This is a genomic window from Micromonospora sp. NPDC004336, assembly GCF_053602615.1.
Genome location: NZ_JBSGDY010000012.1, coordinates 1 through 57,671 on the forward strand (window position 1 = coordinate 1; position 57,671 = coordinate 57,671).

Here is a 57,671-nt window from a genome sequence, read left to right on the forward strand (position 1 = left end):
ACCATGCGGGAGACGGGCGCGGACATGAAGGTGAAGTACAAGGAGACGGCGCGCGGCGGCCTGGCCGTCAACGTGATCGAGTGCTGAGAGTGCGCTGGATCACGGACTGCTAACCTGTCGTCCGTCCGGTGAGGCGGGAGGCGGCGGTGACCTCTGGCGTCGCGGCGTTGTGGTCGCACCGCAACTCCCTGCGCATCCTCGTCAAGCGCGACCTCGCCGTGAAGTACCAGCAGTCGGTGCTCGGCTACCTCTGGTCACTCATCGAGCCCCTCGGCATGGGGGCGATCTACTGGTTCGTCTTCGGCGTCCTCTACTCCCGCGACACCACCCGCCACCTGGGCGACGCGGCGGACTCGTACCCGCTGTTCCTGATCACCGGGATCTTCGCCTGGATGTGGACCAGTTCGGCGCTGAGCGAGGCCACCAACGCGCTGACCGGCCAGTCCCGGCTGATCACGACGATGAACGTGCCCCGCCAGGTCTTCCCGATCGGCCGGGTCACCGGCCGCTTCGCCGAGTACGCCGCCGGCCTGCCGATCCTGGTCGCCGTCGCCGTCGGCTACGCCGCGAACGGCCGGATCCAGCCGGGCTGGTCGCTGCTCGCCCTGCCGCTCGCGGTGGCGGTGCAGGCCGTCCTGCTGGTCGGGCTCGCGCTGCTGCTCTCGGCGGTCAACGTGCTGATGCGCGACGTCGAACGCTTCATGCGGCTGATCATCCGGGTGCTCTTCTACGCGACGCCGATCATCTACCCGCTGAGCCTCGTGCGCGACGCCGACCTGCCGGGCTGGCTGAAGGCCGCGTACGAGCTGAACCCGCTGGTCGGCATCTTCCAGCTCCACCACGCGGTCTGGTACCCGGACGAGTTCCCCGACGCCCGGCTGCTCGCCACGTCGGCCGGCGTCAGCCTGCTGGTGCTGGCCGCCGGCTGGTGGTCGTTCCGCCGGCTCGAACCCGCCGTGCTCAAGGAACTGTGACGATGGCCGACCCGATCATCGAGGCGGAGGGGCTCGGCATCCGGTTCGTCCGCAACCGGCGGCGGCAGCTACGGCTGCGTGAGCTGTTCATCCACCGGGGGCGGCGGGGCGCGGCGGACGGCCGGTTCTGGCCGCTGCGGGACGTCTCGTTCTCGGTCGAGGCCGGCGAGACGGTCGGCGTGATCGGCCGCAACGGCACCGGCAAGAGCACGCTGCTGCGGCTGATCGCCGGCGTGCTGATCCCCGACGAGGGCCGGATCCGGGTGCGCGGCGACGTCGCGCCGCTGCTGGAGCTCTCGGCCGGGTTCTCCAACGACCTGACCGGGCGGGAGAACCTCTACCTGGTCGGCGGGCTGCACGGGCTGTCGGCGGGCTACCTGCGCCGGCACTTCGACGACATCGTCTCGTTCGCCGGGGAGCAGGTGGAGCGGGCCATCGACACCTCGGTGCGGCACTACTCGTCCGGCATGAAGGTGCGGCTCGGCTTCGCGATCATCTCGCACCTGCCGCACCCGATCCTGCTCATGGACGAGGTGACCGCGGTCGGGGACGCGGAGTTCCGCAAGAAGTGTTATGCGACGATCGACCGTCTGCTCGGGGAGGGGCGCACTCTGGTGCTGGTGTCACACAACGAAAAGGACCTGACCCGGTTCTGCCGTCGGGGGCTCTACCTCGACGGGGGCCGGCTGAGCGTCGACGGCACGATCGCCGAGGCGCTCGACGCGTACCACACCGCGGTCCCGCGGTGACGCTCGCGATCGTGCTCGCCGCCGACGCCCCGGCCGCGAGCCTGCCCACCCGCGCGGGCGAACCCCTCGCCGACCGGCTGGCCGCCCAGTTGCGCCGGGCCGGGGCGGACGACGTGCGCCGCGCCGCCGATCTGGACGAGCTGGCCGCCCTGGTCGACGCGGCCACCGGGCCGGTGCTGGTCACGGGCGCCGACCTGGTCGCGCACACGGCCGTCCTGCGGCACCTGGCGACCAGCCCGGTCGGGCCGACCGTGGCGCTGGTGCTGACCGACCCGCCCGGCGACGGCCGCGCGGCCGTGCGCGAGGAGCGCGGCCAGGTGGTCGAGGCCGGGTCGCCGGAGGCGCTGGACGGCGACGCCACCGGCGTCTTCGGCGGCGCGCTGCGGGTCGGCGTCGACGACCTGCCGTCGCTCGCCGCCGCCGCGCGGGCCGCCGCCGGGGTGCTGCCCGCCGGCGGCCCGTCGGCCGTCGCGCCGCCGGTGACCGGGCCCGCCGTGGACCGGCTCTTCGCCGGCCTCGCCGGGCTCGGCGTGCTGACCTTCGCCCATCGGGTACGCCTGCTCGTCGCGCGCCGGGTGACCGACCCGGCGGGGCTGGCCGCCGCGGAGGCGGCCGTGGCCGCCGTCGACGAGGACCGGGCCGAGCTGAAGCTCTCGGTGAAGGAGCGCGACGACTTCTTCACCACGTTCTTCGTCAGCACCTGGTCGCCGTACGTGACGAAGGCGTCGGCGAAGCTCGGGCTCGGCCCGACCGCCGTCACGATGATCTCGGTGGCCTTCGCGGTGGCCGCCGCGGTGCTCTTCGGCGTCGGCGGGCGGCCGGCGCTGATCGCCGGGGCGGTGCTGCTCTACCTCGGCTTCGTGCTCGACTGCGTGGACGGGCAGCTGGCCCGCTACACCCGGCACTTCAGCGCCTGGGGCGGCTGGCTGGACACGATGGCCGACCGCGCGAAGGAGTACGTGGTCTACGCCGGCCTCGGCTACGGGGCGACCCACGCCGGGTTCCGGTACGGCTGGGCGCTGGCGATCGCCGCGATCACGCTCCAGACCGTCCGGCACATGACCGACACCTGGTACGGCGTGCTGCACGACGAGGCCGCCCGCCGGCCGAAGGCGGTCGGCGCCTCCGGCGGCGGCATCGGCGACAAGCTCAACGCCGCCTCCAACCGGGTGCAGGCCGACACGGGCTCGGTGTCGTACTGGCTCAAGCGGACGGTGGTCTTCCCGATCGGGGAGCGGTGGGCGCTGATCGCGATCACCGTGGCGCTGTTCGGCCCGCTGGTCAGCCTCTACGCGGTGCTGGCGTGGGGGGTGCTGGCCTTCGCGTACACCGGGGCGCTGCGCACGCTGCGCGCCCGCTGGATGTGGGTGCCGGTGCTGGACACGGTCGACGCCACCCTGCACCGCGACGACGGGCCGCTGGCCCGGCTCCTGCCGGTGGTCCGCCCGGTGGGCCCGCTGACGCTGGCGGTGCTCGCGGCGCTGGGGCCGGCGGCGCTGCTGGTGGCGGCGCTCGTCGCGACGGACGGCGCCGGGGCGGACGGGCTGCGCTGGGCGGTGCCGGTCGCGCTGCTGGTGCTCCTGGCCGGCGGCCTCGGGGCGGGCGCGGCGCACAACGGGCCGCTGGACTGGCTGGTGCCGGCCGCGCTGCGGGCGGGCGAGTACCTGTTCGCCATCGCGGTCGGGGTGGTCGGCGACGGGCCGCCGTGGCTGGTCTTCGGCTACGTCTTCGTGCTCACGCTGCACCACTACGACCTGACCGCGCGGCTGGAGAAGCGGCAGTCGGCCCCGCCGCTGCACGGCGCCACGCTCGGCTGGGAGGGGCGTTCGGTGCTGCTGGCCCTCGCGGCGATAGTCGGAATTGCGGGGATCGGGATGGCTACACTCGGAACGTACCTTCTCGTGGTTTTTGTGGGGAGTGTCGCCCTCGCCTGGGTGGTCCTGCCCGCCCGCGCCGCGCGGGCGTCGGTGGGCCTGGCCGGCGCGGGAGGTCGCTCGCCGGGCTGACGGAGGGGGCCGGCCGATGACACTGATCAGCTTCGTCGTGCCGGCCTACCGGGTGCAGGGCTACCTGCGCGAATGCCTGGACTCCATCCTCGGTCAGCCGGTCGCCGACATCGAGGTGATCGGCGTCGACGACTGCTCGCCCGACGACAGCGGCGAGATCCTCGCCGAGTACGCGGCCCGCGACCGGCGGATGCACGCCGTCCGGCTGACGGAGAACGTGGGGCTCGGTCCGGCCCGCAACATCGGGCTGGACCGGGCCGTCGGCGACTACGTCTGGTTCGTCGACGGCGACGACTGGCTCGCCCCGGGGTGCCTGGCGGAGGTGGCCGAGCGCCTCCGGGCCACCCGGCCCGACGTGCTCCTGGTCGACCACGTGCGGACGCACTGGAACAACGCGACCACCGGCAGCGCGATGGCGGAGGTGTTCCCCGAGCCGCCCGGCGACACCTTCCGACTGCGGGAGCGGCCCGAGACCCTGCGGCTGCTGCACACCGCCTGGAACCGGCTGGTGCGCCGGCAGTTCCTGATCGACGAGGGGCTGCGCTTCGCCCCCGGCTGGTACGAGGACGTCTCGTTCAGCTACCCCGTGCTGATGGCCGCCGAGCGGATCGGCGTGCTGGACCGGGTCTGCGTCAACTACCGCCAGCGGCGGGCCGGCGCGATCACCAGGACCCGGGGCGACCGGCACTTCGAGGTGTTCGACCAGTGGCACCGGGTGTTCCGGCTGATGGACTCCTGGGGGCCGCGGGTCGACGACCTGCGCCCCGCGGTGTTCGAGCGGATGATCTGGCACTACCTCACCGTGCTCGGCAACGGGCAGCGGATCGCCCCCGAGCTGCGCCCGGCCTTCTTCGCGCAGATCACCACCGACCACGCCCGCTGGCTGCCGCCCGGCGGCTATCCGGCGCCGGAGGGCGCCGAGGGGCTCAAGCACCGCCTGGTGGCCGCCGGCCGGTGGCGGACGTTCAGCGCGCTTCGCGGCGCCTACCGGGCGCGCGACGCCGCCCGGCGTACGGCACGGAGCACCAGGCGGCGGGTCGTGCCCCGGGCGCGGCGGGCCGCCCGGCTGGCCCGGGACGCGGTGCTGCGCGAGTACTACCGCGCCGAACTGCGCCGGCCGGTCGACCCCACGCTGGCCGTCTACGCGGCGTACTGGTACCGCGGCTACTCGGACAACCCGGCCGCCGTCTACGAGGCGGCGCGGCGGCTGGCGCCCGGGGTCCGGGGGCTGTGGATCGTCCGGCGGGACCGGGTGCACACGCTGCCGGACGGCGTGGAGTACGTGGTGGCCGGCACGCCCGCGTACTACCGGGCGCTGGCCCGGGCCCGCTGGCTGGTCAACAACGTCAACTTCCCGGACTTCGTCCGCAAGCGGCCGGGCACGGTGCACGTGCAGACCCACCACGGCACCCCGGTCAAGGTGATGGGGCTCGACCAGCAGCGGTACCCGATCGGCGCGGTGGGGATGGACTTCGCCGGGCTGCTGCGCCGGGTGGACCGGTGGGACTACAGCATCAGCGCGAACAGCTTCTCCACCCAGATGTGGGAGCGGGCGTACCCGGCCGCGTACACCACCCTTGAGGTGGGCTACCCGCGCAACGACCGGCTGGTCACCGCCACCGACGAGGAGGTGCTCCGGCTGCGCGCGGAGTTCGGCGTCGGCCCCGGCGAACGGGTCGTCCTGTACGCCCCGACGCACCGCGAACACCTGCCCGGCTACCGGCCGCCGTTCGACCCGGAGCGCCTGCTCGACGTGCTCGGCCCGGCCGGCCGGCTGCTGATGCGCAGCCACTACTTCCACGACCGCGACCGCCGCGCCCGACGCCCGGCCGACCGGGACCGGGTGCGCGACGTCAGCGCCCACCCGCGCGTCGAGGACCTCTACCTCGTGGCGGACGTGCTGATCACCGACTACTCGTCGGCGATGTTCGACTACGCCGTGCTGGACCGGCCGATCGTCGTCTACGCCCCCGACTGGGAGGCGTACCGGCTGGCCCGGGGCGTCTACTTCGACCTGCTCGCGGAGCCGCCCGGCGCGGTCGCCACCGGCTTCGCCGACCTGCTCGACCTGTTCCGGTCGGGGGCGGTCGACGCGGAGGCGGCCACGAAGGCCCGGCAGCGGTTCCGGGCCCGGTTCTGCGCGCTCGACGACGGCCACGCCGCCGAGCGGGTGGTCCGCCGGGTCTTCCTCGGCGAACGGCCGGAGCCGGCCCCGGGCCGCTGCTGACCGGCCGGGCGTCCCGTCCGGTGGACGTCACCGGACCGTCACGAGCCGAACATGGCACGTTTACCCGATGTGCGAGGCCAATGATCCTCGTCACAGTCATTCGGGGTCCGGTCCACGAGCTGGGGGGAGGGCACGGTGACCACCGTCGCGCTCAAGGATGTCACCAAGGTCTTCCGGGACGGCACCCTCGCCGTCGACAGCGTCAACCTCGACGTCAACGACGGCGAGTTCATGGTGCTGCTCGGCCCGTCGGGCTGCGGGAAGTCCACCGTCCTCCGGATGGTCGCCGGGCTGGAGGACCCGACGTCGGGAGCGGTGCTGCTCGACGGCGAACTGGCCAACGACCTGCCGCCGCGCGACCGGAAGATCGCGATGGTCTTCCAGGACTTCGCGCTCTACCCGCACATGACGGTCAACGACAACATCGCCTTTCCGCTCCGGCTGGCCGGGGTGGAGCCCGAGCCGCGCGGCGAACGGGTCACCGACGTGGCCAGCGCGCTCGGCATCGGCGACGTGCTCGGCCGCAAGCCCAGCCAGCTCTCCGGCGGGCAGCGCCAGCGGGTCGCGATGGGCCGGGCCATCGTCCGCCGTCCCGGGCTGTTCCTGATGGACGAGCCGCTGTCCAACCTCGACAGCGGGCTCCGCGCCGAGCTGCGCGCCGAGATCTCCGGCCTGACCCGCGAGCTGGGCGTCACCACCATCTACGTCACCCACGACCAGGCCGAGGCACTGACCATGGCCGACCGGGTCGCCATCATGCGCAAGGGCGTCCTCCAGGACGTCGGCACCCCCACCCAGGTGTACGGCCGCCCGGCCACCCTCTACGTGGCCGCGTTCCTCGGCAGCCCGCGGATGAACCTGCTGGAGGCGTCGGTCTACGTCCACCTCGACCGCTACGTCACCCTCACCCTCGGCGAGCAGGCGCTCTACCTGCCCTGGGACGACATCCGCAGCCGGGCGGTCGCGCACTACCACGGCGAGCGGATCGTGGTCGGGATGCGGGCCGAGGCGCTCACCCCGGTCGCCCCGGACACCCAGGGCGACGTGCTGCACGGCCGGATCCGCTACCTGGAGCACCACGGCCACGAGTCGCTCGCGTTCCTCGACATCGGGGCCACCGCGATCGTCGTGGACGAGATGGGCGCCCGGGTCGACGCCCCCGTCGACCAGGGTGGCCTGCGCCGGTTCGGCCAGGTGATGCAGCGGCTGACCGGGCGCGCGGCGGCGGAGGAGGAGCCCGTCCCGGCCACCGGGACCCGGACCAGCGTGCTCAGCGACCCGGGCCGGCACCACCGCCGCCCCGCCGAACTGGCGGTCCGGCTCGCGCCGTACCCCTCGGTCGCCGCCGGCCACCCCCTCGCCGTCTCCGTGCGGATGGACGCGCTGCACTTCTTCGACGAGCGGGGCGACCGCATCGACGTCGGCTGGCGCTGACGGGCCCCGGGACGCCGCCCTCCGGCGGCCACCGGGTTGTGGCCGAAGTTACCGGCTAGTAACGTCAGGGCATGACAATCGACTCGCGCCAGGTGGCGGCCGGCATGCTGGAGGCGGTGCCGTTCGCCCGCACGCTCGGCCTCGAATTCGTCGAGGTGGCTCCCGAGGCGCAGGGCGGAGTGCGGGCCGTCGTCCGCCTGCCCGACTCGCCCGCCACCCACAACCACGTCGGCGGGCCGCACGCGGGGGCCATGTTCACCCTCGGCGAGACCGCCTCCGGCGCGGTCGTGCTGGCCGCGTTCGGGCAGCTGCTCGACCGGGCCACGCCGCTGGCGGTGCGGGCCGAGATCGCGTACCGCAAGCTCGCCCTCGGGCCCGTGCTGGCGACCGCGCGGCTCGTCTCGTCCCCCGCCGAGGTGGTCGCCGAGCTGGCGGCCGGCCGGCGACCGGAGTTCCCCGTCCGGGTGGAGATCGCCACCGAGCAGGGGAAGTTGACCGGGGAGATGACGGTGCTCTGGACGCTGCGCCCGCACTGAGCCGGTCCGGGCAAGCGGGCGGAAAACGGTTTGCCGGCCCGGCGGTGTGGATAGATTCGTACCGTGCTGGGCCTGCCTGCTCACGTGACCGCCTGTCTCTTCGATCTGGACGGTGTGCTGACGCAGACCGCCCGGGTGCACAACGCCGCGTGGACCGAGACGTTCGACGGCTATCTGCGCCAGCGTGCCGCCGTCACCGGCGAACCGTTCCGCCCCTTCGACCCCGGGCCGGACTACAACCGGTACGTCGACGGCCGGCCGCGCGCCGACGGGGTGCGGACCTTCCTCGCCTCCCGGGGGATCGTGCTGCCCGAGGGGACGCCCGACGATCCGCCCGACGCCGACACGGTCAACGGGGTCGGCAACCGCAAGAACGTCCTGCTGCTGGAGCGGCTGCGCACCCACGGCGTGGACGTCTATCCCGGCTCGGTCACCTACCTGAAGGCCGCCGTCGCCGCCGGCCTGCGCCGTGCGGTCGTCACCGCCAGCGCCAACGGCCGCGAGGTGGTCGCCGCCGCCGGCCTGGAACCGCTGCTCGAGGGGCGGATCGACGGGCTGGTCGCCCGCGCCGAGGGGCTGCGCGGCAAGCCGCACCCGGACACCTTCCTGGCCGGGGCCCGGCTGCTCGGGGTCGACCCCGCCAACGCCGCCGTCTTCGAGGACGCGCTGGCCGGCGTGGCAGCCGGCCGGGCCGGCGGGTTCGGCTACGTGGTCGGGGTCGACCGGGTCGGCCAGGCCGCGGAGCTGCGCGCCCACGGCGCCGACGTCGTGGTCACCGACCTCGCCGACCTGCTCGACACCGGACGGCCCGCGTGATCAGGGAACGCGCCTATCCCGTCGAGCCGTGGCACGTCCGGGAGACCCGGCTGGACATGGACGTCCTGGCCCAGTCGGAGTCGGTCTTCGCCCTCTCCAACGGGCACGTCGGGCTGCGCGGCAACCTCGACGAGGGCGAGCCGCACGGCCTGCCCGGCACCTACCTCAACTCCTTCTACGAGCTGCGCCCGCTGCCCTACGCGGAGGCCGGCTTCGGGTTCCCCGAGTCCGGCCAGACGATCGTCAACGTCACCAACGGCAAGCTGATCCGGCTGCTGGTCGACGACGAGCCGCTCGACGTCCGGTACGGCGAACTCCTCGCCCACGAGCGGGTCCTCGACCTGCGCGCCGGCACCCTGCATCGGGAGCTGCACTGGCGCTCCCCGGCGGGCCGGGAGGTCAAGGTCCGCACCACCCGGCTGGTCTCCTTCACCCAGCGCGCCGTCGCGGCGATCAACTACGAGGTGGAGGCGGTCGACGGCCCGCTGCGGCTGATCATCCAGTCGGAGCTGGTGGCGAACGAGGCGCTGCCCCCGCAGAGCCGGGATCCCCGGGTCGCGGCCGTGCTGGAGTCGCCGTTGCAGGCGGAGGAGGAGCTGACCACCCCCGACGGCGGGCTGCTGATCCACCGGACCAAGGTCTCCGGCCTGCGGGTGGCCGCCGCGATGGAACACGAGGTGTACGCCCCGGCGCGCAAGACCATCCAGTCCGAGGGGTACGAGGACTGGGTGCGCACCACGATCGGGTGCGTGCTCAAGCCGGGCGAGACGCTGCGGGTGGTCAAGTACCTGGCGTACGGCTGGTCGAGCCGCCGCTCGCTGCCGGCGATGCGTGACCAGGTCGAGGCCGCCCTGACGGGGGCGCGCCTGGACGGCTGGGACGGGCTGCGTCGGGAGCAGCGCGAATACCTCGACGAGTTCTGGGACACCGCCGACGTCGTGGTGGAGGGCGACCCGGAGATCCAGCAGGCCGTCCGGTTCGGCATGTTCCACGTCCTCCAGGCCGGCGCCCGGGCCGAGCAGCGGCCGATCGCCGCGAAGGGCCTGACGGGGCCCGGGTACGACGGGCACGCCTTCTGGGACACCGAGATGTTCGTCCTGCCCGTGCTCACCTACACCCACCCCGCCGCCGTGCGGGACGCGCTGCACTGGCGGTACCGCACCCTGGCCGCCGCGCAGGAGCGGGCCCGGACGCTCAACCTGGAGGGCGCCGCGTTCCCCTGGCGCACCATCGAGGGCCCGGAGTCGTCGGGCTACTGGCCGGCCGGCACCGCCGCCTTCCACATCGGCGCGGGCATCGCCGACGCGCTGCGACGCTACGTGCAGGTCACCCAGGACACCGACCTGGAACGCGAGATCGGGCTGGAACTGCTCGTGGAGACGGCCCGCCTGTGGCGGTCGCTGGGCCACCACGACCGGCACGGCCAGTTCCACATCGACGGGGTCACCGGCCCCGACGAGTACACGGCGGTGAAGAACGACAACATCTACACCAACCTGATGGCGCAACGGAACCTGATCACCGCCGCCGAGGCGGTGATGCGCCACCGGGACGAGGCGTTCCACCTCGGCGTCACCGACGAGGAGGCCGCCGCCTGGCGGGACGCGGCGGCGGCCATGCACATCCCGTACGACGAGGAGATCGACGTCCACGAGCAGGTGGAGGGCTTCACCCGGCTCCAGGAGTGGGACTTCGCGCACACCCCGCCGGAGAAGTACCCGCTGCTGCTGCACTACCCGTACTTCGACCTCTACCGCAAGCAGGTGGTCAAGCAGGCGGACCTGGTCCTCGCCATGCACTGGCGGGGCGACGCGTTCACCCCCGAGCAGAAGCTGCGCAACTTCCTCTACTACGAGCGCCGCACGGTGCGGGACTCGTCGCTGTCGGCGTGCACCCAGTCGGTGCTGGCGGCCGAGGTGGGCCACCCGGAGCTGGCGCACATCTACCTGCGCGAGGCCGCGCTGATGGACCTGCACGACCTCAACGAGAACACCCGCGACGGCGTGCACATGGCGTCGCTCGCCGGGGCCTGGATCGCCCTGGTCGCCGGGTTCGGCGGACTGCGCGACCACGACGGGACGCTGTCGTTCGCGCCCCGCCTGTCCAGCCGGCTCGGGCGGCTGGAGTTCTCGCTCCAGTGGCGCGGGATGCGGCTGCGGGTGGACGTCCGGCCGCACGAGACCACGTACGCGCTGCGCCACGGCGACCCGGAGGACGTGCTGGAGCTGCGCCACCACGGCGAGAAGGTCCGGGTCACCTGCGCGGAGCCCGTCACCGTGCCGATCCCGCCGGCGGAGGTCTCCGGGCCTGCCCCGGAGCAGGCGCCGGGCCGGGCCCCGCTGCTCCGGCTGCCCGAGAACGAGCCGTGACGCACCGCCGGCCCGCTCCTCGGCGGGCCGGCGGCGGCGGTCAGGGTCGGTGCCGCGGGGCGGCCGGCGGCGCGGGTCGGTCCGACGCGCCTGCGGGCCGGGCGGCCGGCGGTGCCGGTCAGAGCGGTCGGCCCTGCGACGGCCGGCCGGACGCGTCGCGGGGCGCCATCGCCCGCGGGTCGTCGGCCGTGCGCGCCTGGGCCGCCTCGTCCGCCCAGTCCCGGCCGCGTTCGGTGTCCTGTTCGCGCCGTTCGCGCTCGGCGGTCTGCTGGCGGGACTCTCGCTGCTGCGCCATGGCGATCCTCGCGATCCGTCGGGGGCGCGGTTGCGCCGGTACGGTCTGCGGTCCCCCGCCGCCTACCCGACGCCCCCGGCCACAAACGCCGGGCGGACGGTCCCGCTTGCCGGCCGGGCGGGCGGGTATGCGAGCGCTCGGGGACGGACGTACGGGACGGAGGCGGAGATGGACGTGCGCAGCAGCGAGGTGACGATCCCGGCGGGGGACGCCGAACTCCCGGCCGACCTGCTGGTGCCGGCCGAGCCGGCGGGTGTGGTGCTCTTCGCGCACGGCAGCGGCAGCTCCCGGCACAGCCCGCGCAACACGGCCGTGGCGCACGTGCTCAACCGCAGCGCCCTGGGCACCGTGCTGGTCGACCTGCTGACCCCGGCGGAGGACCGGGTGGACGCCCGCACCGCCGAGCTGCGCTTCGACATCGGGCTGCTCGCCGGCCGGCTCGCGGCGGTCGTGGACTGGCTGGCGGCCGAGCGGCCCTTCGGGGCGGTGCCGATCGGGCTTTTCGGGGCCAGCACCGGGGCCGCCGCGGCCCTGGTGGCGGCGGCGGCCCGGCCCGACCTCGTCGGCGCGGTGGTCTCCCGGGGCGGTCGCCCCGACCTGGCCGGCCCCGCCCTCGGCCAGGTACGCGCGCCCACGCTGCTGCTGGTCGGCGGCCTCGACGAGCAGGTGATCACCCTCAACGAGCAGGCGCAGGACGCGCTGCCGGAGACGGCCGAGCTGACGGTGATCCCGGGGGCGACCCACCTCTTCGAGGAGCCCGGCACCCTGGAGCAGGTCGCCCACAGCGCCGCCGACTGGTTCGCCACCCACCTGGCCCGCTGACAGCACCCCCGAGGCCGGGGTCGTGCGGGCCGGCCGCCGACCTGACGATCACCGGGGATCCTGGCCGGGGGAGGCGGAGGGGGCCGGGTCGGTGACGGGGCGGCGGTGTTGCTGGACGGTGTCGATGACGCGCCAGACGACGGCGGTGATCGGCACCGCGACGAAGGCGCCGGCGATCCCGGCGATCAGCGTGCCGGCGGTGACCGCCACCAGGATCACCGCCGGGTGCAGGCGCACCTGACGCTTCATGATCAGCGGCTCCAGCAGGTTGCCCTCGATCTGCTGCACGGCGATCACGGCGGCGAGGACCAGCAGCGCGGTGACCGGCCCCTTCGCCGCGAGCGCCACCAGCACCGCGACCGCCCCGGCCACGGTCGCCCCGATGATCGGGATGAAGCCGCCGAAGAAGGTGATCAGCGCCAGCGGGAAGGCCAGCGGCACCCGCAGCAGCACCAGGGCCAGGCCGATGCCGATCGCGTCGATCGCGGCGATCACCATCGTGCCCCGGCTGTACGCGCCCAGCGTCCGCCAGCCGACCCGGCCCGCCTCCGCGGTCACCGACCGGTTCGGCCCGGTCGCCCGGGACAGCGTCCAGTGCCACATCGACCGGCCGTCCTTGAGCAGGAAGAACAGCAGCACGAGCGCGAGCAGCGCCGAGCCGACCACCTCGGCGGCCGTCCGGGCCCCCGAGACGGGATCCACCGAGCCCTGCCCGAAGCCCTGCCGGGCCTGGTCGAGCAGCTGGTCGAGCTGCTGGTCGCTGACCGGCAGCGTGGAGGTGACGAACTCGCGGGTCCGCCGCAGGCCCTGGGTCAGCTCCTGGCTCAGCTCGCCGAACTGGTTCGCGGTCAGGTTCCAGACCAGCGCCCCGACCCCGAACAGCACGCCGAGCAGCAGCAGCACGGTGAGCAGGGCGGCCAGCGAGGCGGGCAGGCGCAGCCGGCGCAGCGCGAGCTGCACCGGATCGAGCAGCGCGGCGAGGAAGACCGTGGCGGCCAGCGCGATGGCCAGCGGCGCGAGCAGCACCGCGATCTTCCCCAGCAGGTAGAGCCCGGCGACGACCACCACCAGGCAGGCGCTCCACACCACGGCCGAGCGGACCAGCCAGGGCAGGGCCGCCCATGCCTGCCGGGGCCCCGCCCCCCGGTCCGTCGTCCCTTCGGGCGTCCGCCCGGCACCGTCTGCGACCACGTCGGCCCTCCTCGATCTCCGGCGAGTCGGTACCCGGCTGGCGTCCCTGCGACACCCGCGTCCCTTCACGCTAGATGTCCCGGGGCGTGGTCCGGTGTCGGCTGGGCGATCCCGCCGCCCCTGCCGGGGCCCGTCCGGTCCGCGTTTGCGCCCGGACCGCCAGGGAAGGCTGAGACCGAACCCCGATTCGAGGAGGACCCGATGAGCGACTTCATGGACAAGGCCAAGGACTTCGCCGACAAGCACGACAAGCAGGTCGACCAGGGTCTGGAGAAGGGCGGCGACATGGCCGACCGGCGCACCGGCGGCAAGTACGACGAGCAGATCGACAAGGGCGTCGACCAGGCCCAGGCCCGCACGGGCGAGGGCGACCAGGTCCGCTGACCTCGTCGTACCCCTCCCGGGTCGCCGCACCGCCGGCGGCCCGGGAGCGTCGTCTCCGGACCGTTCGGCCGGCGGGTCGGGGAGGTCGTCTCCGAGCGCCCGCTCGTGGCCCCCGGGACCGGCTCCAGGTCGGCCGCCGGGCGGGCCGGAGCGGCGGTCGCCGGCCGATCGACACTCGCCGCTAGCCAAGGATCGACCAGTCTCGCTACTATCCGCAGTCGGAACATGACTCTTCGTGGAGTCAGCCCCCGACCGGACCGGCGTCCCCCTCGGACGTCGCGACGAGAGGAAGTCGACCGGTGACAGAGGCCCCCGAGACGACCCGACCGCAGCGCTATCCGTTCAGCGAGCCCGACCGGCTCAACCTCGACCCTCGCTACGCCCGGCTGCGCCGGGACGAACCGCTCACCCGGATCCGGATGCCCTTCGGGGAGCCGGCCTGGCTCGCCACCCGGCACGCCGACGTCCGGACCGTGCTCGGCGACCCCCGGTTCAGCCGCGCCGCCTCGGTGGGCCGCGACGAGCCCCGCAACTCGGCGCGACAGCAGGACACCGGCATCCTGTCCATGGACCCGCCGGAGCACACCCGGCTGCGCCGGCTGGTGGCGAAGGCGTTCACCGCCCGGCGGGTGGAGGCGCTGCGTCCCCGCACCCGGAAGGCGGCCGACGAGCTGGTCGACGCGATGCTCGCCGCCGGCCCGCCCGCCGACCTGGTGGAGCACCTGGCCACCCCGCTGCCGATCCGGGTCATCTGCGACCTGCTCGGGGTGCCCGTGACCGACCAGGACCGCTTCCACACCTGGTCCGAGGCGATCGTGTCGACCACCTCGCTCAGCCCGGAGGTGGCCCAGCAGTACATCGACAACCTGTTCGCGTACATGGGCGAGCTGATCGCGCGGCGGCGCCGCGAGCCCACCGACGACCTGCTCGGCGCGATGGTCCGGGCCCGCGACGCGGACGACCGGCTCGCGGAGGACGAGGTCGTGCGGCTGGCCGCGGGGCTGCTCGCCGCCGGCCACGAGACCACCGTCACCCAGATTCCCAACTTCGTGTACGTGCTGCTCACCCACCCCGACGAGTGGGACCGGCTGCGGGCGGAGCCGGCGCTGGTGCCGGGCGCCGTCGAGGAGCTGATGCGCTTCGTCCCGCTCGGCGCGTCCTCGGCCTTCGCCCGCTACGCGCTGGAGGACGTCGAGCTCGGCGGCGTGCTGGTGCGGGCCGGCGAGCCGGTGGTGGTGTCGATCCCGTCGGCGAACCGCGACGGGACCGTCTTCGCCGAGCCGGACCGGCTCGACCTGACCCGGCAGGCCAACCCGCACCTCGGCTTCGGGCACGGGGTGCACCACTGCATCGGCGCGCAGCTCGCCCGGATGGAACTCCAGGTCGTCCTGGAGACCCTGATCGACCGCACCCCCGGCCTGCGCCTGGCCGTTCCCGAGGCCGAGCTGACCTGGAAGAGCGGCCTGCTGGTGCGCGGCCTGGTCGCCATGCCGGTGAGCTGGTGACCCGGTGAGCGGGCCGACGGAGCAGTGGCGGGTACGGGTGGACCGGGACCGGTGCATCGGGTCGGGGATCTGCGCGGGCACCGCGCCGGGGCACTTCGCGCTGGTGGACGGTCTGTCCCGCCCGCTGGCCGAGCGGGTGGCGCCCGACGAGGCGCTGGTGGACGCCGCGGACTCGTGCCCCGTGGAGGCGGTCGTCGTGTCCGAGGTGGACGGCCTGCGCCGGATCGCCCCGCAGCCGTGAACCGACCGGGCGTGCCGGCCGTCGCGCCGGCACGCCCGGCCGGTCACTGGCCGGGGTAGCGAACCCCGTTGATGTTGACCCGCAGGGCGTAGAGCGAACTGGACGCGCAGACGAACAGGTGGTTGCGTTTCGGCCCGCCGAACGTGAAGTTGGCGACCACCTCGGGCAGGCGCAGTTTGCCCAGCAGCGTGCCGTCCGGGTCGAAGCAGTGCAGCCCGTCGTGTGCGGCGGCCCAGATCCGGCCGGCCGAGTCGAGGCGTACGCCGTCGAAGCTGCCCGTGTCGCACTCGGCGAACACCTCGCCGCCGCGCAGGGTGGCGTCCGCCCCGACGCGGAAGCGCCGCAGGTGCCGGTGTCGGGTGTCGGCCACGTAGAGCGTCGACTCGTCGGCGTCGAACGCGAGCCCGTTCGGCTGGCCGAAGTCGTCGGCGACCAGGCGTACCTCGCCGTCGTGCGGGTCGACCCGGTAGACGTGGTTGCCGCCGATCTCGCTCTCGGCGCGATGTCCCTCGTAGTCGCTGTCGATGCCGAAGCTCGGGTCCGTGAACCAGATCGAGCCGTCGGAGTGCTCGACCACGTCGTTGGGGCTGTTCAGGCGCTGCCCCCGGTAGCGCTCCGCGAGCACGGTGTCGGTGCCGTCGGCCTCCGTGCGGGTGACCCGCCGGTTGCCCTGCTCGCAGCTCACCAGCCGCCCGCGCCGGTCGACGGTGTGCCCGTTGGCGTAGCCGGCCGGCTGCCGGAACACGCCGACCGCCCCGGTGGTCTCGTCCCAGCGCAGCAGCCGGTCGTTGGGGATGTCGCTGAACACCAGGTAGCGCCCGGCGGGGAAGTATGCCGGACCCTCCAGCCAGCGGCCCCCGGTGTAGAGCCGCTCGACCCACTCGTCACCGTTGACCCGGCGGAACCGTTCGTCATGGGCTTCGAAGTGAGCCTTGACCCGATCGATCATGAGACACCCTCCCGACTGTCGTTCAGCGGTACGCTAACACCACCGAATGCGAGTCAGTCGGAAATGTGATCTACAGAATGAGGTTCGGGGGTTGAATGTGGACGACATCGACCGGAGGCTGCTGGCGGAGCTGCAACGGGACGCCGCCCAGCCGTACGCGGCCCTCGCTGCCGCCGTCGGGTTGTCGACCGGCGCCGCGCACGAGCGGGTACGGAAGCTGCGCGAGCAGGGGGTGATCCGACGGACCACGGTGGACGTCGATCCCGCCGCCGTGGGCCGCGGTGTGCTCGCCTTCGTGATGATCGAGGCGAACGCCTGGATGGGGGACCGCCCCACCCACGAGGCGCTCGCCGCGCTGCCGGAGGTCGAGGAGGCGCACGTGGTGGCTGGGCCGGCCTCGCTGCTGGTGAAGGTCAGGGCGGGCTCGCCCGAGCAGCTCCAGGCCAGCCTGCGGCGGCTGTTCCAGGTCGAGGGCGTCACCGGCACCCGGACCATCGTGGTGCTGGAGACGTTCTTCGACCGCCCGCCGGACCCGCTCGGCGGGTGAGACGGCGGTGGCCACGCCCCGGGCGGGGCGTGGCCACCTAACGGCCCGACGCGGTCAGCGCTGCTTCTCGCGCAGCTCCGCGGTCGACGTGGGGCGGCCGGTGAGCGCGTCCCGCATCCGGTCCACCAGGCCCGCGCCGGGGTTGAGCAGCTTGTTCACCGGCGGCCGGTCCGGCGCGGCCGGGTGCGGCCGGGTCGGGGTCGACTTCTTCGCCGCCTCCACCTTCCCGGCCAGCTCGACCATCTCCTCGCGGGCCACGGCCGCCCGCAGCCGGGGGAAGAGGTCCGACTCCTCGTCCTGCACGTGGTGCCGGATCGTCCTGGTCAGGTGTGCCAGCACCTCGTCGAAACGCGGCTCGGACGGGTCGAGCGACTCCAGCTCCTTCAGCGTCCGCTCCGCGTCGGCGTGCTCGGAGATCTCGTGGTCGGCGATCTGGTCGCCGTCCGGCAGCGCCTTGCGGGCGGCCGGATAGACGTACATCTCCTCGGCGACGGCGTGGCGGATCAGCTCCGCGATCATCACGTCGGCCAGCTGCCGGCGGTGCTCGGGGGTGCCCTGCCGGCTCTCCAGCTCCACGAAGAGCGCCTCGACCTCGCGGTGGTCCGCGGTCAGGACGTCGACGACGTCCTGACCGGCGGCGTGGTGTGTGTCGGTCATTGTCTGCCCCTTACCGGTTGCGGAACGGTCGGCTCTGGGCTGCTGGTACCCCCGGGTCGCCAACCGAACCCACCGCCGGCGAGGTCGTTCCCGCCGCGCCACCGACCCGCGGCGGCGGCCCTCCACTGTGCCGGCCGGCCTCGTCGTCGGCGTCAGGACAGGACGGCGTCCAGGGTGTGGCGGGCGGTGTCGGCCATGACGGGATTGGTGTCGACGTAGTAGAAGAGGGCGCCGATGGCCTGGACGAGAGCCCAGCCCCGCCCGCGCGCCCAGGTGGCGTCGTCGACCCCCAGCGCCCGGCGGTAGCTCTCCCGCGCGTGGGGCGGCAACAGGTTCCACGCCGGCATGAGGTCGACCGCCGGGTCGCCGACGCAGACCGTTTCGAGGTCGATGACCGCGGCCAGCCGGCCGTCGCGGACCAGCAGGTTGCCGGGCATCAGGTCGGCGTGGATCCAGACGTCCGGCCCGCCGTGCGGGGCCGCGTCCCGGCACTCCTGCCAGACGGGGGCGAGCCGGGACGTGTCGACGAGGTGACCGCTCTTCGCCAGGCAGCGACGGACGTAGTCGTCCCGGGCGGGCAACGGACCGCCCCGGGTGCGCCCGTCCCACGCCCGACCGCCGGTGTCCATTCCGTGCAGCGCGCGGACGAAGTCGGCGAGGTCGTGGGCGAACCCGACCGGGTCGCCGATGCCGTCGGCGCTCGCGGTCTCGCCGGGGATCCAGCGGTACGCCGTCCAGGGCCCCGGGTAGCCCTCGCCCGGCTCGCCGAGGGCCAGCGGCTCGGGAACCTGGAGGGGAACGTGCGCGGCGATGCGGCGCGCGCTCTCCTGCTCGCGCCGCAGGTCGTCGAGGAGTTCCGGGTCGAGGCCGGGGCGCAGCGGGAACCGGAGGACGATGTCCTCGCCGAGGCGGAACAGGGCGCTCACGGTGCCGTGCGAGGCGATCGGACGCACCGGAAGGCCGCGCCACCGGGGAAACTGGTCGGCCACGAGCGCGGTGACGACGTCCACCGGGACGTCGATCTGGTCGGCGTGCATCTTCACCGGCCGATCATGGGCGAGGGCGGCCCGGTCGGGCGACCCCTTTTCGCCCCTCGCGGTGGCGGTCGCGGCGTCCTCGCGGTGGCGGTCGCGGCGCTGCTCGCCGTCGCCGCCGTCCGACGCGGGCGGCCTCGTGCGCGCGCGGGCGGTGGCGAAGCCGATGTCCCACAGCGTCGGCGCTCCGGCCGCGCGGGCGGGACGCGCACGGGCCGGCCCCCCACCCGGGGGACCGGCCCCTGCGGCGTCGGGTCAGGACGAGTAGCCGCGCTCGGCGATCCAGGTGGCGACCTTCTCCAGGGTCATCCAGTACTCGCCCTCCGGGGAGGCCGGGTCGGCGACCCGGATCAGGTCGCCGCCGTCCCGGTAGCCGACCAGGGTCAGGTAGTGCCCGCCCTCGTACGACTGCGGGTGGCCGTCGGTGTCGACCGCGGTGCCCTTGACGTTGGCCACCACCGGCCGGCCCTCGTCCAGGGCGGCGGTCACGTCGGCGCGCAGCCGGTCGACCTCCTCCGGCTTGGCCACCGGGCCCGGGATCTCGGTCGTCCGGTACCGGCCGCCGGTCAGCTCGTTGAGCACCCGGGTGATGTCCAGGGCCGAGTCGGTGCCGGCCTCGGTGGTGCCCAGCATCTTCGCGACTTCGTCCTGGGACAGCGCCTTGCCCTGCGCCGACAGGGCGATCCGGGTCGCTGCCGGGCCGCAGTAGTAGAAGTTGGGCTGCGCCTGGTACTGGATGCCCACCATGCGCTCGGCCCGCCTGTCGGCGCGACGGTCCTTGTCGTGGCGGCCGCCCTTGTCGGCCTGGTCGGCGCGTCCGCCCTTGTCGGTGTGCACCGAGGCGAGCGGGGCGGCCACCGCCGGTGCGGCCTGGGCGGCCGCCGCCGGCCCGGCGATGCACCCGCCGGCCACCAGCAGACCGGCGACGGACAGACCGCTCTTGTGGAGGATCGGGTTCATGGTCGGGCTCCAATCGGGGGTTTGACGCCTCCGGGGGGACCGGAGGCGCAAGCACCGGGAAAGGCGCTCGCCGGGAGGGATTCGGCGGCCCGGAGCGGGCCGGTGTCCGGGGCGTACCAGGGATGCAACGACCCTGCCCCGCCGGTCATTCCGGGCCCCGCACGGCCGGTGGTACCGGCCGCACGAGGGGATGCAACGGCACCAGGGGCAGCGGGATTCCGGCGTACGGATGCGACCCGTCACACCGTGTCGACCGGACCGGTCAGTCGGTTACAGACCGCCCAGCAGGCGCGTCACGGTGATCTCGATGACCACCCGGTCCGGATTGGGACGCGGCGTCCGATACCGGTCGGCGTACCGGCGCTCGGCCTCGGCCACGGCGGCCGGGTCGGCGCGGACGACCGCCCGGCCCTCGATGGTGAGCCAGCGCCGGCCGTCGACCTGGCAGACGGCCACGGGAGCGCCCTCGGGGCCGGCGGCGGCGACGTGCCGCGCCTTGCGGGACGTGCCGCTGGTGATCACCCGGGCCAGGCCCGCCGCCGCGTCGAGGGTGACCCCCACCGGCACCACGTGCGGGGTACCGTCGGCGCGCAGGGTGGTCAGCGTCGCCAGGTGCCGCTCCCGGCAGAACGCGGCGACCCGCTCGTCGTGCGGTGCCAACCGATGGTCGCCGGGCATGTCCGTCCCCTGACTCGCGCTGCGGCACCGATCATGGCACGGCCAACCGGACCAGGGACGCGAAGACCGCTCTCCGCTCGGGGCGCGGCGGGTCGCCGTCCCGCTCGGGGCCGCCTGGCGGGTCTTGCCGTCCGCTCGGGGCGCGGCGGATCTGCCGCCCGCTCAGGGCGGGTCTGCCGTCCGCTCGGGGCGGGTCTGCCGTCCGCTCAGGGCGGGTCTGCCGTTCGCTCGGGGCGCGGCGGCTGCCGCCTGCCTCAGGGCACCCGGCGGCGGGTGCGGTCGGTGTCGGGCCGGCCGTCCTGCCCGCCGGGCAGCGGGGGATTCCCGGCCCGGCGCCGCTGGACCAGCCGACCGAGGTAGATCAGCGCGCCGGTCAGCACGGCCATGTCGTCCAGGTAGATCGGGTCGGGCAGCAGGTCGATCGGAAGCACGGTGTAGAGCAGCGCGCCGTAGAAGGCCACCTTGCCGTTCACGCCGAGGGTGCCGAGCAGCCGCCGCGTCCGGACCACGCGGACGGCCAGCAGCACCGCGCCGACCAGCGTGACGACCGCCACGACGCCGACGACGACCCACGCCTCCCTGGACATACGGCAACGCTAGCCCACCCGGGCGACCCCCGCCCGGAACCGACGGCCGGCCCGCCGCCCCGGTCAGTACGCGACGACGGCCGCCCGCCCCCGGGCCGCCGGCGCCTCGCGGCCGGACACCGCCGGCAGCTCCCGGGTCTGCTCCGGCGCCCCCTCGATCAGCGGCAGCAGCGACTGCGACTCCTCGGGGCGGGCGTTGGCCGCCGTGAACGCCTCGTCCCGCAGGCTGCGGGCGGCCTCGGCGGCGAGCTCGGCGGCCCGCCAGGCGGCCTGCTCCCGGTCCCGGGCGGCCTGCTGCCGCGCGAACAGGTTGTCCCGTACGGCCCGGCGCAGCACCAGCTCCTGCTCGACCGGGTGCAGGCGCGGGTCCCACCCGTTCCGGTGTGCGAAGACGTCGCTGAGCTGGTTTACCGAGAGCTCCTTCCGCCAGTACGCGTCCAGCGCGGCCCGGTGCAGGAAGCGTTCGCGCTCGGCGTACTCGGCCGGGGTCCGGGGGGTGCTCGGCAGGGGCATCGCCTCGGCGGTCGCCAGCCGGCGGACGTCGGCCTCGGCGGCCTCGTACGCCTGCCAGGCCGCCTCGACCGCCTCCTGCGCGGTCAGCCACTCGGCCCGCAGGCGGGCGGCGGTGGTGCCGGCCCGCTCCGCGGCCACCGCGACCTCCTCCGCGTACCGGGAGCGTTCGCGCTGCTCCTCGGCCCGTTCCAGCTCGCTCGGCATCGCCGCGCGGCGGATGCGGGCACCCGCGTCGAAGCGGAGGCGGCCCGGCCGCAGCAACAGGCCGGCGACGGTGACGGCGACGACGCCGAGCAGGCTCAGCCAGATCGCGGCGGCCCGCGGCACATCGAGCAGGACGGAGGAGAGCACGGTCTGCATGGTGAGCACCTCGCGGTCGATCGAGGGAAATCGACGTATGGTCGTGCCCGGCGGGCGGGCGGGTAAACATCGTGGACGCGTGTGGGCGTGTGTCGGCAGGTGGTCGTCTCCGGCGGGGCCCGCGGGAACGGTCGGACGGGCGGCGCCGAGGCGGAGGCGGCCGGGCGGCGTGGCGGTCCACGCGGTGGCGGGCCGGAGCCGTGGCGGCCCGATTGCCGGGAGACGGCCCGGTCGGCCCGGCCTCGCGCCGCGGGAGGAGCTCCCGCCGCAGCGGCCGGTCGCCTCGGGGGACGGTGGCCTACGGGTCAGGCGGTCGGTGGACCGCGCCGGGTGGGAACTCCCCGGCCGGGGTCGCGGGCCGGCACGTCCAGGCGGGTGGCCGACGCGACCGGGGTCTCGGCCCGGCGGACGGCTGGCGAGGCGGCCGCGTCGACCGGCCGCTCGGCGGCCGGCTCCCGGCGCGGCAGCGGCCGGTCGACCGCGGCGACCGGTGTGCTCGCGGCGACCCGGGTGCTCGCGGCGACCGGGCCGAGGGTGGGGGCGGCCGGTGCCGGTGCGGCGGTCACGCCGCCGAGGCCGACGGCGAGCACCAGCGCGGCGACGGCCAGCCGGGTCAGCTCGCGCAGTGAGCGCAGCGTGACCGACCAGAACGGGTCGGTGGACGCTGTGGACGGCACTCGTCCAACCTATCGCCCGCGCGCGGACCGTGCAGCGCGGCGGCGGTGTCGGACCGGGTGACCGCCACCACGCCGTCCGGGGTGGACCGAACGGGTGCGGGATTCGCGGTTCTGCCGGAAGCCACGGAGGAACCGGTGACGTCAGGTTGCGCTGGTGTGGATGTCGTGGGTCGCCGGGGAGGGCGGCGGATCGGTACGGTGGAGCGCATGATCCTGCCCCCCAGCCGTACGAGCGCGGAGGCTCATCTCTACATGGACCTGCGGCCGTGCTTCTGCGGCGAGACGCGGTTCGCCCGGCAGAGCGCGGTCGTGGCGCTCGAGGACGGCGACCTGGCCGCCCGCTACACCGGTGCCTGCCCCGCCTGCGGCCAGCCGCGCGAGTTTACCTTCCGGCTGCCGGCCGAGCCCGCCGTGATCCCTGCCGGTGGCTTCCGCTACGGCGGGGACGAGCCGTCGCAGCTGCTCGATCCCGGCGAGTGGCTCCGGGTGGCCGACACGTACGCCAGGTCGGTGCCGGCGGCCGGGGACGCGGGCGAGCGGGTCCGGGCCACGCTGATCCGGGCCGTCGCGGCGCTGGACGAGGTGCTCAAGTTCATCCCGCCCGGCGAGGACGTGGTGCCCGCCGCAGCCTGCACCAGCGAGTGGGGACGCGACCTGCGCCAGCGGGAGCCGGGCCGATTCCGGCGCGGCCGGCTGGCCGCGGCCCGCGACGCGTACGCCGGGATGCTGCCGCAGGCCGTCTGAGCGAACCGCCAGTCGTCCTCGACCCCCGCACGGCACCGGCGCGACCCGGGCCGGGAGGCCGGCGCATCGCGCCGAGCCCTTCCGGCAGCCACACCGTCCAGCGCGGTCGGTTCTCAGGCCCGCCAGGTCCCGGAAGCGGCGATCCTCACCGGCGGGCCTCGTCCAGACAAGCGGCGTTCGCACCGACCAGCAGGGGCAGCGCGGCCAGGAACTCGCGCAGCACGTGCCGGGGGTCGTGCTCGCGGGCATCCGCCACCTCGGCCCGGGCGCCGGCGTCGGCGAAGACCTGACAGACGTCCCAGAGGCTGGCGCCCACGCTGCTCCACTGCCACACGTCGTGCACCAACGCCGGCAGCCGCAACACCGGCGCGGTGCCGAAGAGGCCTATGCCGTAGCGCAGCGGGTCGTCGGGGGTGTTGCCCAGCGACACCATGAGTGGGAGCACCCGGTGCGCGCGGGCGAAGTCCACCACGTCCGGCGCGTCCGGCGTGATCTCCACCAGCAGGCCGTCCTCCAGGAACTCCGCGACGACGCGGTGCGGGTCGGCCACGCCGAGCTGCCTGGCGGCATCGGTCACGGCGGCCCGGTCCCAGACGGCGTCGGGCCGGTCCACGGGGTGGTGCGCCGCGGCCCAGACCGCGAAGGCCTGCGGGTCCTCCAGGGTCACCGAGAGGCGGCCGATGCTCAGCGAGTGGTACTTCACCGGGGCGCCCACGGCCGGGTGGAACTCCCCGGTATAGCGCCCCACCGGCAGGATCAGCGGATCGGCCATCGCGGGGTTCCTCGTCGTGTCGGTCACGGCAGCGGCTCCAGGTAGACGACGCTGGCCGCGAGCAGGAGGTGGGCGGTACGGAGGAACGCGGTGAGCAGCCGTTCCGGGTCCACCAGGTCCGGTTCGGTGCCGCCGGCCTCTCGTTCCTCGTCGGCGAGCGCCTGGCACATCGTCCAGAGGCTCTCCCCGGACGGGCACCGTTCCCACATGTCGTAGACGGTGCGCGTGACGCTCACCACCGGGTGCTCGAAGAAGCCGATGGACCAGAGCCAGGGTTGCTCGGCGCTGTTGCCCAACCCGAGCATGCGGGCGCCGACCCGGTGCCGGCGGGCGAACTCCACCGCCTCGCCGGGGAGGACCTCCACGGCGAGCCCTTCCGCCAGCAGCCCGTGCAGCAGCGGGGCGCTGTCGACACCGGGCAGCTGCGCGGCGGCCGCGTCGCGTACCGCGGGCAGGGTCCAGGGCTCCTCGGGCGATCGGTCGCCGCCGGTGCCGTGCGCCAGCGCCCACAGGGTGAAGCGCTGGTCGTCCAGCTCCCACACCTCGTCGCCGAGGCGGACCCGGTGGTAGCGCTCGGTCGAACCGGCCACCGGGTGGAAGGTGCCGAAGAACTGCCCGACCGGCAGCAGCAGGGCCTGCGCGGTGTGTGTCGTCGTCATCGCTGCTGATCCTCAGGTCGCGTGGCCGACCACGGCTGGTCGTCATGCTGGGAGTGGCCGGGCTCGCCGGGCCGGATGATCTGCACCGGCGGCAGGTCGGACAGGTCGATCGGAGTCAGCCTGCCGAGGAAGTAGCCGAACGAGCGGGCCACCGGAACCAGGTGCCGCTCGCGCCCGGCGGCGCCCTCAGGACCGATCGCCCCGCTCAGGCCGGCATCCGGCAGGAAGTACACGCCCTCCTCCGCCATGTCGCGCGGCCGCAGCGAGAGCACCAGCAGACCGCCGGAGACGTTCGCGACGACCAGCCAGGTCGGCGACAGCCAGGGATCTCGGTGTACGCGCTGAGCGTGCACCAGGTCGAACGGCGGGTACTGGGGGTGAACGCCGAGCAGGGGGCGTTCCGGCAACACGGTGAAGGGCAGGCCGGGGACGTGGTGCTCGACCTCGGGCTGTGCCCCGTTGTTGTCCCGCAGCCAGTCGCGGTAGCTCGGCGGCAACGAGATGCCGAGTTCGGCCTCCACCGCTTGTAGCTGCGCTTCGTCGAGCTGACCGTAGGGCCGCAGCCGGGCGGACTTCCAGACCTGGCCGGTTGGTGGCGTCACCACCTCGTTCTCGTCGACCCGTCGGACGATCACCCGCCACTCGTCCGCGTTCTTCATGTCGACGTCCGCGAAGCGCCAGGTCTCGTCGCCCACCGGGAAGGTCTCGCCGAGAGCGACCTCGTGGTGGGGGGATTCCTCGCTCCAGTGGGGCATGACGACGATCTCGCACCGGACCGGGGGGCCCTCGTCGATCCACCGGACGCCGAGCCGCGCCGGCCCGATGTCCGACGGCACGTTGTTGCTGATGGACATGACGTCCGTGTAGGAGCGCAACGGCTCTCCTTCCAGCTCTCTTCTCGGCACGGTCACCCGCCCAGCATGTCGTGCAGCGTCGCCTCGTCGGGCAGCTCGAAGCCGAGCACCTCCCGGGCGATCCGCTCGGCCTCAACCCGGCGGACCGGCAGCGAGCCTCCGGGACCGGGCGGTGCCCCGCCCGCCGTCCAGTGGGCCGAGCGTTGTCCCCGCTCGGACGACTCGACCACCCCCAGGCCACTCACCGTACCGTCGGTGGCCAGCAGGGCGTAGTAGACGAGGGTGTAGCGCTCGTCCTCCAGATAGGTGCGGCCCAAGGTGTGCGGGGCCGACGTGGCGATCGGCGGCGTGGAGCCAGCCGGTGGCGCCGCTGGCGGGCCTGCCACCGGGGGCGGTGGGGTCGGCGGCGCGGCTGGCGGGCCTGCCACCGGGTGCGGCGGAGTCGGCTGCGCCGCTGGCGGACCTGCCACAGGTGGCGGCGGAGTCGCCGGCGCCGCTGGCGGACCTGCCATCGGGGGCGGCGGAGCCGGCTGCGGCTCCAGGTGGGCAAAGTCCCTGCCCATCAGGTCGAGGAATTCCCGCACGGTCATCGGCGTCGGGTGATCCCTGTTCCACGGGTTGCGCAACTGCACCTGACCGTTGCCGACCGCGACCACCTCGTAGGCGTGACCGGCGTAGAGCCCGTGCGGAAGCTTCTTACGGATCGATGCGGGGTAGTCCGCGCTCGACCTGGTGCCGGCGATCACCGGGCTGCCGGCGGCCAGCAGTGCGGCCAGCCGGGCTTCGACGGCTGCCTCCCGTCCCGGCGTCGGGTCGAACTGTTCGGCGCGACTCGGCACCCCGGTGAGCTGGGTGAGCAGCTCGGCCTGCATCCGTGGGGTGCTGCCGACGCCCAGCCGGGCGTAGCCGGTCGGCGCGGCCACGTGCGGATCGTTCGGGCTGTGCCAGGAGGACCAGTCGCGCTGCCACTGCTGATGGCGTTCGGTGCTCCAGGTCCGATCCACCGCCGCGAGCGCCTTCTCCAACAGCGACGCCCAGGAGCTGCCGTTCACCGACTGATCGGCGTAGGCGGTCGCGCCGTTGAAACCAGGGCGAAGCGGCACGTCCGGGCGCACGGTGATCCGCAGTTGCCGGCCCGTCGGGTTGGTCACGTCGCCGAGCAGGGTGCTCTCGTGCAGCAGCACGTCGACGGTGCCGTCCGGGTTGGGCCGGAACAGCCGGGCGATCGCGTCCGGCCGGTGGCCGGCGACGGCGGCCATGGTGGCCAGCATCCCGCAGTCGCCGAGCATGCCCTGCCGCACCTGCTCCCGGCGGGGCGGCCCGTCGAAGAGCGGCGCCGGCTGGCCGGTCTGCGCGTCGCGTGCCTGGCCGTACTCGGGGGCGGGCTGGCCCGGCTCCGCGGCCGGCAGCGTGACCCGGTCGGCGACCACCGCGGTCGCACCGGCCATGACGGTCGCGTCGACCTCCACGTCCAGTGGCGGTGCGCCGGGCACCAGCCCGCGCAACGCCCGGGCGAGTGCGTCCGGCACCAGGGCCAGCACCCGCGCGTTGGTCAGGTAGTGGAAGTCGTGCGTGTTAAGCACCGCCATGGCGGCGGGGTTCGCGCCGTACTCGGCCCGGAACGCGACCCGGGCGCGAACCCGGTCCTCCGTCAGCAGCGACTGCCGTCCCACCTCCGTGCCCAGGTCGAAGACCGTCCGAGACTCCGCCAGCCGGAACTCCGGCGCGTTGTCGAGCACGTACGGGCGCAGGTCGAACCGGCCGCTCAGGTCGACGTACACGCCCTGGGCGGCGATCCGGCTGGCGAGCTGCGGATCCACCTGCCGGATCAGATCCAGCTGGGCCGGCGGCATGGCGATGATCTGCCCGGCGCAGGCCGGCATCCGGGGCAGGCTGGACTGCGCCTGCTCGCCCTGGACGGCCAGCTCCCGCAGCCGGGCGTCCACCGCGGCGGCCGGAGGCACCTGGAAGTCCGGAGCCAGCCGGGAGCGGTAGTCGATCGCGCGGAAGCGCTCGACGGCGTTCGTCGGGTTGCCGCTGAGCACGTCGGCGATCGACTCCGGAGTCACCTGCGGCGCGCTCAACTGCATCAGGTGGGTGGCCACGTCGCCGGGGAGGACGCCCCAGCGGGCGTGCGCGTCCGGGGTGCCCAGGCGCAGCCCGAGATGGTCGACCAGGGCGTCGATCTCGGTCCGGAGGGTGAGCCGGGTCGCCGGATCCGCGTCGGCGTACGACGCGGCGAGGATCCGCAGCTCGGCCAGCCGGCCGTGGTCCTGCGCGGTCAGGCCGGCCGGGTCGATCGGCCCGTCGCGGCGGTCGGCGTCCAGCTGACCGACCAGCGCCTGGCCGGATTCGTGCAGCGCCACCAGCTCAGCCACCTCGTGCGCCAGCGCCCGGGTGACCGCGGCGTCGGTCGCCCGGTCGGACACGGTCAGCGTGAACGAGCCGTCCAGGTTCCGCACCGTCTGGGCCACCACGCCGTCGGCGAGCGGGCCGGCCGCCACGCCCAGCGACAGCGGGTTCAGGCCGGCCACCCGCACCTCGAACCGGTCCGGGGCGACCGCGACGATCTGGTCCGCCCGCGCGGCGCCGGCCACCGTGGGCAGCGCGGCCCGGGCCGCGTCCACCACCGCCGCCGCGTCGGCCGTCGGCCGGCCGAGCCCGTCGAACGACGAGTTCGGCACCGCGGTGGTGGCGGTACGGGCCAGCTCGACGTGCGCGTACCAGGGGCTCATCAGGTCGAGGAATGCGCGCACCGACATCGGCGTGGGGTGGCTGCTGTTCCACGGGTTACGCAACTGCACCTGACCGTTGGCGACGCCGACCACCTCGTAGGCGTGCCCGGCGTACAGGCCGTGCGGAAGCTGCGCGGTCTGGTACGCCGACGCCGGCTGGGTGCCGGTGATCACCGGGCTGCCGGCGGCCAGCAGTTCCGCCAGCCGGGCCTCGGCGACGGCCTCCTGACCAGGTGCGGTGTCCCATCTGTCCACCGACGTCGGCAGCCCGGTCAGCTGGGTGAGCAGCTCCGCCTGCATCGGCCGCGAGCTGCCGCTGTTCAGCCGTGCGTAGCCGAGCGGAGCGGCCTGGGTGTCGGCCACGCCGGGGCGGCTGGTCCACATCTGCTGCCACTGGTCGTGGCGTTCCGGCGTCCAGGTCCGGTCGATCGCGCCGATCGCCTTCTCCAGCAGCGACGCCCAGGCCACGCCCACCGACGACTGGTCCGCGTAGGCCGTCCGGCCGTCCGGGCCGGGTTGCAGCGGCACGTCCGGCTGCACGGTGATCCGCAGCCGCCGCCCGGTCGGCGTCACCGAGCGGCCGGGCAGGCTGCTCTCGTGGAGCAGCACGTCCACCGTGCCGTCGGCATTGACGTGGAACAGGTCGGCGAGCGCGGTGGGCAGGTGACCGGCCACCGCGCCGATGACCGCGATCATGCCGCAGTCGCCGAGCATGCCCTGCTGCACGTCCTCACGCTTGGGCGGCCCGTCGAACAGCGGCGGCGGCTGGCCGGTCTGGCCGTCGAGCGCCTGCCCGTACGCCACGGCGGGGGTGCCCGCCTCGGCCGTCGGCAGGGTGACCCGGTCGGCGGCCACGGCGGTCTCCGTCGGGACGGTGGCGGTGGCGGTGGTCTCCGCGGTCGTCGCCTCGGCGATCGGACTGAACGCGCGCAGCACCCGGGTCAGCGCGTCCGGCACCAGGCCCATCACCCGACCCGCGCCCAGGTAGTGGAAGTCGTGGGTGGCGAGCAACGGGACCGGCTGGCCGCCGGTGAGACCACGCAACGCGGCGCGTGCCCGGACCCGGTCCTCGACGAGCAGCGCCTGCCGGCCCGCCGGCGTCCCCAGGTCGAACGCCGTCCGGCCGTCACCCACGTTGATCTCGGGCTGGCTGTCCACCGCGTACGGCCGCAGGTCGAACTGGCCGGTCAGGTCGACGTACACACCCTGGGCGGCGATCCGGTCGGCGAGCTGCGGATCCACCTGCCGGATCGCGTCCAGCTGCGCCGGCGGCATGACGATGATCTGCCCGGCGTACGCCGGCATCCGCGGCAGGCTGGTCTGGGCCTGCTCGCCCTGCACCGCCAGCTCGCGCAGCCGCGCGTCGAGTTCGCCGGTCGAGGGCACCTGGAAGTCCGGGGCGAGTCGGGCCCGATAGTCGATCATCCGGAACCGCTCGACGTCGGTGAGCGTCGGGCCGCCCCGCAGCACCCGGGCGACCGACTCGGACGTCACCGACGGCACGCTCAGGCGCATCAGGTGTGCGACCGCGTCCCGCGGCATGGCGGCCCACCGGGCAGGTGCGGCCGGATCACCCACCCGCAGGCCGAGATGGTCGACGAGGGCGTCGATCTCGGCGCGTACGGCGAGCCGGGTGGCCCGGTCGCCGGTCTCGTACTCGGCGGCGAGCAGGCGGATCTCGGCCATCCGGCCCCGGTCGTGCGCGGTGAGCCCGGCCGGGTCGATCAGCCCGTCGACGTTGCCCGGGTCGAGCGGGCCGACCAGCGCCTGGCCGGATTCGTGCAGCGCCACCAGCTCGGCGACCTCGTGCGCGAGCGCCCTGGCGATGACGTCGTCCACGGCCTGGTCCGAGACGGTCACCGTGAACGACCCGTCGGGATTGCGCGTCGACTGGGCCACCACCCCGTCGGTCAGCGGGCCGACGGTCAGCTCCACCCGCAGCGGGAACAGGCCGGCCGCGCGCACCTCGAAGCGGTCCGGCGCGACCGCGGCGACCTCGTCCACCCCGGCGTACGGGGCCACCTGCGGCAACGCGGCGCGAGCCGTGTCCAGCACCGCGGCCGGGTCGGCCGTCGGCCGCCCCAGACCGTGGAAACCGGAGTTCGGTACGGCCGCCGCCGTGATGCGGCCCGGGTCGGTGCCGTTGCCGGGGTCGCCGCTGCCCGCCGGGTTCGGGCCGGCCCCCGGGTCGGTGCTGTTCGCCGGGTCGGTGCCGTTCGCCGGGTTGGTCGCGGTCGGGTCGGTCTGCGCGTTGTCGGCGGAACCGAAGAGGCGGGGGAGCAGGCCGGAGCGGCGGTGGGTCTCCGCCAGCCGTTCGGCCAGCCGGTCGGTGGCCGACTCGGCGGCGCTCAGGCGGTCCTCGAGCCGGTCGGCGGCCTGCTCGAGTTCGGCGATCGGCTCGTTCAACCGGTCGATGACCTGGTCCACCCGGTCGGCGGCGTCCCGGGCGTCGCTGCGCGCGTCGAACCGGCTGCGCACGTCGTCGGTTGCGAGGCCGTGCCGCTTGGCGTGCCACTTCGCCAGCCCGATCACCGGCGCCGCGATCACCGCGGCGACGGGGATCACCGGCGCCAGCGGACTGGCCACCGCCACGGCGACCGCGGTCACCGCGGTGGCGGTCACCCCGGTGGTCAGCACACTCGACACGAGGTAGGTGCGCAGGCGGGGAATGCCCGGCGGACGAGCGTCCTCGGCGGTCCGCCGTTCGGCCCGGAGCGTGCGGAGCTGCCGTGCCCGGCCGGCGCGGTCGCCGCCGAACTCCGCGACCACCTGCTGGGCCTCGGGGGGCAGCTGCGCGATCCGGTCCGGTGCCCCGAGCATGCCGTCCCGCAGACCCAGCCGGTCGATCACCGCGTGCAGCTCGCGCAGGGCAGGCTTCAGGGAGACGGGATCAGCGGTACGCACCTGGTGCGCGGCCGTCTGCAACTCCCAGGCGTCGGCCCTGCTCGGCCCTTCCGGACCGGTCGCATCGGGCGTACCGCCCGGGTCCGGTGTGGCTGCCGGATCCGGCGCGGCAGCGGCCGGGTCGGGTGTCGTGCTACCGGGAGTGGTCGACGTTTCGGTCGACCCGGTGTGCCGCTGCGCCAGCCGGTCCATGGCCGCGTTGATGTCGTCGAGGCGCCGCGAGGCCGCGTCGAGTTGCCGAGCGGCGTCGGTCACGGCCGTCGCCGACGGGCCGGCGATTCCTGCCACCCGCGACGTGGGGTCCGTCGCCGGGTTGGGGCTGGCCAGGTCCCAGGCCCGGCGGGCGTCCGCGATCCGGGCCTCGACGCGCTTGAGCAGCAGGTCACGGAGCGGACCGGCGAGCGCACCGGCCAGCATGTTGACCGGTCCGGCCCCGGCGGCGACCTGGAGGGCCCTGGCCAGCCCGACCGTCGTCCCGGCCTGCACCAGGGGGCCGGGCGTCTGCTCGACGGCGTAGACCCCGATGCTCGGCACGTTGCTCGGCCGTTGGGCGCTGTCCGTCGCGTGCGCCGGCGGGCGGGTGAGCAGCTGTGCCGCCCGGCCGGTCAGGCCCGGACGCCCGTGCCGTTCGACCACCGGTCGCAGCTCCGCCGGCACCAGCTCACGGCGCTGATCCGCGCCCGGCGTGCCCTCCCGCAGACCGAGCTGGTCGACCAGGACCTGCAGCTGCCGGGCCACCGACGGGCGGGCCAGCGGGCCCACGGCCTCGTGCCGCGCGGCAAGCTCGGCCAGCCGTTGCAGCGATGCCGTGTCGCGTGGGTCGCGGGATGCGGCAGCGGCCGGGTCGGTCGACGTCGTCGGATCGGTCGACGCGCGGGGCGCAGGGGTCGTCGTGACGTCCGGCGCGGCCAACCCCGCCCAGGCCGGGTCACCGACGAGCAGGCGGCGGAGCGAGCCGGCGACGCCGTTGCGGCGCTGCGACTCGGCGAGCCGGCGTTCCAGGTCGGCCAGGCGCTGCTCCAGGTCGACCGTCCGTCGGGCGGCGGCCGCGGTGCGGTCGGCCACTGCGCTGACCGGATCGGCGAGCGCCTCTGCCGCCTGGGACAGCAGCGCATCCGCCGGCAGCGCCGGGTGCTCCGTGTCCCAGGTCTGCCGGGCGTCGCTGGCGGCGGCCTCCTTGCGGCTGATCACCGGATCGACCGCCACGCCGGTCGCCGCCGCGGCCAGCGCGCCCGCGATGCCGAACCAGCCGAACTTCAGCTGGCCGAGGAGGTTACCGACCTGCACGATGGTGGCGGCCGTCAGCAGGTTCGGCGCGGTCTCCACCACCGACATCCACCAGGGCGCGACTGTGCCCGGCCGCTGCCCGTCGGCCGATTGACGGCCGATGACGACCTGGGCCCGCTCCCGGACCGCGGCCGTCCGCGAGTCGCCGAACCGGTCGACGAGCGGCCGCACGTCGGCGGGCAGCAGGTCTCGGCGCTGGCTCGCACCCGGCGTACCCTGCCGCAGCCCGAGGTTGTCGAGCAGCGCCCGGATCTCCCGGCCCGTGCTGAGCCGGGACCAGGGCCGCGCCCCGTCGTGACGGGCGACAAGACTGCGCAACTCGGCGAGCCGTCCGTGCTCGTGCGGGGTCAACCCGACGACGGGCGGAACACTGCGACCGTCGGGCGAGGTCGGCGTACTGCTGCCGGGTTCGCGGCCTGCCGGCGCCGAGGGGTCCGCGCCGACCGGTGGGAACCGGCGGGGTCGGCCCAGCAGCCGGTGCCGGCGCTCGCCCTGGCGGAGTTGCTCCTGGACGGCCGCGGCCTGCTCGCCGAGCCCGGTCACCGCCTCGCCCAACTCCTGGAGCGCCGAGGCCGCGTCGTCGGTGCGGGCTGCGAGCGACTCTCCGGTGGTGATGTCCGTCTCCGCGGCGCTGCGGGCGTCCTGACGGGCGTCGTACCGCGCCCGCCGGTCCTCGGCGGCCAGGCCGGCCCGCTTGCCCAGCCACTTCGCCGGCCCGGTGGCGATCGCCCCGACGACCGCGGCGGCGCCCATCATCAGGGCGACCTCCGGCCGGCCGCCGGCATCCAGGGTGAGCTTCGCCGCCAGCGCGGCCAGGAGAGAGTTCACGGTGAGATGCGTGACCAGGTACGTCCGCATTCGGGGGAGACCGGTGGGGCGGGCGTTCGATTCCGCTTCGGCGGCGCGGCGGTCGGCGCGCAGCCGGGAGCGCTCGCTCGTCCGGGCCGAGCGCTGGCTGGTCGCGTCGGCCAGCGCGGCCCGCGCCTCGGCGGGCAGGGCCGCGATCCGCTGCTCGGCGCCGAGCATGCCGTCACGCAGGCCCAGCCGGTCCACGAGGGCGGCCAGCTCGCGTCGCGCGGCCGATCGGGACCACTTGTCCGCGGTCCGGGCCTGGTGCGCGGCCGTCACCAGTTCGGCCACGTCGGCGGGGGTGAGCGGCGTGACGACCGATGCGCCCTCCGCCAGCGGCTGCCCGAGGGCGGCCAGCTCGGCAACCTCGTGCGCCAGCGCACGCTCGATCACCGCGTCGGCAGCCCGGTCGGAGACCGTCACCACGGCCGTGCCGTCGGTGTCGAACACGCTGGCGGCGACCGCGCGGTCGGCGACCGGGGCGCTGGTCACCCGGAGGTTGAACTGACTGCCGTCGGCGCGGGTGACCTGGTACGTCCCGTCGGTCAGGGCGGTCACGGCCTGCACGCCGGCGTGGGCGGCCACATCGGGCAGCGCGGCCCGCGCCCGGTCGAGGACGGCGTCAGGATCGGCCTGCGCCCGTCCCTCGCCATGGAAGGCCGTGCCGGGCAGCGCGCTCGCGGTGATCGGCTCGCTCGTCGCCACGCTGCCGTCGGTGGACGTGTCGGTGCCGTCCACGGTTGCCGGCCGCGCGGTCTGGTCGGTGTCGAGGCCCGGTGCGGTCGTGTCGACGTCGACGTCGACATCTGCGTTGGCGTCGGCGTCGGTCGAGGTCAGTCCGGCTGGTCCACCTTCGGCCACACCTGCCGCCCGGTCACCCGACCCTGCCGGCGTGCCGCCGCGTACCGCTTCATCACCAGGGGTGGCGGCAGGCTGGGATGGGCCGTCACCACTCCCGTCTCGTCGATGATGAAGACCCCCTGGCCCAGATGCCTGCCCTGCGCCCGGTCCTGCGGAGAGAGCGTCTCCTGGGCCGCCCAGCCGAACTCGAACGGGAACACCGCCACCGGGTTGCTGGTCCCCAGCAGGCGGGTCATCAGTTGCCGGGCTTCCTCCCTGGTCATCGGCATCGCTCGGTTGCACCTCCATCGACCACAGGTCGTACGTCCCTTCAACGTAGTCGCCGGGCAGCACGTCCGAGATGGTGTCGCCCTGCTGTGGGTCCCACCAGACCGGCCCGTCCGCGCCCTCCGGGTAGACGATCAGGAAGGCGTGTTGCGCGGCCCCGCGCACGTTGCCGTCCTCGTCGAGCTGGGGCTCGCCGGTGTTCTCGTCGAAGGCGAGCCACTCGACGACGACGACCGCGGCCGACCCCGGCCCGGCGTCCTGGACCCGCTGGTAGAGCTGTTCGTACCGGTCGGCCACCGCCGCAGCGCGTTCGGCGGGAGTGGACGGCATCGCTTCGCTGTCGCCGGTCCACTCGCCGCCGATCCAGTTCTGCACCCGGCCGAAGCCGTCCAGCTCACCGGTCACGGTGTCGACGGAGCCGTCCTCGAGCTGGTCGGGCCAGCGCGGCAGGGCCACCTGGGGATCGCCGAAGAAGCTGGCCAGCGCCGCCAGGGCGCAGTCGATGCAGTTGTTGCTCCGGCCGGGCTGGCCCACCCCGCCGTCGTTGATCAGCTGACCGTACGGGTGGGTGGACGGATCCGCGAAGACGGCGTAGCCGTCGGGGGTTCGGAGGCTGTCGGCGACATCGTCCTGGAACCGGGGGTCCTCCAGCGGCGCCAACTCGTCCGGCCCGAAACGCCGGGTGTCCGGCATCGGCCAGCCCTGCATGTCCGGGTAGCCCTGGGTCTGGTCGTCGTCCCCGGGCGGCTCCTCGACGGTCTGATCGCCGGCTGTGACCTCGGTCGACGGGTCGTCGGCGGTCTGCTCGCCGGCCGTTTCCTCGGTCGACGGGCCGTCGACGGTCGGGTCGCCGGCCGTTTCCTCGGTCGACGGGCCGTCGACGGTCGGGTCGCCTGGCGGCAGAGCGCCGTCTAGGACTGGACCCCGCCCCCCGCTGGCCAGGCCTTCTCGTCCGCCTCGCGGGCCATGATCCGTCGTAGCACCGCCCGGAAGGCCATGTCCTCCCGCTGGTCCGCCACCCGGTACGTCCGGTCCAGCTTGTTGATGGTCAACTGCCGGTCCATCATCGGGTGTCCGAAGAGGTAGCGCACCTCCTGGTCGGTCTCCTCGGCCTTGCGGAAGCGTTGCAGTATCGCCATCCCGGTGTCCCCAACTATCAAGATCCTCCCCGGTGCGCTCGGGGACGTTCTGTTCCCAGTTGAACCGCTCGTTCGCATACGCGTGCGCCTCAGCGTACGTCGCATTCGGGTGTTCGCGCTCGTAGCGCGACTCGCGCAGTTCGTGCTCGAGCAGCACCACGTCCTGGGGCAGCGGCTCGCCGCCGCGCAGACGGATCCACGCCTCGGCGATGTCCGCGTCCGGCTCGAAGTGGCCGAGCTCGTGGCCGACCACGTCGCCGTTGTCGTCGTAGACGTTCAACAGATGCTCGTTGACGAACAGGTGCTGTTTGATCTGTTGGATTTCGGCCGTGCTGAAGCCGACCGAGCCATCGTCGCGTGGCACCTGCGCCAGGTTCTCCGCCATCTGTGCGACGTCGGTCGGATCGGACCGGAACATGTCGTACGCGCGGGCCGCCCAGCGATCCTGGGCGGTTACGTCGAGTATGTTGCGCGGTCGGATCGCGGCGCCGCTCTGCGCGGCGTCCGGGCCGGTGGCGGTCGACGTGTCGGCCGCCGGGTCGTCGATGGTCGGGTCGCCTGACGGCAGATCTGCGTCAACTCCGCTTGTGTCGGCAGCGGAGGCGGCGGCCGGTTGGTCCTGGGCAGCCGTGGTGTCAGCGGCGCCCGGCTCGGAGTTCTGGTCAGCCGGTGCGGTGGAGTGCGGCGGCACCGGGTCCGGCCGCGCGGTCGGGGCGTCGGCGTCGCTCCGGGTGACGCCCGGCGTGACCGGGTCACCCTGGGCGTCGAGCGTGATGGACCAGACGTTGTCGACCCCGGCGCTGTAGATCGGGCCGGTGTCGGAGACCGTTCGCGCCTGAACGTCGACCCACACGATCGTCCCGTTGTGGTTCACCGCGTTCCAGGTGTGGGCCCGGCCGCTGGCGTCCGTGGAGGTGGTGATGATGAGGGCAGCCGAGCCGTGGCCGGCGTCCCGAAGAGCGGCGGCGATCTCGGCCAGCCCGGACGTGCTGGTGCCGCGGTGGCTGAAGGTGGTGCGCAGTGCCTGTTCCTGCCGGGCGGTGCTGTCGCGCTCGACGGTCGCCGCGTCCGCCGTGGCCGCTGCCACCTCGGGCCGGCCGAACCAGGTGGACAGGAAGGACAGGCCGGCGTCGGCGCAGTTCCGGTCCCGGCCGGGAACCGTCGGCCCTCCGTCGTTGACCAGGTCCGCCCAGTTGCCCACGCGGGGGTCGGGGTGCACCTCCGGCCGGCCGGTGTCCGGGTCGCGAGGCACGGCATCGTCCAGTGCCTGCTGGTCGGCCTGGTCCGGCGGCACCAAGCCCTGCGGATCCCCGTACGGACGGGAGTCGCTCAGCGGTCGCCCGTTGCCCACCACCCCGGGCACCGGCGGCTGGTAGACCGACGGCGATCTGTCCGGATCCGCGATCGGATCGACGTTGAACTGTGGCAGGAAGTGTTCGCAGGAACGGCACGGCGCCCGGTAGTGGCCCAGGTCGTATCGAACCCCGGCGTCATCGAAGCCGGTGGCGACCTGGTGTGTGACGATCTTCGACCCCTGGAAGGCGTCCAGGGCGAACTGTTCGAAGGTCCCTGGCTCGCCAGCCTCCCGCCACTGCTGCTCAAGCCGGTAGAGCTGATCCGACACCAGCGCGACCTCGGCGCACTGGCCGTGGCCGGCGCCGACGTCGTTGCCCAGGGCAGCTTGGGTGCGGCCTAGGGCGGCCTGAGCGAGCGGGTGTACCGCTGGCTCGGTTCGCGGCGTGGTGCCCTTGTCGGGCCTCATGCTGGTGTGGGTGGTGATGTCGCCGTTCGGCATCATCAGCGCGCCCGCCATGCCCGGCATCTTGCCCTTGGAGATCGTCTTGGCCTTGACCGACGTCCGGACGGTCTCGGCCAGCGTCCGGGACGCCTCGATGAGCATCTGCTCGGCGTCCGGGCCGGTCGGGTCGCCGGGGACGGTGGTCGGGTCGAGGTGCCAGCTGTAGGTGCCACGACCGGTCGGGCCGGTGGAGCGGGTCAGCGTGGTGGGGTCGACCGTCCCGTTGTTGGCGTTCGGCGCGGTCGGGGTGCCGCTGTTCGGATCAGTGTTGGTCGACACCGGGACGAGCACCACGCCGTCGGCGGAAGTCCGCTGGGCCGGAACGGCGTCCGTCGTCGGGTCCGTCGTCGTGTCGGGGTCGGCCTCCGGGGCTGCCGACGGGTCAGGCGTGCTCGACGGGTTGGTCCCGGTCGCGTCGGGGACGGCCGGCGCGGCGTCCGAGCGGGTCGAGCCGTCCGGCGCGGCGGCGACGTCCGTGGGCCCGACACCGACCAGCGGGGTACGCCCCTCCGGCCGTCCGGACGGGTCGGCCTGGCTGGTGCCGGGCTGGCTGGTCGTGCCCGGCTGCGCCGGGGTGCCCGGCTGGTTCGTTGTGCCTGGCTGGTTCGTTGTGCCTGGCTGGTTCGGAGTGCCCTGGTTGGTGTCGCTGGCCGGCGCGGTGCTCGTCGTCGGGGCGCTGGTCGACGGCGTGGTGGCGGGCCCCAGCGAGATGGAGCCGGCCGAGTTCGCAGTGGTCGGGTTGACGGTGGGTGTCGGGCGGCCCGTGGTCGCCTGCGTGTTCGTGCCGGTGTTGGTCGCCGGCGCGGCCTGGGTGCCCGTCCCGGTCTGACTGCTCGTACCCGTGCCCGGCGCGTTCGCAGCGGGCGCGTTCGTCGTCGGCGCGTTCGCAGCGGGCGCATTCGTGGTCGACGCGTTCGCGGCGGGCGCGTTCGTGCTGGCAGTGGGCTGTGCGGTCGTCGTTGCCGTCGACCCGACCACGGCCGGGTTCGTGGCGGTGCCGCCGCTGCTCGGCGTCGCCTGCACGGTGCCGGGAGGCCCACCGGCGACGAAGTTGCTCGCCGTCGTGCCAGGTACGACCGCGGGCGCCTGGTCGCCGGCGAGCGGATCACCCGTGGAATCCGACGTGGTGTCGCTCGTTCCGGGATGTTCGGTGGTCTGCGACGGCATAGCATCCACGGCGGACCCGGAGGACGGCCCCGTGGAGTTGCCGACGTTGGTCGTGGACGACCCGTCCTGGGTGCCGCCGGTGGTCGAGGCGGCCGAGTCGGAGCCCGTGCCCGTACCGGTGCCGGCGAAGCCCTGGTCGGTGACCAGGCCAGTGCCCGGCGCGTCGGCGGCGACCGGGGTGCCGGCGGCCGGCGTACCGCCGTTCGTGCCCGGATCGGTGCTCTGGCTGGTGCCCGCGGTCGACGTGTCGGACGTGTCCGCGGCCGGCGGGGCGCCGGCGTCGGCCGTCGGTGGGGCGAGCGAGATCGATCCGGACCCGGTGGTCGGCGCGTTGCTCGGGCCGGTGTCGGTGCTCCCGTCGCCCTGACTGCTGCCGCTCGAACCACTGCCCGAGCCCGAACCGGACCCGCTGCCCGAGCCGGACCCGCTGCCCGAGCCGGACCCGCTGCCCGAGCTCGAGCCGGACCCGCTGCCCGAGCCGGACCCGCTGCCCGAGCTCGAGCCGGACCCGCTGCCGGACCCGCTGCCCGAGCCGGACCCGCTGCCCGAGCTCGAGCCGGACCCGCTGCCGGAACCGGAACCCGAGCCGGACCCGCTGCCCGAACCCGAACCGGAACCCGAGGTCGAACCCGCGCCGCCGCTGCCGGTTCCCGTTCCGCTGCCGGTTCCCGTGCCGGTTCCTGTGCCGCTGCCGGTTCCCGTGCCGGTGCCCGTTCCCGTGCCGGCGCCGGCCCCCGGGCCGTTGCCGAGGTTGCCGAGGTTTGCACCGCCGACTGCCGGGTTCCCGGTGCCGGTGCCAGTCCCGGCACCCGGCCCGGTGCCGGGGTCGAAGCCGGCGAGCCGGTTTTGCAGGTTCGCCATGCCGCTGCCGAGGTTGCTGGCCGCCATCGTGGCCCCGCCGCGACCGGCGCCGCTGGCGAAGCCGCCGAGGAACGCGTCGGCTCCCGGCATGCTCCACTGCTGGTTCACGAGGCCGTTGGCCAGGACGCTGGCGGCCGGGGAGATGACGGCGTTCTGCGCACCGGCGGCGAGCGCGTTGCCACCCCAGCGGACGACCCCGGCGCCCCGGAAGTTCATCGAGGGAGGGCTGAACGAGACCGGCATCCGGGGCGCAACGTTGTTGCGGGCGAAGCGGGTGCCGGCGTTCAGGCCGGTGCCGAGGACCGCGCCGATGGCGCCACCGACGCCCGCGGTGGCGGTACGTTTGACGTCCCACTCCTTCCGCGTGCCGGCGTTCATCTGGTACGCCTGGGCGCCGATGTCGATGATGAGTTCCTCGCCGACCTCCTCGGCGAGTTCGAGGGCGAACCGCCGTCCGGCGTTGCGTAGCGCCTCGCTGGTGATCCGCCGACTGATCTGGGTGCCGACGGTGCGCAGGGCCGCCTGCATCCCGGCGCGGGTGAGGAGTTGCCGGCCCATCTGCGCGATCAGCCGCCGGAACGCCACCGTCACGGCCTGCCGGCCGGCGGCGAGGATGCCGGGGATCGCTCCGGCCGACACCCCGCCCAGCCAGGCCATCAGCAGCGCCACGAAGACCGCGATCACGGTGATCATCACGGCGATGAGAACCGTCAGCTTCGCGTACTCGATCTCCATGGCCGCGTTGTCGCAGCCGCTGGCGAAGGCGGCCGCCGCCTCCTGGATCAGCGGCAGGCCGGTGCCCGGATCGACGCCGACCTGGTTCCAGAGCTGGCCGAACGCCTCGCCGGCGCCGCCGCCCCAGTTCTGGAGGATCTTCATGGCGGCCGGGTCGGCGTCGGCGAGGGCGTCGTTGATCGTCTCGGCGAGACCGTTCCACGCCTCGGCGAGGTCGCGCATCCGGTCCTCGTCGCCGGTGGGCCACGCCTCACCGGCACTGACCCAGGCAATGGCGTCCCAGACCCACCCGTACTCGCCGAGCGAGGCCTTGGGATTCGGTACCGCCACCTGTTGTGCCTCTCTGCCCTGACCTGACCGACCGGAAGTGGGAGGTTACTTGTCCTTGCCGCCGAACCACTTGTCGACCGTGTCGTCGACCTCGACGGTGCCGTCGACGGCGTTGGTCACGTCGGGACCCAGCACCTTGACCAGGTCGACGATGGTCTTGCCGCCGCTGAGGACGTTGGTGGCGGGGGCGTCGTCGCCACCCTCCAGGTAGTGCTTGTTGAACTCCTTGCCCGGCTCGTCCGTGCCCCAGGGGGCCGAGGCGTTGAGCGAGGAGATCGTGGCCGCGTGCCGCGCCCAGCGGCTGGCCAACGTCGAGCCGGCGGCAGCGAGCTCACGGGCGCCGTTCCGCGCGCCGTCGGGATTGACGAAGGTCTCGTTCGGGTCACTCATCGGTCGTCCTCCTGCGGAAGATCGCTGTCCAGCTGGCGGAAGATGCCGTCCAGGTCGTGGTCCATGTACGCCTGGAACTGGCTGTCCGGCACGAAGGGCCGCAACAGCTCCTCGACGTCGGCCATCGCCTTCTCGGTCGCCCGCCGGATCGTGTCGGTGACCGTGGCGGAGAGTTCCTTCGAGTTGGGCCGCCGGTAGATGCGTGGGTCGAACTCCACCTTGACCACCTGGCCCCGAGGGCCGACGGTGACGGTGACGAACCCGTCGTCGGAGGTGACGGTGGCGTTCACGGCCTTGAGTCGTTGCTGGAGGTCACCCACGCCCGAACGCATCCGCTCGAACTGGGCCATCAGCTCGTCGGCCCGGGCGCGCAGCGCCTGCGTGTCCATGACGTCCTCCCCCTGCACGTCCATGCGCCGCCGCGATCCGACCGACGGCGTGACAGGTCGACCATACTGAACCTGCGCGACATCGGGTATCCGTCCCAGGTTCGAGGATCGCTACCATGCACCGACGCCGTGCAGACGGGAGGTGAGCGCGGAATGGCCCTCGGCCGTCGTACGTCCGCAGTTGCCCTGGCGGTGGCGCTGACGGGCACGAGCATCCTCGGCACGCCGGCGCGGGCCGTGGCGGCCCCGGCGGTCTGCGGCAACCCGAGCGATCCGGGGCAGGTCATCAGAGAGACCCCGTGGCACCAGCGGTGGCTCGCGCCGCAACGGGTGTGGCCGTTCAGCACGGGCGCGAAGGTGCGGGTGGCGGTCATCGACTCCGGCTCCGACAGCAACCACGCCCAGTTGAGCGGCCGGGTGGCCAAGGGCTTCGACGCGCTGCGCGGCACCGCCGGCGGCGACGTCGACTGCGTCTCGCACGGTACGGCGGTCGCCAGCCTCATCGCCGCCCGTCCGCAGGAGGGCGTCGGCTTCCACGGCTTGGCCCCGGACGCCACGATCGTCCCGATCCGGGTCAGCGAACGGGCCGGCAACGAGGGCGGCGGCCAGGGCGAGAGCGCCTCCACGGCGGTCTTCGCGCAGGCCATCCGCCGGGCGGTCGACGACGGCGCGGACGTGGTGAACATGTCCGTGACGCTCTACCGCCCCGACCCCGCCGTCGAGAGCGCGATCCGCTATGCGCGGGAGAAGGACGTGGTGCTGATCGCCGCCGCCGGCAACCTGCACCAGGACGGCGAGCGTCCCGACCCGGTGCCCTATCCCGCCGCCTACGAGGGTGTGATCGGGGTCGGCGCGATCGACCAGCAGGGCGCGCGGGTGAAGCAGTCGCAGGTCGGGCCGTACGTCGATCTCGTGGCGCCCGGCGGCGCGGTGGTGGCGGCGACCCGTCTCTCCGGCCACGCGGTCTGGAGCGGCACCAGCTTCGCGGCCCCGCTGGTGAGCGCGACGGCCGCCCTGATCCGCGCCGCCGAGCCGGGCCTGTCGGCGGAGGAGGTCACCCGCCGACTGATCGCGACGGTGGACCCGGCGCGCGGGAATCCGGAGCAGGGCTACGGACAGGGCGTGCTGAACCCGTACCGGGCGGTCACCGAGCGGCTGACCAAGGGGGCTCCGGTGGCCCAGCCCCCGCTGCCCGATCCGTCGTACGACCCGGTGGCGCAGGAGCGCGCGCAGCGGTGGGGCGTCTTCGGCCGGGTGGCGCTCTGGGGCGGGCTGGTGGTGGCGGCGCTCGCGCTCGCCATCGGCGCGGTGGCCTCGTTGCTGCCGCGCGGACGTCGCCTGCGGTGGCGGCCGACCCGACCGGCGATGCCGCCACCCCCGGGCCCGGAGGTCGACGAGCCCGAGGAGGCGTTCTTCCGGGTGCCCACCTCGCTGCCCCGCGGCTGAGGACGACCCCGAGGCGGAGCCCGCGGGGTCAGGGCACGCCCGAGGACGGGCCCGCGTCGTCAGACGGCGGGAACGACGATGGCCCGGCACGGGGCCGGGCCATCGTCGTGACGGTGGGGCTCAGTCGCCGAACTTCGCCCGGTTCGCGGCCTCGCGGGCCTGCATCTTGGCCGCCGACTCGCGCAGCGCCTTCTCGATCCGGCCGAGCAGGTCACGCAGGTCGTTGGCGGCCGACTCCCAGTCGTTCTGCCGACGGAAGTACGCCTCGCGGGCGTCACCGTCCCAGGTCGCGAGCAGCGGCGCGATGCCGGACTTGAGCCCGTCGAGCTCGCCCGTCAGGTTTCTCATGGCACCGCCGCAGCTGTCCGCCGCGGCGTTCAACGCACCGAAGTTGTAACGGATCTCCATCTCGGAACCCCTCCCCGTCAGAGCTTGAGCGCGGCGGTGATCTGGCCGGCGGTGGCACCGGCAGAGTCCATGTCGGACCGGATCTCGTCGTCGCTGACGTCGTAGTCCTTACCGGCGGACCCGACGGCCTCGGCGATGGCCCGCAGTGCCACGTTCAACCGGGCCATGTCCTGGTCGAACCGCTCGCGAACCTGCTGGAACGAGCCCGCACCAGCGCCCTTCCACTGGTCGTACAGCGGCGTGAGCTGGTCCATCAGCCCGTTCAGGTTGCTGGTGAGCCGGTCGGCGACGGCATCTACGTCACCCTCGGTCTTCACCATAAGGCCGGTGTCGGTACGCATCGTCATGGTGGAGTCACCCCCGTCCTCGTCGATCGCCCCGCGTCGCCGGGGGGCAGCCATTGTTACGGCGCTCGTGCACCATCTCTCGTACGAACCGTAACGGGTCGCGTCCAGCCGACGCTAGGCCGGTCGGCGTTCGAACCCGCAACGTGCGCCAATGTGGCGGGTGCGGTCACTCCGGGTCCAGCGCCCGTTTCGCACTCGCCGGGTCGAGCGCGGGACCGGCCGGTAGCCGGACGACCAGGCTCGCCGGCAGTTCGACGGGCCGCACACCCTGATAGCCGAGCATCCCCGGCACGTCCTCGGAGGCCAACGGATACCGGTAACCCAGGTCGGTGACCAGATTCAGGGTGCCGGCCGGGGCGTCCGGCGACGGCATGGCGGCGACCAGCACGCCGTACCCCGGTTCGATGACCACCCGGTCGGCGAGCGGGATGCCGTCGCCCGTCTGCTCGCCGGTGCGTACCGGCTCCTTCACCGGCTGCACCTGGGCGTCCAACAGCAGGGTCGGCTCGTCCTGCCCCGGTCGGTAGCCGGCGCAGACGGCCGGCTGGTCGCCGGTCAGCCGAGCGACCTCGGGGCGTTCGTCGGGCGCGCGGTGACGCCCCGCCGCGGGGACCGACGCCTTGGGGGCGGCTGCGGCGGTGCCGGCCGCGAGCGGTACCGCCCGGGGCGTCGACCCGTCCGGATACGACCGCCGCGTCTCCGGATCGGCCAGCAACACGTCGGCCTGCAGCGGGGTCAGCGGAGCCAGCCGCTCCCGGTCGGCGAGGTAGTACTGGCGGCTGCCGTTCTGACTCTCCACGACGAAGATCTGGCCGACCCTGGCATCCCGCAGCGCGTCGGACGGCTCACCCCGGCCGGCCACCGCCCGGGTGCCGATCGGCTCGCCGGCGGGCAGTGCGTTGAGCCACGCCCCGCCCACGTCGACCACCGGCTCCGCGGTCATGATCAGTCCTTCGAGGACGATCTTCTGGTTGCGGATCTCGTACCGGTGGTCGTGCCAGATCAGGTGCAGCCGGCTCGTCTTGGTGTCCCGGGCCAGCAGCGCGGTGTCGCCCATCTCGCGTCCGCCGCTGGGTGCCCTGCCGACGGTGAGCACGGTGGTGGCCACGGTCCCACCGGCCTGGTTCCGGGCCGGTTGGGTGCAGAGCGTCCACGGCCCGGAGAGGATCCGCTTCGGGTCGGGCAGGGCGTCCGGTGCGTCCGGAATGCCGATCCGGGGGCCGCGTGGCGTGCCGACCAGCGAGTTCCGGGAGACGGAGACGGTGGGCGCCGCCGCCTCCATCGCCAACAGCGCGGACGAGTAGTTGACCACCGGGTGCAGCCGGCCCTCCCGGTAGACGTACCGGGTGCCGGTCTCCTTCTCGAGGACGACCGCCCCGCCCGCCTTCCACTTGGTGGCGCCGCCGGGACGCAGCAGGCCGTAGACGCCCACCGCGGCGAGGCAGAGCACCGCGACCATGACGCCCGCGAAGCTGGCGCCACCGAGCCGCCGGAACGGCGCGCTCTCCGGATCGGGCTCGCGCGCCACGAGCGCGGACGTCATCCGCTGGACGAAGAACTGGTACGACTGGACCTGGTCCCGCCGCGACGGCATGGCATCCTCCCCTGGCGTACGGTCGGCGCGGACAGAAGCGCCGGACCGCGGTGCCTACGATAGGCACCGCGCCGAACACCGTGGTGCCGGCACCCGGTCGCAGCCGGCGACCAGGACGACCACGGCCCGAGGGAGTTCCGATGATCAGTCGTGACGAGGCGCTGGCCCGCGCCCGGGAGTGGGCCGCCGCCGGCCACCCCGGCCCGACGCCGGAGGTCGACCTCCACGAGTTCGATCTCGGCTTCATCGTCTCTCGCCGTGAGCCCGAGCCGGCGGCGGCGAACGGGCCGCCCCGGCCACCGTCGGCAACCGGACAACCCACGGCGGTCATCGACCGGGAGACCGGGGAGCTGTCCCAGTGGCCGTCGCTGCCCGCCCCGGCGATCGCCGAACGGTACGCGAAGCACCGCGCCGCCGAGGGCCGCTTCCCGCCGGACGTCCGCGAGGTGCTGGAGAAGGCCGGCTGGTTTCCCGGCCGGGACATGGCGGCCGCAGTCGACCTGTGGCTGACCCGTTTCGCCGACGAACTGGCCGGGCTGGAGTTCTTCCCGGCGGCACGCGCCGCCCTGGTCGAATTCGGCGGCCTGCGCCTGCCCCAGTTCGGCGGGCACGGCGAGCCGGGAGGCGGCTTCGGAAGCGCCCTGCATCCCACCCGGGGCGGTGTGTTGGCGGAGGGCTCCGAGGTCTTCGCCGAGGAGTACGGCATCCCGGTCTTTCCGCTCGGCAACAACGCCGACGGGCCCTCGGAACTCGTCATCGACGCTCAGGGACGGGTCTTCCAGTTGCACTGGGCCGACGACTTCTTCATCGGCCCGGACATCGACACCGCGATCGTCGCGCTCATCCGCGGTGGCAGGGCGCCGGCGGTCAGCGACGTCGCGCTGTGAGCGTTCGGCGCCCCGGAGACCTCGACGGACCGATGGCTGGCGCCGGCGTCAGCCGTTCAGCGCGCGCATGAACGCGTAGAGGCCCAGCACGCTGCAGGCCACCGGCACCACGGCCAGTTGCAGCAGGATGTCGAGCATGTCCCCCAGGCGGGCCAGTCGGGGCGACGGGGCGCGCCGGCTGTAGGCGAGCCCGGCGCTGACCGAGAACCCGGCCGCGACCACCGCCACCGGCAGCACCGCCAGCACCCGCAGCACCGTGTCGGCGTCCGCCGCGCCGATCAGGGGCAGCAGGGCCAGGCCGACCAGGCCCACGGCGAGCAGCGGCACGCGGTGCCGGACGGTCGGCACCAGCCGGGCACGCAGCAGGTGACCGAGTGCGACCACTCCGGTCAGCAGCAGGGCGGCGACCGAGCCGTGTGCGGTGAGCACGATCAGGCCGCCGACGGTGACCACGAACGAGCCGAAGATCATGCCGGTGAGCACCTCGTCGGCCCGGGCGGTGGCCTGATAGATCAACTCGCGCCGGGGTTGCGGCTCGTCGCGCAGCAGGTCCTCGGCGGTGCGGGGCAGCGCCGGCATCGGAATCTTGCCGAGCCGCACGGCGAGCAGCGGCATCGCCGGCAGCAGCAGGGTCACGACGCTGACCACGATCGCCGCGCCCTGCGCCGCGTCCATCGAGCCGAGGGCGAAGAGGCCGCCGAGCATGCCCCAGAACCCGGCGAAGACCGCCGCCACGAAGACCCGGGTCGCGTCGCCGACACCGAGGAAGCCGAGCAGGCCGGCGAGGAGCAGGACGGCGGACCCGAGCAGCACGTGCGGCGCACCGAGCGCCCAGACGGACTCCCCGGTGCCGATCACCAGGGTGCCGCCGACGAAGGCGTACGGCAGACCGGCGGCGGCGACCACGGCCCCGGCGAGGGAGTCGGCCATCGCCCGGGACAACACGATCCCGACCAGCAGCAGCACCGCGGCGGTGCCGAGGGCGATCACGCCGCCGAGCCAGCCGGGCTCGTCGGATGCGACGATGACGGCCAGGCCGAGCAGCAGCAGCGCGCCGCCGACGATCAGACCGGTCAGCCGGGTCGCGAACGGGTTCCAGGCCACCCCGCGCCGGCGCGCACCGTCGGCGACAGCCTCCATCAGATCGTCGTACGCCAGCTCGGGCCACTCGGTGCGGCGCGGCACCAGGTGCAGCGTCTCGCCGTCCCGGACGTTCTGCACGGCGAGCGTGCGGTTGAGGTCGACGGCGGTGCCGTCGGTGCGGCGCAGCGTCCAGCCACCGTGTGACGTCCCGTCCGACGGGTGCTCCTCCGCCTGCCGCAGCACGGCGGGGAGCAGCCTGACGAGCGGCAGATGCTCGGGCAGGGCGAGATCGAGCCGTCGGTTCGGGGCGACGACGGCGATGCGCACGAGACCGGTTCCGGCCTGGGTGACCACTGATGACCCCTCGGGACGGGGAGCGGACCGGATAGGGCCCGCGGCTGTCATGACGAGAGAAGGCTACCTACCATGTGCCGGTGGCGTGGGCGCCGGTTCGGTCCGATCGGGTCCGGGCGCGCCAGCGGGGAGGTCTGATAGGTGAGCACGGTCGTCGTGAAACGTCCGGCCCGGCAGCCGGAGCCGGATTACCCGTCCGGCGAGGTCCTGCTGGAGGCGCCACCCGAGGTGCCCGCGCCGAGTGGGCGTGCCTGGGGCCAGATGCTGATGGTGCTGCCGATGCTCGCCGGCTCGTTCGCGATGGCGCTGATGTTCGCCGGCCGCGGCGGCAGCACCCTCGGTTACGTCATGGGAGGTCTCTTCGGGCTCTCCGCGATCGGCATGCTCGGCTCCCAGCTCGCCAACAACTCCGGCGGCCCGAGCAAGCAGGAGATGTTGCAGAAGCGGCGCGAGTACATGACGCACCTGTCGCGGCAGCGCCGCCGGGTGCTCAAGACGATCCGCAAGCAGCGGGAGGCGGCGTTCTACCGGCACCCGGATCCGGAGGCGCTCTGGTCCGTCCCGCTCGGGCCGCGGCTGTGGGAGCGCCGGCGCGGCGACGTGGACTTCGCCACCGTGCGCATCGGTCTCGGCCCGCAGGAGCTGGCCACGCCCCTGGTCCCGCCGCCGGCGACCTCGCTGGAGAAGCTGGAGCCGATGTGCGCGCTGGCGCTGCGTCGCTTCCTGACCACCTACGGCGAGGTGCCGGACCTGCCGGTGACGATGGCGCTCAACGGTTTCGCCCGGGTGCACCTGCGCGGCGACGACGACGCGGTGCGAGGGCTCGTCATGTCGGTGCTCGCCCAGGCCACCGCGTTCCACGCGCCGGACGACATGCTCGTCGCGGTCTGCGTCGCCGCCGACCGGCGGGCCGCGTGGGAGTGGACCAAGTGGCTGCCGCACGCGCTGCACCCGACCCGCACCGACGCGCTCGGTCAGCTCCGGCTGGTCGCGCCCTCGGTCACCGGGCTCGAGGCGATGCTCGACGACGTGCTGGCGAGCCGACCGCGGTTCAACGCCTCCGGCGGCGCGCCCCAGGTGGGCGGGCCCCACGTCCTGGTCGTCATCGACGGCGGCGACACCGCCGGATCGGACCACCTGATGACCGAGGGCGGTGTGGAGGGGGTCACCCTGCTCGACCTCTCCCACCCGGCGCCACGGGTGCTGGACCGGGCCCGGCTGGTGCTCGACGTGACCGCCGACCGGCGGCTGCACAGCACCACCGTGGACGGTTCGGCGGAGATCGGGCGGGCCGACGACTGCCGGATCGACGAGATCGAGACGCTCGCCATGCAGTTGGCGCCGCTGCGCCTCTCGGCCGCGTCCCGGGGAGGCGATGCCCCGCTCACCGCCGAGCTGGGTCTGGCCGAACTGCTCAACCTCGGCGACCCGTACGACTTCGAGGTGGACCGGGCCTGGCAGCCCCGGCCGAACCGGGACCGGCTGCGGGTGCCGATCGGTGTGGGCGCCGACGGCGCACCGGTCGAGCTGGACCTCAAGGAGTCCGCGCAGGACGGCATGGGCCCGCACGGCCTGCTGATCGGCGCCACCGGCTCGGGCAAGTCCGAGCTGCTGCGCACGCTGGTGCTGGCGCTCGCCGCCACGCACAGCTCGGAGAATTTGAACTTCGTCCTGATCGACTTCAAGGGTGGCGCGACCTTCACCCGGCTGGACGCCCTGCCGCACACCAGCGCGGTGATCACCAACCTGGCCGACGAGCTGCCGCTGGTCGACCGGATGACCGACGCGATCAACGGTGAGCTGGTGCGCCGGCAGGAGCTGCTGCGCGCGGCCGGCAACTACGCCTCGCAACGCGACTACGAGAAGGCCCGGGCGGCGGGCGCCCCGTTGGCGCCGCTGCCGAGCCTCCTCATCATCTGCGACGAGTTCTCGGAGCTGCTCACCGCCAAGCCGGACTTCATCGACATGTTCGTGCAGATCGGCCGGGTCGGCCGGTCGCTCGGCGTGCATCTGCTGCTCGCCTCGCAGCGGCTGGAGGAGGGCCGGCTGCGCGGCCTGGACACCCACCTGTCGTACCGGGTCGGTCTGCGGACGTTCTCGGCGATGGAGAGCCGGGTGGTGCTCGGCGCGACCGACGCGTACGAGTTGCCCCGTTCGCCGGGCCACGGCTACCTGCGCTTCGGCACCGAACCACTGGTCCGCTTCAAGGCCGCGTACGTCTCCGGCACCTACCGCAGCAAGACGGCCGAGGCGGTCGCCGCCGGTGACGGGGAGGAGCGTGTGCGGGAGTACAGCACCGCCTACGTCGCGCCGCCGGTGACGCGTACGGTCCAGGAGGCGACACCGGAGCCGGTCGACACGGGCGGCGAGAGCGTGCTGGACATCCTGGTCGGCCGGCTCGCCGGCCGGGGTGCGCCGGCCCACCAGGTGTGGCTGCCCCCGCTGGCGGAGCCGCCGACGCTGGACCAGCTGCTGCCGCCGCTGACGGCGGACCCGGCCCGGGGCGTGACGGTGGCGCACGCCGGCCTGGTGGGCGAGCTGCAGGTGGCCGTCGGCGTCGTCGACAAGCCGTTCGACCAGCGCCGGGACGTGCTCTGGTTCGACCTGGCCGGCGCGGCCGGCCACACGGTGGTCGTCGGCGGCCCGCAGAGTGGCAAGAGCACCCTGCTGCGGACGATCGTCACCTCGTTGGCGCTGACCCACACTCCCCGGGAGGCCCAGGTCTACTGCCTCGACCTGGGTAGCAGCGCGCTCTCCTCGCTGCGCGACCTGCCGCACGTCGGCGCGGTCGCGACCCGGCTCGACGGCGGTCTGGTCCGCCGGACCGTCGCCGAGATGCAACTGCTGATGGGCGAGCGGGAGCGGCGGTTCGGCGAGCGCGGGATCGACTCGATGGCCGAGTACCGGCGGGCCCGCCGGCACGGCCAGCACACCGACGATCCGTTCGGCGACGTCTTCCTGGTGATCGACGGCTGGTCCACCATCCGCGCCGAGTTCGAGGACCTCGAGTCGACCATCAACGACATCGCCAACCGGGGTCTCTCCTTCGGCATCCACCTGATCGTCACCGCCGGTCGTTGGATGGACCTGCGCCCTGCCGTGCGGGACGTCTTCGGGACCCGGCTGGAGCTCTGGCTGGCCGACGCGGGAGACTCCCTTCTGGACCGTCGGGCCGCGATGAACGTGCCGGAGAAGTCACCCGGTCGGGGTATCACCGCCGACGGGCAGCAGTTCCTCGCCGCCCTGCCCCGCACCGACGGCGCGCAGGAGACGGACACGCTGCCCGAGGGGGGCCGGAAGCTGGTCAACGACCTGGCCGGCGCCTGGCAGGGGCCGGGCGCTCCGCCGATCCGGCTGCTTCCGCCGGTGGTTCCGTACGGCAGCCTGCCGGCCTCCGGACGGCCCGGGGTGCCGATCGGCATCGCCGAGGTGGACCTCCAGCCGGTGCACCTGGACTTCGCCGCCGACCCGCACTTCCTGCTCTTCGGCGACGGCGAGTCGGGCAAGAGCACGTTCCTGCGGGCGCTGGCGCAGACGATCGTCGACCGCAACCAGCTGACCGAGGCCCGGCTGGTCATCGTCGACTACCGCCGCAGCATGCTCGGCGACATCGACACTCCGCACCTGATCGGGTACGGCTCGTCGGCCCAGCTCACCGAGGGCATCATCGCCGAGGTCGCCGGGGTGATGCGGGACCGGCTGCCGCCCAACGACGTGACGCCCGACCAACTGCGCGCCCGCAGTTGGTGGAAGGGGCCGGACCTGTACGTCCTGGTCGACGACTACGACCTGGTGGCGGGCGCGGGCAGCAACCCGCTGACCCCGTTGCTGGAGTTCCTGCCGCAGGCCCGGGACATCGGTCTGCACCTGGTCATCGCCCGCCGCACCGGCGGTGCGAGCCGGGCGCTGTACGAGCCGGTGCTGATGCGGCTGCGGGAGATCAGCACGCCGGGCATCGTGATGTCCGGCAACCGGGACGAGGGTGTGCTGCTCGGCACCGTCCGCCCCGGGCCGCTGCCGCCGGGCCGGGGCTGGCTGGTCACGCGGCGGGAGGGCACCCGCCTCGTGCAGTTGGTGCACCTGCCGCCACGGACGTGAGTACCACGCGGGGTTGCCCGATGAGGCTATCGTCCACCAGAGTGGAAGTGTGGCGTCGCGGCTGGGGACACAGCCGCGCTGTCAGCCTGTGAGCGAACGGGGAGGCAGATGGGCGACGAGTGGCTCGTCGACGAGAACATCGACGTCGACATCCAGCAGCTGAAGGACTTCGCGAAGGCCATCCAGGACGAGCTGGACACCAATTTCCGGCCCAGCTTCGAGAACGGCGTACGTCCCATGCTCACCGTGCAGGCGCCGTTCGGCGGAGGTGGGCTCAAGGAGGGCAAGTTCTTCCGGGGCCGACACGACGAGAGTCGCGCGGCGGTGTCGCAGATGCTCGGCGACGCGATGAAGGGCCTGATCTCGCTCAGCACGGCCGCGGCGTCGATCTCCGCCGAGTACCTGACCGGGGACGCGCTGGCCCAGGCCACCAACGACGACGTCCACAACGCCTTCGACGGTGTCGACGGGCAGAAGACGCTCAACGACTACTGGCAGAAGGACGGGGACGAGCAGCAGAACCCGGCCAACGCGGTCCCGGCGGAGGCCACGAACCCGGCGACCTACTACGGCCCGGAGGTCTGCACCGCGGACGACCCGGAGGAGACGCCGGACATGGACAAGCCGGACACCATCGGCGAGGGCCCCGGCTCCTACCGGGTCCAGGGCGACGACGATCGGATGTACGGCGACGAGGTGGCACGCCCGGACGTGCGGTCCTGACGGTGGGCAGGGCACGGGAACGCTGAGGAGCGGGGATGAGCGACAAATACTACGGGTGGACGCCACCGTACATTCCGAGTTACGCCGGTGTCGTCGACGACTACGCCGCCGAGCGGTCTGCCCAGGCCGAACCCTACGAGCCCACGAACTGGGACGGGGTCACCATCGAGCAGATGTGGGAGTACGCCCGCAAGGAGAGCGACGAGCGCACCGTCGCCCTCGCCGAAACCTGGCGGCGGACCAGCAGCCTGCTGCAGACCACGCGGGAGAACCTCAAGCGGCACGCCGACGCGCTGGACGCCAAGTGGCGGTCGCCGGCGGGCCGGGTCTTCATGGAGAAGGTGGGCGCGGCCCTTCACTCGCTTGACGAGTGGAAGAGTGTCGCCGACAAGTCGGCGAGCGGTCTGGAGCAGCTCGCCGGCAAGATCGAGCAGACCCAGCGGGACATGCGCGAGCTCTGGCTGGAATACAAGGCCGAGCAGGAGCACCAGGCCAAGAAGCGCAAGGAGGACGACGAGAGCACCAGCCTGGGCGACCTTTTCGGGATCAACAACCCCGATACGTACGAGGACGTGCAGAAGAAATTCCACGAGCGGGCGAAGAACATCGTCAAGCCGCTCGCGGACCTCTACATCGACGTCTACATCTCGAACATCTCGCGCGGCGGCATCTACAAGGGGCCGACGAACGCGGTCGTGCACACTCCCTCGCTGGCCCCGCGGCCCCCTCGACCCGGCGGACCGGCCGGGCCGAAGCCGGTCGCCCCGACCATGTCCGGCGACCGGCCGACCAGGCCGGACATGCCCAACCGTCCCAACACGCCGGACACGCCCACCACACCCACCACGCCCACGCCACCGCCGCCGCCCGGCCTGCCCGACGACGTCAGGCTCGCCGGCACCACGATCACACCTCCCGCGCCGCCCGGGCCCGGGCCCGGGCCCGCGCCCGCCCCGCCGCCGGTCACCCACGCGCCGGGAACTCCGCCTCCGCCCACCCCGGTGCTGCCGGTGACCGGCGGCCAGGGCACCCCGCGTCCGAACGCGCCGAACATCAACAGCCGGCCGGGCACCCCGCGCACCACCCTGCCGGGTGCCGGGGCACCCACTCCGGGCACCCGCGGCCCGGCGCCGAACCGGCCCACCCTGCCGGGTGCCGGCAACCCCGGCGGGAACCCGGCGAGTCGCGGCGCCCCGCCGAACCGACCCACCCTGCCCGGCAACACGGGTACCGGCCGGCCGGGTGGCCTCCGCTCCGGCGCGCCGGGCCTCGGCACCCGGCCGACCGGCCCGGCCACCCCGCCGTCGACCCCGCGCCTGCCGGGCAGCACCGCCGGTCCCAGGCACGCGGGGGGCACTCCGGGTCGACCGGCGTCGCCGCCGCCGAGCCTCGGCAGCCAGCGCGGCACCGGTCCGGCCACGCCCGCCACGTCCGGCCCGCGCGCCGGCTCCCCGACCGCCGGCCGTCCCGGCACGCCGCCGAGTGCCGCTCGCCCGGCCGCGCCGGGCGTCGGCGGCACCCGTGCGGGTGGCCCGCCCACCCCCGGCGCGGGTGCCCGTCCGGATCTCTCGGGCCGTGGCGCGGGGGGTGCGCCGCGTCCGGCCCCCACCACGGGGCCGGCGCCGTCGCTGGGTGGACGCCGGGGAGGCCCGGCCGTCCCAGGCTCACGCAGCGCCGCACGCCCGGCTGAGGACGAGCCGGAGACCTGGGAGTACGGCGAGGGCGACGACGAGCTCTGGACCACCGAGCCGGTCGCGGTCGGCAACATCGAGGCGCCGGCGGAGCATCGACCGCAGCAGCAGGGCAAGGCGCTCGGTCAAGGCTGACACGCGGACGGGCCGGTCACCACACCATGGGTGGCCGGCCCGTACCATGCGGTGATCGTGCTTCCGGCCGATCGACGGCCCAAAGAGGAAGGTAGCGCAGATGCGTCTCGCCCCTCGCCCGGCGGCCACGCTGGCCACGGCCGCGCTGAGCGTCCTGGCAGCCCTGGCCATGGCGGGCACGCCGGCCCAGGCTGCCGACGGCCGCAAGGACGCCTGGCACCTCGACGCCCTCGAACTGACCGAGCTGCACAAGATCAGCCAGGGTGAGGGCATCACGGTCGCGGTCGTCGACACCGGAGTGGACGCCCGGCACCCTGACCTGAAGAACAACGTGCTCCCCGGCGTGGATCTCTACGACGACCGGAGCAAGGGGCACCAGGACCGGCAGGGGCACGGCACCGCGATGGCGTCCCTGATCGCCGGCCACGGGCACGGCCCGGGGGGCCGCGAGGGCGTGCTCGGCGTCGCCCCGAAGGCCAAGCTCCTGCCGGTGACCGTGCAGGGTGCCAAGGGCAAGGCGATCATCGCGCCGGACGCGCTCGCGGCCGGGATCGACTGGGCGGTGGACCACGGCGCCGACGTCATCAACGTCTCCCTGGGCAGCTCGACCGATGTCGATCTGGATCGGGCGGTGAAACGGGCCTACCAGAAGAACGTGATCGTCGTTGCCGCTGTCGGCAACAAGCAGGACGCGATAATCGGCAGCCCGGCCAACCACCCCGGCGCGCTGGCGGTGACCGGCACCGACCGCAACGGTCGCCCCAGCCGGATCGCCGCCATCCCCGCCGAGGAGACCGACCTCGCCGCACCCGGCGACGACCTGTTCGCCGCGCTGCCCGACGGGAAGTACACGATGAGCACCGGGAGCAGCGGCTCCGCCGCGCTCGTCTCCGGCGCGGTCGCCCTGGTGAAGTCGAAGTACCCGAACCTCAGCTCGTACGACCTGTTCAAGCGGATGGTGGAGACGACCCGCGACGCCGGCAAACCGGGTAAGGACCTCGACTACGGCTACGGCCAGCTCGATCTGCGCCAGGCGTTGACCGGGGAGCCGGACGGCCGAGGCAGCCGCAGCCAGGCGGCTCAGGAGCCGGAGGTCGACCCGACCCTCGCCCGTGCGCGCGAGGAGAACTCGGGGAGATCGAACAAGACCGTCGAATGGGTGCTCTCGTTGGCCGTCGTGGTCGTCTTCCTCGGCCTCGTGGCGACGGTGGTCCTGCTTGTGTGGCGACGCCTCCGTCGGAGGACCGTGGCATCCTCGAAGGAGGCCCGCACTCCGGTCGCCGGTCCCGCCGGGAGCGAAACCCCGTACCCGCCGGCACCGGGCGAGCCGTACCGGCCGGGGGCGGGAGCGAATCCGGCCGGGCCTGGCGTGCCGCCGTCGGGCCCTGCGGGCGGGCGGCCGGCCCACCCCACCGACCCGACGGGTGACGCCGGCTGGCGCCGGCCGGGCGCCTGACGGGACAGGAGGCGAGATGCCAGCCCAGTTCCCCGGCACCGGACCCCCGTCACCGCCCGGCGCCGTACCCCCGCATGCCGGGCCGTCCGGCGCGCCGGCGCCGCCCACGGCCGCCCGGCGGCCGATCACGGTGGTCGCGGCGATCCTGCTCATGGTGCCCACGGCCCTCACCTGGCTCGTCGCGGGCGTCGCCTTCTTCGTGGCGATGGCGAGGAGCGACGGAGACGGCAAGATCTTCCTGATCGTCCTCGCCGTGCTGATCCTCGCGCTCTGCCTGCTGCTGGTGGCCATGACGGTGGGTGGGATGGTCCTCGCCTGGCGTCGGGCGGGGGGCACCGCGGGGCTGCGGACACCGGCCACGTTCACCTTCGGGCTTTTCGTCGTCACCCTGGTCGGCCTGCTCGTGCAGGGCAAGCTCGACTTCCAACCGACGATGGTCACGCCGCTGGTCGTGGGCGGGCTCTCCGGGGTGGCACTCGCCCTGCTCAAGAGCCGGTCGGCCAAGGACTGGTCCGGCGGCAACCGACGCTGACGCGCGCTGCGGCACAGCCCCGGCCGTCCCGGGCCCGCGGCTGCGCCAGGGCCACGAGCCGGCCGACGGTCAGGCCGGCAGCCAGCGCCCGCTGGCCGCGTCGAAGCGGGCCAGCAACTCGTCGCGGCCGTCGTGGTGCAGGCAGTGCAGGCCCGTCCCGTCGGGAACCACCACCGACTCCATCCGCGGCCGGCCACGCCCCCAGTCTTCGGGCGTCTCCTCGTCGGGTTCCCAACGCAGCACGGCCACCCACTCGTCGGACTCCGCGAACGGAGAACCCTCGCCGAGCAGGCCGAGGCGCCGGTAGAGCCGGGTGGGCGTGTCCCGGCCCGGCCCGGCCCAGGCGTGCACCAGCCCGGCGGCCCGCTGATAGCCGTCCTCCAGATACGACGGCAGGTACCGGTGCGGGATCACCATCTGCAGCCGCACCGGCAGGTCCGGGTCCGGCTCGTACTCGGCGTCGTCCTCGTCCGGCGCCGTCCGTTGCGCCGGTACGCCCACCGTGGCCGGCTCGGCGTACGCGGCCGTCTCCAGGCGCCGACGCTCCTCCTCGCTGGCATCGGTGACCGCCTGCCGTAGCTGACCGAGCCAGTCGCGCAGGGTCCGCACGGCCTCGCCGGGCAGCGCCGCCGCCAGCGGAGTGCCAGGGTTCAGCACGAGCTGCCACGACGGGTCCGGCCACTGCTCGGCCAACTGGAGGCTGCTGACCGCGACCAGGTCGTGGTCGCCGAGGGCCTGTCGAAGGCGGGCCTCGGCGGTGAAGACCGGCAGGCAGGGCTGTCCCCGCTCATCCGGGAGGCACCACCACGGAAAGTCCGGATCGGACAGGTCCCGCGACCCGGACCCGCCCGGTCGCAGCGGCAGCAGCAGCTCCGCCCGGAGCAGGGCCGCCATCAGGGCGTCCGGCTCCTGCCGGCCGATCGCCTCGCGTAGCTCCCGTTCGGCGTCGAGGGCGGGCGCGGCGATCGCACGCACCTCCCCGGCGGTGAGCCGGACGCCGATCGGCAGCCCGGCGTCGATCGCGAGCAGCCAGTCGTCGTCCGGCCAGTCGGCGGCCAGGTCCGCGAGGGCGAACACGTGGTAGGTGACCGACTGCCCGGGCAGGCAGGCGGCTATCGCCCCGGGCGAGGTGAACGCGATGACGTGGGTCCGCCCGTCGTGCCGGCCCGTGGGCCATGCCATCGGCGCGTGGCCGGCTGCCGCCTCGGGGGACACCGGCAGCAGCAGCGGTGCGGTGGCCAGCGTCGCCAGGAGCGTGTCCCGGTCCCCGGCCTCGGCGGCGGCCAGCAGCGCCTCCTCGGTCGGGGTCGCGGGCCCCCAGTCGGTCACCAGCTGCCGTCCTGGCGTATCCGGCGGGGCTGCCGGCCGAGCACCAGCGCGGTGATCGCCTCGTCGAGGCGCTCGCCGAGATACCAGTCGCCGCTGTGGTCCAGCACGAACACGCGCCCCGGTTCGTCGACCGCGAGGATGCCGGTGCCGTCGCCCTCCTCGCCGAGCGGCGTGAGCGGCGCGCCGATGGCAGCGGCGAGCGCGGCGAGGGTGGCCACCGAGTGGCTCACCAGGAACGGGTCCAGGTGGAACGTGCTGGGAGCGATCTCTTCCCCGTCGCCCTGCGGGCGCACCAGCAGGCCGCCGAATTCGGCGTACGCCTCGACGGCGGCGCGG

Annotated in this window: 41 protein-coding genes and 1 pseudogene (1 of these 42 running past the window's edge); 21 read left to right on the plus strand and 21 right to left on the minus strand. The window is 74.0% G+C overall.

The features are described 5' to 3' along the window. The first annotated feature begins 146 nt into the window (after positions 1-146). From ACWENR_RS04820 to ACWENR_RS04855, 8 genes are all read left to right on the plus strand, one after another. Complete coding sequence (locus tag ACWENR_RS04820) at positions 147-974, plus strand: ABC transporter permease (RefSeq protein ID WP_452275724.1); 828 nt, start codon at positions 147-149, stop codon at positions 972-974. 2 nt (positions 975-976) lie between these two features. Beyond that, positions 977-1,723: an ABC transporter ATP-binding protein gene (locus ACWENR_RS04825; protein WP_452275725.1), complete on the plus strand. Its 747-nt coding sequence runs from the start codon at positions 977-979 to the stop codon at positions 1,721-1,723. Then, positions 1,720-3,729: a DUF5941 domain-containing protein gene (locus ACWENR_RS04830; protein WP_452275726.1), complete on the plus strand. Its 2,010-nt coding sequence runs from the start codon at positions 1,720-1,722 to the stop codon at positions 3,727-3,729. Before ACWENR_RS04825 ends, ACWENR_RS04830 begins: the two co-directional genes overlap by 4 nt. A 16-nt stretch (positions 3,730-3,745) precedes the next feature. Continuing rightward, positions 3,746-5,956 (plus strand): bifunctional glycosyltransferase/CDP-glycerol:glycerophosphate glycerophosphotransferase, encoded by a 2,211-nt coding sequence (locus ACWENR_RS04835; RefSeq protein ID WP_452275727.1) that lies wholly within the window; start codon positions 3,746-3,748, stop codon positions 5,954-5,956. 135 nt (positions 5,957-6,091) lie between these two features. Further along, positions 6,092-7,390 (plus strand): ABC transporter ATP-binding protein, encoded by a 1,299-nt coding sequence (locus tag ACWENR_RS04840; protein ID WP_452275728.1) that lies wholly within the window; start codon positions 6,092-6,094, stop codon positions 7,388-7,390. Between the two features lie 71 nt (positions 7,391-7,461). Continuing rightward, positions 7,462-7,926: a DUF4442 domain-containing protein gene (locus ACWENR_RS04845; RefSeq protein ID WP_452275729.1), complete on the plus strand. Its 465-nt coding sequence runs from the start codon at positions 7,462-7,464 to the stop codon at positions 7,924-7,926. Positions 7,927-7,989: 63 nt separating this feature from the next. After that, entirely contained in the window at positions 7,990-8,742 is a 753-nt protein-coding gene (locus tag ACWENR_RS04850) for an HAD-IA family hydrolase (protein ID WP_452275730.1), read from the plus strand. Then, entirely contained in the window at positions 8,739-11,111 is a 2,373-nt protein-coding gene (locus ACWENR_RS04855) for a glycoside hydrolase family 65 protein (protein ID WP_452275731.1), read from the plus strand. The genes ACWENR_RS04850 and ACWENR_RS04855 overlap by 4 nt, the downstream gene beginning before the upstream one ends. A gap of 118 nt (positions 11,112-11,229) precedes the next feature. On the opposite strand, the gene ACWENR_RS04860 is transcribed toward ACWENR_RS04855, so the two are convergent. Further along, positions 11,230-11,406: a hypothetical protein gene (locus ACWENR_RS04860; RefSeq protein WP_452275732.1), complete on the minus strand. Its 177-nt coding sequence runs from the start codon at positions 11,404-11,406 to the stop codon at positions 11,230-11,232. 168 nt (positions 11,407-11,574) lie between these two features. On the opposite strand from ACWENR_RS04860, the gene ACWENR_RS04865 reads away from it, so the two are divergent. Continuing rightward, on the plus strand, positions 11,575-12,228 hold the full coding sequence (locus ACWENR_RS04865) for a dienelactone hydrolase family protein (protein ID WP_452275733.1): 654 nt from the start codon (positions 11,575-11,577) through the stop codon (positions 12,226-12,228). A gap of 48 nt (positions 12,229-12,276) precedes the next feature. On the opposite strand, the gene ACWENR_RS04870 is transcribed toward ACWENR_RS04865, so the two are convergent. Then, complete coding sequence (locus ACWENR_RS04870) at positions 12,277-13,419, minus strand: AI-2E family transporter (protein WP_452275734.1); 1,143 nt, start codon at positions 13,417-13,419, stop codon at positions 12,277-12,279. Between the two features lie 201 nt (positions 13,420-13,620). Between ACWENR_RS04870 and ACWENR_RS04875 the strand changes: the two genes are divergently transcribed. The 3 genes from ACWENR_RS04875 to ACWENR_RS04885 all read left to right on the plus strand — a co-directional run bounded on the left by ACWENR_RS04875 (position 13,621) and on the right by ACWENR_RS04885 (position 15,549). After that, positions 13,621-13,803, plus strand: a complete 183-nt coding sequence (locus ACWENR_RS04875) for an antitoxin (RefSeq protein ID WP_452275735.1) — start codon at positions 13,621-13,623, stop codon at positions 13,801-13,803. A 299-nt stretch (positions 13,804-14,102) separates the two neighbouring features. Next, the gene (locus tag ACWENR_RS04880; RefSeq protein WP_452275736.1) at positions 14,103-15,308 is read left to right on the plus strand and encodes a cytochrome P450; all 1,206 of its coding nucleotides are present in this window, start codon (positions 14,103-14,105) and stop codon (positions 15,306-15,308) included. 4 nt (positions 15,309-15,312) lie between these two features. Next, positions 15,313-15,549: a ferredoxin gene (locus tag ACWENR_RS04885; RefSeq protein WP_452275737.1), complete on the plus strand. Its 237-nt coding sequence runs from the start codon at positions 15,313-15,315 to the stop codon at positions 15,547-15,549. 43 nt (positions 15,550-15,592) lie between these two features. Here the strand turns inward: ACWENR_RS04885 and ACWENR_RS04890 are convergent, their stop codons facing one another. After that, positions 15,593-16,498: an SMP-30/gluconolactonase/LRE family protein gene (locus ACWENR_RS04890; RefSeq protein WP_452275738.1), complete on the minus strand. Its 906-nt coding sequence runs from the start codon at positions 16,496-16,498 to the stop codon at positions 15,593-15,595. Between the two features lie 97 nt (positions 16,499-16,595). On the opposite strand from ACWENR_RS04890, the gene ACWENR_RS04895 reads away from it, so the two are divergent. After that, positions 16,596-17,045 (plus strand): Lrp/AsnC family transcriptional regulator, encoded by a 450-nt coding sequence (locus ACWENR_RS04895; RefSeq protein WP_452275772.1) that lies wholly within the window; start codon positions 16,596-16,598, stop codon positions 17,043-17,045. A gap of 54 nt (positions 17,046-17,099) precedes the next feature. Here the strand turns inward: ACWENR_RS04895 and ACWENR_RS04900 are convergent, their stop codons facing one another. The 7 genes from ACWENR_RS04900 to ACWENR_RS04930 form a co-directional block, all read right to left on the minus strand. Then, a complete protein-coding gene (locus ACWENR_RS04900; protein ID WP_452275739.1) occupies positions 17,100-17,702 on the minus strand; it encodes a hemerythrin domain-containing protein in 603 nt (200 codons plus the stop codon). A gap of 152 nt (positions 17,703-17,854) precedes the next feature. Further along, on the minus strand, positions 17,855-18,739 hold the full coding sequence (locus ACWENR_RS04905) for an aminoglycoside phosphotransferase family protein (protein WP_452275773.1): 885 nt from the start codon (positions 18,737-18,739) through the stop codon (positions 17,855-17,857). Between the two features lie 252 nt (positions 18,740-18,991). Further along, on the minus strand, positions 18,992-19,696 hold the full coding sequence (locus tag ACWENR_RS04910; protein ID WP_452275740.1) for a C39 family peptidase: 705 nt from the start codon (positions 19,694-19,696) through the stop codon (positions 18,992-18,994). Between the two features lie 270 nt (positions 19,697-19,966). Further along, positions 19,967-20,374 carry a pyridoxamine 5'-phosphate oxidase family protein gene (locus ACWENR_RS04915; protein ID WP_452275741.1) on the minus strand — a complete coding sequence of 136 codons (408 nt, stop codon included), beginning with the start codon at positions 20,372-20,374 and terminating at the stop codon, positions 19,967-19,969. 254 nt (positions 20,375-20,628) lie between these two features. Further along, entirely contained in the window at positions 20,629-20,961 is a 333-nt protein-coding gene (locus ACWENR_RS04920; RefSeq protein WP_452275742.1) for a DUF1232 domain-containing protein, read from the minus strand. Between the two features lie 63 nt (positions 20,962-21,024). Next, a complete protein-coding gene (locus ACWENR_RS04925) occupies positions 21,025-21,834 on the minus strand; it encodes a hypothetical protein (RefSeq protein WP_452275743.1) in 810 nt (269 codons plus the stop codon). A 305-nt stretch (positions 21,835-22,139) separates the two neighbouring features. Beyond that, positions 22,140-22,511: a hypothetical protein gene (locus ACWENR_RS04930; RefSeq protein WP_452275744.1), complete on the minus strand. Its 372-nt coding sequence runs from the start codon at positions 22,509-22,511 to the stop codon at positions 22,140-22,142. A 207-nt stretch (positions 22,512-22,718) separates the two neighbouring features. Here ACWENR_RS04930 and ACWENR_RS04935 point away from each other — a divergent pair, with 207 nt between their 5' ends. After that, entirely contained in the window at positions 22,719-23,255 is a 537-nt protein-coding gene (locus ACWENR_RS04935; RefSeq protein WP_452275745.1) for a hypothetical protein, read from the plus strand. A 145-nt stretch (positions 23,256-23,400) separates the two neighbouring features. Here the strand turns inward: ACWENR_RS04935 and ACWENR_RS04940 are convergent, their stop codons facing one another. From ACWENR_RS04940 to ACWENR_RS04960, 5 genes and pseudogenes are all read right to left on the minus strand, one after another. Then, positions 23,401-24,027 (minus strand): hypothetical protein, encoded by a 627-nt coding sequence (locus tag ACWENR_RS04940; protein WP_452275746.1) that lies wholly within the window; start codon positions 24,025-24,027, stop codon positions 23,401-23,403. Positions 24,028-24,050: 23 nt separating this feature from the next. Next, positions 24,051-25,540, minus strand: a pseudogene (locus ACWENR_RS04945) (DUF6406 domain-containing protein). A gap of 53 nt (positions 25,541-25,593) precedes the next feature. Further along, positions 25,594-40,473 (minus strand): toxin glutamine deamidase domain-containing protein, encoded by a 14,880-nt coding sequence (locus ACWENR_RS04950; protein WP_452275747.1) that lies wholly within the window; start codon positions 40,471-40,473, stop codon positions 25,594-25,596. Between the two features lie 45 nt (positions 40,474-40,518). Continuing rightward, a complete protein-coding gene (locus ACWENR_RS04955) occupies positions 40,519-40,863 on the minus strand; it encodes a hypothetical protein (RefSeq protein ID WP_452275748.1) in 345 nt (114 codons plus the stop codon). Beyond that, positions 40,860-41,252 (minus strand): YbaB/EbfC family nucleoid-associated protein, encoded by a 393-nt coding sequence (locus ACWENR_RS04960; protein ID WP_452275774.1) that lies wholly within the window; start codon positions 41,250-41,252, stop codon positions 40,860-40,862. The genes ACWENR_RS04955 and ACWENR_RS04960 overlap by 4 nt, the downstream gene beginning before the upstream one ends. A gap of 153 nt (positions 41,253-41,405) precedes the next feature. Here ACWENR_RS04960 and mycP (ACWENR_RS04965) point away from each other — a divergent pair, with 153 nt between their 5' ends. After that, entirely contained in the window at positions 41,406-42,698 is a 1,293-nt protein-coding gene (gene mycP / locus ACWENR_RS04965; protein WP_452275749.1) for a type VII secretion-associated serine protease mycosin, read from the plus strand. Between the two features lie 120 nt (positions 42,699-42,818). Here mycP (ACWENR_RS04965) and ACWENR_RS04970 read toward each other — a convergent pair whose 3' ends face one another. The 3 genes from ACWENR_RS04970 to eccB form a co-directional block, all read right to left on the minus strand. Continuing rightward, positions 42,819-43,106 (minus strand): WXG100 family type VII secretion target, encoded by a 288-nt coding sequence (locus tag ACWENR_RS04970; RefSeq protein WP_452275750.1) that lies wholly within the window; start codon positions 43,104-43,106, stop codon positions 42,819-42,821. A 17-nt stretch (positions 43,107-43,123) separates the two neighbouring features. Next, entirely contained in the window at positions 43,124-43,453 is a 330-nt protein-coding gene (locus ACWENR_RS04975) for a WXG100 family type VII secretion target (protein WP_091098749.1), read from the minus strand. A 166-nt stretch (positions 43,454-43,619) separates the two neighbouring features. After that, positions 43,620-45,047, minus strand: coding sequence for a type VII secretion protein EccB (eccB, locus tag ACWENR_RS04980; protein ID WP_452275751.1), 1,428 nt, complete (start codon positions 45,045-45,047; stop codon positions 43,620-43,622). A gap of 140 nt (positions 45,048-45,187) precedes the next feature. Here eccB and ACWENR_RS04985 point away from each other — a divergent pair, with 140 nt between their 5' ends. Continuing rightward, the gene (locus tag ACWENR_RS04985; protein WP_452275752.1) at positions 45,188-45,934 is read left to right on the plus strand and encodes an SUKH-3 domain-containing protein; all 747 of its coding nucleotides are present in this window, start codon (positions 45,188-45,190) and stop codon (positions 45,932-45,934) included. A 48-nt stretch (positions 45,935-45,982) separates the two neighbouring features. Here the strand turns inward: ACWENR_RS04985 and eccD are convergent, their stop codons facing one another. Next, a complete protein-coding gene (gene eccD, locus ACWENR_RS04990; protein WP_452275753.1) occupies positions 45,983-47,371 on the minus strand; it encodes a type VII secretion integral membrane protein EccD in 1,389 nt (462 codons plus the stop codon). Positions 47,372-47,512: 141 nt separating this feature from the next. Here eccD and eccCa point away from each other — a divergent pair, with 141 nt between their 5' ends. The 5 genes from eccCa (at position 47,513) to ACWENR_RS05015 (ending at position 56,006) form a co-directional block, all read left to right on the plus strand. Further along, positions 47,513-51,469: a type VII secretion protein EccCa gene (gene eccCa / locus ACWENR_RS04995; RefSeq protein ID WP_452275754.1), complete on the plus strand. Its 3,957-nt coding sequence runs from the start codon at positions 47,513-47,515 to the stop codon at positions 51,467-51,469. A 108-nt stretch (positions 51,470-51,577) separates the two neighbouring features. After that, complete coding sequence (locus tag ACWENR_RS05000; protein WP_452275755.1) at positions 51,578-52,192, plus strand: hypothetical protein; 615 nt, start codon at positions 51,578-51,580, stop codon at positions 52,190-52,192. A 35-nt stretch (positions 52,193-52,227) separates the two neighbouring features. After that, a complete protein-coding gene (locus ACWENR_RS05005; RefSeq protein WP_452275756.1) occupies positions 52,228-54,018 on the plus strand; it encodes a WXG100-like domain-containing protein in 1,791 nt (596 codons plus the stop codon). 100 nt (positions 54,019-54,118) lie between these two features. Next, positions 54,119-55,474, plus strand: a complete 1,356-nt coding sequence (gene mycP, locus ACWENR_RS05010; RefSeq protein WP_452275757.1) for a type VII secretion-associated serine protease mycosin — start codon at positions 54,119-54,121, stop codon at positions 55,472-55,474. 16 nt (positions 55,475-55,490) lie between these two features. After that, complete coding sequence (locus ACWENR_RS05015; protein ID WP_452275758.1) at positions 55,491-56,006, plus strand: hypothetical protein; 516 nt, start codon at positions 55,491-55,493, stop codon at positions 56,004-56,006. A gap of 69 nt (positions 56,007-56,075) precedes the next feature. Here the strand turns inward: ACWENR_RS05015 and ACWENR_RS05020 are convergent, their stop codons facing one another. Beyond that, a complete protein-coding gene (locus ACWENR_RS05020; protein WP_452275775.1) occupies positions 56,076-57,338 on the minus strand; it encodes an SseB family protein in 1,263 nt (420 codons plus the stop codon). Beyond that, positions 57,332-57,671 carry the 3' portion of an SUKH-3 domain-containing protein gene (locus tag ACWENR_RS05025; RefSeq protein WP_452275759.1) on the minus strand. It continues 146 nt past the right edge of the window, so only the last 340 of its 486 coding nucleotides appear in the window; the start codon falls outside the window, past its right edge — the gene reads right to left on this strand; the stop codon is at positions 57,332-57,334. Before ACWENR_RS05025 ends, ACWENR_RS05020 begins: the two co-directional genes overlap by 7 nt.

Coding starts and splice junctions, on each gene's coding strand:
- ACWENR_RS04825 (WP_452275725.1), top strand. CDS start 977: ATGGCCGACCCGATCATCGAGGCGGAGGGGCTCGGCATCCGGTTCGTC.
- ACWENR_RS04835 (WP_452275727.1), top strand. CDS start 3,746: ATGACACTGATCAGCTTCGTCGTGCCGGCCTACCGGGTGCAGGGCTAC.
- ACWENR_RS04845 (WP_452275729.1), top strand. CDS start 7,462: ATGACAATCGACTCGCGCCAGGTGGCGGCCGGCATGCTGGAGGCGGTG.
- ACWENR_RS04860 (WP_452275732.1), bottom strand. CDS start 11,406: ATGGCGCAGCAGCGAGAGTCCCGCCAGCAGACCGCCGAGCGCGAACGG.
- ACWENR_RS04865 (WP_452275733.1), top strand. CDS start 11,575: ATGGACGTGCGCAGCAGCGAGGTGACGATCCCGGCGGGGGACGCCGAA.
- ACWENR_RS04875 (WP_452275735.1), top strand. CDS start 13,621: ATGAGCGACTTCATGGACAAGGCCAAGGACTTCGCCGACAAGCACGAC.
- ACWENR_RS04890 (WP_452275738.1), bottom strand. CDS start 16,498: ATGATCGATCGGGTCAAGGCTCACTTCGAAGCCCATGACGAACGGTTC.
- ACWENR_RS04900 (WP_452275739.1), bottom strand. CDS start 17,702: ATGACCGACACACACCACGCCGCCGGTCAGGACGTCGTCGACGTCCTG.
- ACWENR_RS04905 (WP_452275773.1), bottom strand. CDS start 18,739: ATGCACGCCGACCAGATCGACGTCCCGGTGGACGTCGTCACCGCGCTC.
- ACWENR_RS04910 (WP_452275740.1), bottom strand. CDS start 19,696: ATGAACCCGATCCTCCACAAGAGCGGTCTGTCCGTCGCCGGTCTGCTG.
- ACWENR_RS04915 (WP_452275741.1), bottom strand. CDS start 20,374: ATGCCCGGCGACCATCGGTTGGCACCGCACGACGAGCGGGTCGCCGCG.
- ACWENR_RS04920 (WP_452275742.1), bottom strand. CDS start 20,961: ATGTCCAGGGAGGCGTGGGTCGTCGTCGGCGTCGTGGCGGTCGTCACG.
- ACWENR_RS04925 (WP_452275743.1), bottom strand. CDS start 21,834: ATGCAGACCGTGCTCTCCTCCGTCCTGCTCGATGTGCCGCGGGCCGCC.
- ACWENR_RS04935 (WP_452275745.1), top strand. CDS start 22,719: ATGATCCTGCCCCCCAGCCGTACGAGCGCGGAGGCTCATCTCTACATG.
- ACWENR_RS04940 (WP_452275746.1), bottom strand. CDS start 24,027: ATGGCCGATCCGCTGATCCTGCCGGTGGGGCGCTATACCGGGGAGTTC.
- ACWENR_RS04955 (WP_452275748.1), bottom strand. CDS start 40,863: ATGAGTGACCCGAACGAGACCTTCGTCAATCCCGACGGCGCGCGGAAC.
- ACWENR_RS04960 (WP_452275774.1), bottom strand. CDS start 41,252: ATGGACACGCAGGCGCTGCGCGCCCGGGCCGACGAGCTGATGGCCCAG.
- mycP (WP_452275749.1), top strand. CDS start 41,406: ATGGCCCTCGGCCGTCGTACGTCCGCAGTTGCCCTGGCGGTGGCGCTG.
- ACWENR_RS04970 (WP_452275750.1), bottom strand. CDS start 43,106: ATGGAGATCCGTTACAACTTCGGTGCGTTGAACGCCGCGGCGGACAGC.
- ACWENR_RS04975 (WP_091098749.1), bottom strand. CDS start 43,453: ATGACGATGCGTACCGACACCGGCCTTATGGTGAAGACCGAGGGTGAC.
- eccB (WP_452275751.1), bottom strand. CDS start 45,047: ATGCCGTCGCGGCGGGACCAGGTCCAGTCGTACCAGTTCTTCGTCCAG.
- ACWENR_RS04985 (WP_452275752.1), top strand. CDS start 45,188: ATGATCAGTCGTGACGAGGCGCTGGCCCGCGCCCGGGAGTGGGCCGCC.
- ACWENR_RS05000 (WP_452275755.1), top strand. CDS start 51,578: ATGGGCGACGAGTGGCTCGTCGACGAGAACATCGACGTCGACATCCAG.
- ACWENR_RS05005 (WP_452275756.1), top strand. CDS start 52,228: ATGAGCGACAAATACTACGGGTGGACGCCACCGTACATTCCGAGTTAC.
- mycP (WP_452275757.1), top strand. CDS start 54,119: ATGCGTCTCGCCCCTCGCCCGGCGGCCACGCTGGCCACGGCCGCGCTG.
- ACWENR_RS05015 (WP_452275758.1), top strand. CDS start 55,491: ATGCCAGCCCAGTTCCCCGGCACCGGACCCCCGTCACCGCCCGGCGCC.